At 37.1% G+C, this 57,671-nt stretch carries 48 protein-coding genes (2 of these 48 cut by a window edge); 13 read left to right on the forward strand and 35 right to left on the reverse strand.

What is annotated here, in order from left to right; all coding sequences use genetic code 11:
• Positions 1-270, forward strand: partial view of a hypothetical protein gene (locus LEPBI_RS12075; RefSeq protein WP_012389397.1) — the 3' portion only. Its footprint begins 780 nt before the window's first position; the window shows 270 of its 1,050 coding nt (coding positions 781-1,050); its start codon lies off the left edge, out of view; the stop codon is at positions 268-270.
• 10 nt (positions 271-280) lie between these two features.
• Here the strand turns inward: LEPBI_RS12075 and LEPBI_RS12080 are convergent, their stop codons facing one another.
• Positions 281-1,108 (reverse strand): aldo/keto reductase, encoded by an 828-nt coding sequence (locus LEPBI_RS12080; RefSeq protein ID WP_012389398.1) that lies wholly within the window; start codon positions 1,106-1,108, stop codon positions 281-283.
• A gap of 71 nt (positions 1,109-1,179) precedes the next feature.
• Positions 1,180-3,567, reverse strand: a complete 2,388-nt coding sequence (locus LEPBI_RS12085; RefSeq protein WP_012389399.1) for an ATP-dependent Clp protease ATP-binding subunit — start codon at positions 3,565-3,567, stop codon at positions 1,180-1,182.
• 157 nt (positions 3,568-3,724) lie between these two features.
• Between LEPBI_RS12085 and LEPBI_RS12090 the strand changes: the two genes are divergently transcribed.
• The gene (locus LEPBI_RS12090; protein ID WP_012389400.1) at positions 3,725-5,692 is read left to right on the forward strand and encodes a SpoIIE family protein phosphatase; all 1,968 of its coding nucleotides are present in this window, start codon (positions 3,725-3,727) and stop codon (positions 5,690-5,692) included.
• A gap of 3 nt (positions 5,693-5,695) precedes the next feature.
• Here the strand turns inward: LEPBI_RS12090 and LEPBI_RS12095 are convergent, their stop codons facing one another.
• From LEPBI_RS12095 to LEPBI_RS12110, 4 genes are read right to left on the reverse strand one after another with little or no spacing between them, the layout of a single operon-like run.
• Positions 5,696-7,867 (reverse strand): response regulator, encoded by a 2,172-nt coding sequence (locus LEPBI_RS12095; RefSeq protein ID WP_012389401.1) that lies wholly within the window; start codon positions 7,865-7,867, stop codon positions 5,696-5,698.
• A gap of 43 nt (positions 7,868-7,910) precedes the next feature.
• Positions 7,911-9,836 (reverse strand): hybrid sensor histidine kinase/response regulator, encoded by a 1,926-nt coding sequence (locus LEPBI_RS12100; RefSeq protein ID WP_012476358.1) that lies wholly within the window; start codon positions 9,834-9,836, stop codon positions 7,911-7,913.
• A gap of 11 nt (positions 9,837-9,847) precedes the next feature.
• On the reverse strand, positions 9,848-10,711 hold the full coding sequence (locus LEPBI_RS12105) for a patatin-like phospholipase family protein (protein WP_012389403.1): 864 nt from the start codon (positions 10,709-10,711) through the stop codon (positions 9,848-9,850).
• A gap of 23 nt (positions 10,712-10,734) precedes the next feature.
• Complete coding sequence (locus tag LEPBI_RS12110) at positions 10,735-13,248, reverse strand: cation-translocating P-type ATPase (RefSeq protein ID WP_012389404.1); 2,514 nt, start codon at positions 13,246-13,248, stop codon at positions 10,735-10,737.
• A gap of 52 nt (positions 13,249-13,300) precedes the next feature.
• Between LEPBI_RS12110 and LEPBI_RS12115 the strand changes: the two genes are divergently transcribed.
• Positions 13,301-14,650, forward strand: coding sequence for a C69 family dipeptidase (locus tag LEPBI_RS12115; protein ID WP_012389405.1), 1,350 nt, complete (start codon positions 13,301-13,303; stop codon positions 14,648-14,650).
• On the opposite strand, the gene LEPBI_RS12120 is transcribed toward LEPBI_RS12115, so the two are convergent.
• Genes LEPBI_RS12120 through LEPBI_RS12140 form a run of 5 tightly spaced genes read right to left on the reverse strand, consistent with a single transcriptional unit; the run spans position 14,627 to position 21,506 of the window.
• Positions 14,627-15,814: a glycerate kinase type-2 family protein gene (locus LEPBI_RS12120; RefSeq protein ID WP_012389406.1), complete on the reverse strand. Its 1,188-nt coding sequence runs from the start codon at positions 15,812-15,814 to the stop codon at positions 14,627-14,629. The genes LEPBI_RS12115 and LEPBI_RS12120 overlap by 24 nt on opposite strands.
• A gap of 4 nt (positions 15,815-15,818) precedes the next feature.
• Positions 15,819-18,080: an NAD(P)-binding domain-containing protein gene (locus tag LEPBI_RS12125; RefSeq protein WP_012389407.1), complete on the reverse strand. Its 2,262-nt coding sequence runs from the start codon at positions 18,078-18,080 to the stop codon at positions 15,819-15,821.
• A gap of 42 nt (positions 18,081-18,122) precedes the next feature.
• Positions 18,123-19,427 (reverse strand): sensor histidine kinase, encoded by a 1,305-nt coding sequence (locus LEPBI_RS12130; protein WP_012389408.1) that lies wholly within the window; start codon positions 19,425-19,427, stop codon positions 18,123-18,125.
• On the reverse strand, positions 19,424-21,313 hold the full coding sequence (locus LEPBI_RS12135) for a PP2C family protein-serine/threonine phosphatase (RefSeq protein ID WP_012389409.1): 1,890 nt from the start codon (positions 21,311-21,313) through the stop codon (positions 19,424-19,426). Before LEPBI_RS12135 ends, LEPBI_RS12130 begins: the two co-directional genes overlap by 4 nt.
• Before the next feature lie 4 nt (positions 21,314-21,317).
• Positions 21,318-21,506, reverse strand: coding sequence for a hypothetical protein (locus LEPBI_RS12140; protein ID WP_012389410.1), 189 nt, complete (start codon positions 21,504-21,506; stop codon positions 21,318-21,320).
• A gap of 273 nt (positions 21,507-21,779) precedes the next feature.
• Between LEPBI_RS12140 and perRA the strand changes: the two genes are divergently transcribed.
• Positions 21,780-22,208 (forward strand): peroxide-responsive transcriptional repressor PerRA, encoded by a 429-nt coding sequence (perRA, locus tag LEPBI_RS12145; protein WP_041769875.1) that lies wholly within the window; start codon positions 21,780-21,782, stop codon positions 22,206-22,208.
• Between the two features lie 29 nt (positions 22,209-22,237).
• Here the strand turns inward: perRA and LEPBI_RS12150 are convergent, their stop codons facing one another.
• On the reverse strand, positions 22,238-22,609 hold the full coding sequence (locus LEPBI_RS12150) for an LIC11742 family lipoprotein (RefSeq protein WP_041769876.1): 372 nt from the start codon (positions 22,607-22,609) through the stop codon (positions 22,238-22,240).
• Between the two features lie 112 nt (positions 22,610-22,721).
• Between LEPBI_RS12150 and LEPBI_RS12155 the strand changes: the two genes are divergently transcribed.
• On the forward strand, positions 22,722-23,696 hold the full coding sequence (locus LEPBI_RS12155) for a ketopantoate reductase family protein (RefSeq protein ID WP_012389413.1): 975 nt from the start codon (positions 22,722-22,724) through the stop codon (positions 23,694-23,696).
• 22 nt (positions 23,697-23,718) lie between these two features.
• Here LEPBI_RS12155 and LEPBI_RS12160 read toward each other — a convergent pair whose 3' ends face one another.
• From LEPBI_RS12160 to LEPBI_RS12200, 9 genes are read right to left on the reverse strand one after another with little or no spacing between them, the layout of a single operon-like run.
• Complete coding sequence (locus LEPBI_RS12160; RefSeq protein WP_012389414.1) at positions 23,719-24,033, reverse strand: winged helix-turn-helix transcriptional regulator; 315 nt, start codon at positions 24,031-24,033, stop codon at positions 23,719-23,721.
• A 24-nt stretch (positions 24,034-24,057) separates the two neighbouring features.
• A complete protein-coding gene (locus LEPBI_RS12165) occupies positions 24,058-24,438 on the reverse strand; it encodes a DoxX family protein (protein WP_187148057.1) in 381 nt (126 codons plus the stop codon).
• Positions 24,439-24,488: 50 nt separating this feature from the next.
• Complete coding sequence (locus LEPBI_RS12170; protein ID WP_012389416.1) at positions 24,489-25,697, reverse strand: Crp/Fnr family transcriptional regulator; 1,209 nt, start codon at positions 25,695-25,697, stop codon at positions 24,489-24,491.
• A gap of 41 nt (positions 25,698-25,738) precedes the next feature.
• The gene (locus LEPBI_RS12175; RefSeq protein ID WP_012389417.1) at positions 25,739-27,133 is read right to left on the reverse strand and encodes an alkaline phosphatase family protein; all 1,395 of its coding nucleotides are present in this window, start codon (positions 27,131-27,133) and stop codon (positions 25,739-25,741) included.
• A gap of 14 nt (positions 27,134-27,147) precedes the next feature.
• Positions 27,148-28,356, reverse strand: a complete 1,209-nt coding sequence (gene eboE / locus LEPBI_RS12180; RefSeq protein WP_012389418.1) for a metabolite traffic protein EboE — start codon at positions 28,354-28,356, stop codon at positions 27,148-27,150.
• On the reverse strand, positions 28,347-29,510 hold the full coding sequence (locus tag LEPBI_RS12185; RefSeq protein WP_012389419.1) for a 3-dehydroquinate synthase: 1,164 nt from the start codon (positions 29,508-29,510) through the stop codon (positions 28,347-28,349). Before LEPBI_RS12185 ends, eboE begins: the two co-directional genes overlap by 10 nt.
• Positions 29,511-29,515: 5 nt before the next feature.
• Positions 29,516-30,379 (reverse strand): UbiA-like protein EboC, encoded by an 864-nt coding sequence (gene eboC / locus LEPBI_RS12190; RefSeq protein WP_012389420.1) that lies wholly within the window; start codon positions 30,377-30,379, stop codon positions 29,516-29,518.
• Entirely contained in the window at positions 30,380-31,408 is a 1,029-nt protein-coding gene (locus tag LEPBI_RS12195; protein WP_012389421.1) for a TatD family hydrolase, read from the reverse strand. It abuts the gene before it with no gap.
• A 5-nt stretch (positions 31,409-31,413) separates the two neighbouring features.
• Entirely contained in the window at positions 31,414-32,283 is an 870-nt protein-coding gene (locus tag LEPBI_RS12200; protein ID WP_226992769.1) for an EboA domain-containing protein, read from the reverse strand.
• Between the two features lie 238 nt (positions 32,284-32,521).
• Here LEPBI_RS12200 and LEPBI_RS12205 point away from each other — a divergent pair, with 238 nt between their 5' ends.
• On the forward strand, positions 32,522-34,363 hold the full coding sequence (locus LEPBI_RS12205) for an alginate export family protein (RefSeq protein ID WP_012389423.1): 1,842 nt from the start codon (positions 32,522-32,524) through the stop codon (positions 34,361-34,363).
• A gap of 7 nt (positions 34,364-34,370) precedes the next feature.
• Here LEPBI_RS12205 and LEPBI_RS12210 read toward each other — a convergent pair whose 3' ends face one another.
• Positions 34,371-35,030, reverse strand: coding sequence for a TetR/AcrR family transcriptional regulator C-terminal domain-containing protein (locus LEPBI_RS12210; RefSeq protein ID WP_226992770.1), 660 nt, complete (start codon positions 35,028-35,030; stop codon positions 34,371-34,373).
• A 155-nt stretch (positions 35,031-35,185) separates the two neighbouring features.
• Here LEPBI_RS12210 and LEPBI_RS12215 point away from each other — a divergent pair, with 155 nt between their 5' ends.
• On the forward strand, positions 35,186-36,142 hold the full coding sequence (locus LEPBI_RS12215; protein ID WP_041770035.1) for an NAD(P)-dependent alcohol dehydrogenase: 957 nt from the start codon (positions 35,186-35,188) through the stop codon (positions 36,140-36,142).
• Positions 36,143-36,193: 51 nt separating this feature from the next.
• On the opposite strand, the gene LEPBI_RS12220 is transcribed toward LEPBI_RS12215, so the two are convergent.
• The 5 genes from LEPBI_RS12220 to LEPBI_RS12240 form a co-directional block, all read right to left on the reverse strand.
• Positions 36,194-36,481: a hypothetical protein gene (locus LEPBI_RS12220; RefSeq protein WP_012476360.1), complete on the reverse strand. Its 288-nt coding sequence runs from the start codon at positions 36,479-36,481 to the stop codon at positions 36,194-36,196.
• 75 nt (positions 36,482-36,556) lie between these two features.
• Positions 36,557-37,285, reverse strand: coding sequence for a PAQR family membrane homeostasis protein TrhA (gene trhA / locus LEPBI_RS12225; RefSeq protein WP_012389426.1), 729 nt, complete (start codon positions 37,283-37,285; stop codon positions 36,557-36,559).
• Positions 37,286-37,639: 354 nt separating this feature from the next.
• Positions 37,640-37,969 (reverse strand): EF-hand domain-containing protein, encoded by a 330-nt coding sequence (locus LEPBI_RS12230; RefSeq protein ID WP_012476361.1) that lies wholly within the window; start codon positions 37,967-37,969, stop codon positions 37,640-37,642.
• Positions 37,970-38,044: 75 nt separating this feature from the next.
• Positions 38,045-39,799 (reverse strand): acyl-CoA dehydrogenase family protein, encoded by a 1,755-nt coding sequence (locus LEPBI_RS12235; RefSeq protein ID WP_012389429.1) that lies wholly within the window; start codon positions 39,797-39,799, stop codon positions 38,045-38,047.
• 10 nt (positions 39,800-39,809) lie between these two features.
• On the reverse strand, positions 39,810-41,810 hold the full coding sequence (locus LEPBI_RS12240; protein ID WP_187148098.1) for an oxidoreductase: 2,001 nt from the start codon (positions 41,808-41,810) through the stop codon (positions 39,810-39,812).
• Between the two features lie 121 nt (positions 41,811-41,931).
• Here LEPBI_RS12240 and LEPBI_RS12245 point away from each other — a divergent pair, with 121 nt between their 5' ends.
• The gene (locus LEPBI_RS12245) at positions 41,932-42,585 is read left to right on the forward strand and encodes a TetR/AcrR family transcriptional regulator (protein ID WP_012389431.1); all 654 of its coding nucleotides are present in this window, start codon (positions 41,932-41,934) and stop codon (positions 42,583-42,585) included.
• 4 nt (positions 42,586-42,589) lie between these two features.
• On the opposite strand, the gene LEPBI_RS12250 is transcribed toward LEPBI_RS12245, so the two are convergent.
• Positions 42,590-43,252 (reverse strand): TetR/AcrR family transcriptional regulator, encoded by a 663-nt coding sequence (locus LEPBI_RS12250; protein ID WP_012389432.1) that lies wholly within the window; start codon positions 43,250-43,252, stop codon positions 42,590-42,592.
• A 97-nt stretch (positions 43,253-43,349) separates the two neighbouring features.
• On the reverse strand, positions 43,350-45,518 hold the full coding sequence (locus tag LEPBI_RS12255) for a neutral/alkaline ceramidase (protein ID WP_012389433.1): 2,169 nt from the start codon (positions 45,516-45,518) through the stop codon (positions 43,350-43,352).
• 314 nt (positions 45,519-45,832) lie between these two features.
• Here LEPBI_RS12255 and LEPBI_RS12260 point away from each other — a divergent pair, with 314 nt between their 5' ends.
• A complete protein-coding gene (locus LEPBI_RS12260) occupies positions 45,833-47,938 on the forward strand; it encodes a cellulase family glycosylhydrolase (protein WP_012389434.1) in 2,106 nt (701 codons plus the stop codon).
• A 163-nt stretch (positions 47,939-48,101) separates the two neighbouring features.
• Here the strand turns inward: LEPBI_RS12260 and LEPBI_RS12265 are convergent, their stop codons facing one another.
• Both LEPBI_RS12265 and LEPBI_RS12270 read right to left on the reverse strand, forming a co-directional pair.
• Positions 48,102-48,863: a Rossmann-fold NAD(P)-binding domain-containing protein gene (locus tag LEPBI_RS12265; RefSeq protein ID WP_226992771.1), complete on the reverse strand. Its 762-nt coding sequence runs from the start codon at positions 48,861-48,863 to the stop codon at positions 48,102-48,104.
• 89 nt (positions 48,864-48,952) lie between these two features.
• Positions 48,953-49,768: a helix-turn-helix domain-containing protein gene (locus LEPBI_RS12270; protein ID WP_012389436.1), complete on the reverse strand. Its 816-nt coding sequence runs from the start codon at positions 49,766-49,768 to the stop codon at positions 48,953-48,955.
• Between the two features lie 193 nt (positions 49,769-49,961).
• Here LEPBI_RS12270 and LEPBI_RS12275 point away from each other — a divergent pair, with 193 nt between their 5' ends.
• Positions 49,962-50,966 (forward strand): LLM class flavin-dependent oxidoreductase, encoded by a 1,005-nt coding sequence (locus LEPBI_RS12275; protein WP_012389437.1) that lies wholly within the window; start codon positions 49,962-49,964, stop codon positions 50,964-50,966.
• A gap of 101 nt (positions 50,967-51,067) precedes the next feature.
• Positions 51,068-52,096 (forward strand): extracellular catalytic domain type 1 short-chain-length polyhydroxyalkanoate depolymerase, encoded by a 1,029-nt coding sequence (locus tag LEPBI_RS12280; protein WP_012476364.1) that lies wholly within the window; start codon positions 51,068-51,070, stop codon positions 52,094-52,096.
• 10 nt (positions 52,097-52,106) lie between these two features.
• On the opposite strand, the gene LEPBI_RS12285 is transcribed toward LEPBI_RS12280, so the two are convergent.
• The 4 genes from LEPBI_RS12285 to LEPBI_RS12300 form a co-directional block, all read right to left on the reverse strand.
• Positions 52,107-52,820, reverse strand: coding sequence for a hypothetical protein (locus LEPBI_RS12285; protein WP_012389439.1), 714 nt, complete (start codon positions 52,818-52,820; stop codon positions 52,107-52,109).
• A gap of 150 nt (positions 52,821-52,970) precedes the next feature.
• Entirely contained in the window at positions 52,971-53,252 is a 282-nt protein-coding gene (locus LEPBI_RS12290; RefSeq protein ID WP_049756012.1) for a cysteine-rich CWC family protein, read from the reverse strand.
• Positions 53,253-53,491: 239 nt separating this feature from the next.
• Positions 53,492-54,280 (reverse strand): ethanolamine ammonia-lyase subunit EutC, encoded by a 789-nt coding sequence (gene eutC / locus LEPBI_RS12295; protein ID WP_012389440.1) that lies wholly within the window; start codon positions 54,278-54,280, stop codon positions 53,492-53,494.
• 5 nt (positions 54,281-54,285) lie between these two features.
• A complete protein-coding gene (locus tag LEPBI_RS12300) occupies positions 54,286-55,671 on the reverse strand; it encodes an ethanolamine ammonia-lyase subunit EutB (protein WP_012389441.1) in 1,386 nt (461 codons plus the stop codon).
• Between the two features lie 96 nt (positions 55,672-55,767).
• Here LEPBI_RS12300 and LEPBI_RS12305 point away from each other — a divergent pair, with 96 nt between their 5' ends.
• Both LEPBI_RS12305 and katG read left to right on the forward strand, forming a co-directional pair.
• The gene (locus LEPBI_RS12305; protein ID WP_012389442.1) at positions 55,768-57,267 is read left to right on the forward strand and encodes a cryptochrome/photolyase family protein; all 1,500 of its coding nucleotides are present in this window, start codon (positions 55,768-55,770) and stop codon (positions 57,265-57,267) included.
• Between the two features lie 196 nt (positions 57,268-57,463).
• Positions 57,464-57,671, forward strand: the 5' end (the start) of a protein-coding gene (gene katG / locus LEPBI_RS12310; RefSeq protein ID WP_012389443.1) for a catalase/peroxidase HPI. Its footprint extends 2,018 nt past the window's final position; only the first 208 of its 2,226 coding nucleotides appear in the window; its start codon is at positions 57,464-57,466; its stop codon lies off the right edge, out of view.

The raw sequence follows: 57,671 nt of genomic DNA on the forward strand, positions 1-57,671 counted from the left end.
TTGAAACAAGCAACATTTATCGTCCAAGATGACTCTGGTTTCCCAATCCGTTTTTTCCCAGAATCAAAATGGAAACGAACTATTTTTGGAAGGTATGAAAAATCCTGGAACCTTTCAGGTGCCGTACATCCAGAAGAACAACCTGAACTCATTCAATTGAGTAAAGATACGAACGATGAGATCTTACCGTTTCCATTCGGTTATGGTTACTTAGGCACGAAGGACAACCGACAATCGGCAGTCCTCGTTTTTAAGAAGAAACAAAATTAAGATGGAATGATTAATCCACTGTAGTTGGATCCCAACAAGTGCGAAAGTTTTCATTCCAACTATGGATTTCCTTCATATCATCTGGGGATAAAACAAAATCAAATACATCCGCATTTTCCTTGATGCGAATCGGATTTTTGGATTTTGGGATGACGACATTCCCATTTTGTAAAGACCATCGAATTAAAATTTGCGCATTCGATTTATGATACTTTTTTGCTAAATTTGTGATCCTTTCATCTTCTAATTTTTGACCATGAGCTAACGGACTATAGGCTTCCAATACGATCCCTTTTTTAATACAATACTCTTTGAGTTCTAAATCCTGTAAAAATGGATGGTATTCTACTTGGTTCATTGCAGGAATGATGTCTGTTTCTTTCAGTAACTCTTCTAGGTGTGGAACCATAAAATTACTAACTCCAATTGACCTTGCCTTTCCTTCTCCTTTTATTTTCTCTAAGGCTCTCCAAGAATCATTTCGTTTCCCAGAAACAGGGAAGTGGATTAAATACATATCGACATAGTCGGTACCTAATTTTTTTAAAGATATATCAATTGCCTTTTGCGCTTCATCATACCCTTGGTCCGCATTCCAAAGTTTGGTGACAAGAAAAATATCACTGCGTTTGATTCCACTCTCTTTTAAGGCTCTCCCCACATCGGCTTCATTCCCATAAATTGCGGCTGTATCTATATGGCGGTAACCGAATTCCAAAGCAGACTTCACTGCATCATAACATTCTTTTGGTCGTGATTTCCAGACCCCTAATCCGAGTAACGGAACATCGATCGACTGGTTTGTAGGAATTGTGGAGGTAAGATTGAGTTCAGACATAATTACTTCTTTAGACGAAAAAACCCTACCATAAACTGATTTACAGTAGGGTTTCAATGGTTTCTATGAACTTATTTTTTTACGCCAGTAGCTTCCTGGAGTAACGCAAATTGAAGATTTTCTCCATCCCAATCCGCTCTATATTTCCCTTCGACCATAGTTCCAGAAAGGATCGCCTTAGCTAATGGTCGATTGACAATGCGGTTGAAAACACTTCCGAGAGGTCGCGCTCCAAATTTTGGATCAAACCCTTGTTCACGCAAAATATGTTCAGTACTCTCGGACAGTTCGATGACTACACCCTTTACCTTCAATCGATCATTCAACGATCGAAGTTGTTTTTCGATTAGTTTCTCCATGATCGAAGAATCTAATGAATGATAGGTCAAAATGGCATCTAATCTACCTAATACCTCTGGTTTAAAATCGACTTCAATATTTTTTGAATTTGTCGTAAGGATAACAATGGTATTTTTAAAATTGATCGTTCTACCTTTGTTATCTGTCAATCTTCCATCATCTAATATTTGCAGTAGAATATCGGAAAAGTCCGGGTGAGCTTTTTCTACCTCGTCAAATAAAACGACCGAATATGGTTTACGACGAATGGCCTCAGTCAAAATTCCACCTTCATCATAACCTATGTATCCTGCAGGAGCACCGATGAGTTTTGCAACAGAATGTTTTTCGGAATACTCACTTAAGTCCAAACGGACTAAATTAGATTCTTGATCGAACAAAAACTTAGCAATCGCTTTTGCAGTTTCCGTTTTACCAACACCTGTGGGCCCTTTTAGCAAAAATGATCCGAGTGGTCTTGTTTCAGATGAAATGCCAGCATACGATGTTAAAAGCGTATCTGCAATCTCTCTTATGGATTCTTTTTGACCATACACAACAGAGTTCAAATCGTCTTCTAAGTGAAGTAAGTTTTCTTGTTTGGTTTTTAGTATCTTCTCCACAGGAATACCAGTTTGTCTTGCTATAACAGCAGCAATGTGGTTTCTTTCGAGAATCCAACTGTTTTGAAATGTGCTAAGTTCTTTCTCCAATTCTGGCAAAACTGCATACTTCAATCGCGAAGCTTCAGTGTAATCGGCTCTTTGTTGTGCCGCATCCAAATCAAATTTGACTCGATCAATTTTATTTTTAATCGATGCGATTTGTTTCAAAGAATTAACTTCTTTTTCCCAAATCTCTTTGCCTGCTTGGAATTTTTTTTCTAAGACTTCGATCTCTTTTAAAATCTCTTCGTTTTTCTTTTCAACTTGAGCAAAGATTTTTTTAGAACGAATTTCGCCTTCCAATTCCACGAGCTCCGTAGGCATTGCTTCTGCAGATAACTTCAAGGCAGATGCAGCTTCATCTACCAAGTCAATTGCTTTATCTGGCAAAAATTTATCAGTAATGTATTGGTCTGATAAAAGTACCGATGCATAAATTGCTTCATCGGAAATTTTAATTCCATGATGGATTTCATGTTTATCTCGTATTCCCATAAGGATTTCAATCGCATCTTCTTTGCTCGGTTCATTGACAGGAACTGCACGAAATCTTCTTTCTAATGCTTGGTCTCCTAGAATGTATTTCTGGAATTCATCACCAGTTGTTGCACCAATACAATGCAATTCACCTCGAGCAAGTGCAGGTTTTAATAAATTGGCAGCATCCATTGCTCCATCGGTTTTTCCAGCACCAACCAATTGATGGATTTCATCGATAAACAAAATCGCTTCACCTGCTTGTCCCTTTATATATCGCAAAAGTGCCGTTAGTTTTTCCTCAAATTCTCCACGATATTTGGTTCCCGCCATCAATTGTCCCATATCTAGAGAAAAAATGGTTTTACCTTTCAGAACATCAGGTACTCTTCCTTTTACAATCTGCTCGGCAAGACCTTCCACAATCGCAGTTTTACCAACTCCTGCACTACCCACTAACACAGGATTGTTTTTTGACCTTCTCCCTAAAATTTCCATGACGGAACGAATCTCTTTACTTCGACCAATGACCGGATCCAATTTACCTTCTCGAGCCAAATCATTCAAATTCACTAGAAAATTGGGAACTTCTTCGTCTGTCTCTTTTACGTTGAGATCTTCATAATTGATTTTTAGCTCAGGAAGGATTTGAGGTAAAAATTTTAAAAAATCGGCCTCTTTCAATTCCTCTCTACCATTCTCTGCGGCTCTTGAGGACGCCATGGTAAACCACTGGGCAAGTTTTGGTGAAGTTCGTAGGGAATCGAAAGGGATTTCCCCGGAAGCCCTTGCTTGTTTCTTTAAATATTCATCAACTGTAGATTTATATCGAATCAATGATTTTCCTGAAACAGAAGTTGGTAAGGTCATAAACCCCCACACCAAATGATAAGGAGTGATTTCTGTATTTTGTCTCCTGATCGCCTCTGTTTGCGCTATGTCCAAGGCTCCTTGGACGTTAGAGTCATATTGTTTCATAGTGTTTCCTCACTTTTAGCACTCTAACCATTAGACTGCTAATTTTGAGTTCTTGTTACAAGTTTTTTTTGAAAAGGGCTTTCAGGGAAGCAAACTTCGTCGAATCCTAGAGAAGGAGAGTGGTAATCTCGAACTCTGAAATTACCGGAAAGCAAATTTGAAACCCCATGGAAAATGGAAGTTAGTGCAATTTTTTAAGAGAAGTAGCATTCTCCTCCTTTTCGGATTCTTTGTGAACCCGCTTGTTTCTCTCCCCCTCTCTGTTGAAGAAACAAACAATTACAGGGACATCGGAAAGTATTTCGAATACACGATTCCTAAGAACCCAGAATCTACATTATCCGATCTCCTAAAGGAAGACACCTTGTGGCGTCCCAATCCTAAAAAAGTCATTTCTTTCCCAAGATCGAAACATCCTGTATGGCTAAAAATTACTTTGATCCATTATGGAAGTATTCCTCATACTTTCTTTTTACACCTTTCCAATCCCGTTGTTGATCTTTTTGAACTACACACAGAAATCAATGGGCAATGGAGAACTCAATGGTCCGGCGAACAAGTATTACAGAAAAATAAGCCAATATATTCTCATATGTCTGCATTTCCGATCACTCTGTCTCCGAATGAATCAAGGACAATTTATTTAAAAATTAAATCAGACAATCCTATTTTTAGTTTTGTATCTTTCTATAATTCCAGAACTTTCATTGCATATTCGAAAAAACAGGACATTTTTTTTGCCGGTTACTTTGGTGCTGGGTTTATGATGTTTTTTTTCAGTCTATTTTTGGCACATACCTTACGTTATAAAAAATTCTTTTACTTTTTCTTTTATTTAGCAACTGTATTACTTTTAAATACTTATTCAACAGGATTCATTCAATATTTTGAATTCGGGAATTCTAATTCTTGGAAAAATTATTTATTCCCTATCACCATCCACTTATCCTCCATTTTTGGATTATTGTTTACACTAGAATTTTTAGAGACGAAGGCATTTAGTTCGATTTTAAATCGAATCACTATTAGTTATATTTTAATCCTCACCTTTGTCTTATTATTCATTTTTGTATTAGACCTACGAAATTTTATACAACTGACGGTGTTTCTGATCATCATTCCTATTTTCCTTGCTATATTCATATCTATCTTTACTTTATTTAAAAGTAAAAAGAAGTTAGAAGTTATTTTGTTTCTTTTAGCATTTGGAGTTTTATTATTCGGCGCAGCTTTAAATACCTTTACTGTTCAGGGATTCCTGAAACCAATCCACTTCGCCTCCTATTCACTACCTCTAGGATCAGCTTTAGAAGTTTTTTTCCTATCTCTTGCCCTCGTTTTGCGAGTTTCCGATTATCGAAAATCAAATGAACAAAAACAAGAAATAGATTTACAATTAAAAATAGCACAAAAATTACAAAATGGTTTGTTACCAAAAAAAAGGTCACACGCCTTAGGTTACCCATTGGGATTTCGATACCTACCTGCAACAGACATAGGAGGAGATTTTGTAGAAATCATTGAAAAAGAAAAAGAATTGGGATTGTTTTTATGTGATGTATCTGGCCACGGAATACCTGCTGCCATGATTGCATCTATGACAAAAGTATCATTGGAAATATGGAGTGATATACTAAATAAACCGGCATTAGCTGCTGATAAAATCAGAAGATCACTTTTAAGTTTACTGTCTGGTCATTTTTTGAGCGCCTTTTTTGTTTACATTCAACCTGAAGAGAGAATCCTAAAGATAGCCAACGCAGGTCATCTGCCACTTCTACACTTAGATCGAAACGGGAATATCACAACATATACCAGTTATGGTAGAGCCATTAACGAATTTGTACCATCGGATATTAAAGAAAAAAGTTTCCAATTACCAGTCGAAGGCACCTTGATTCTATTTACAGATGGTGTGATCGAAGCTCGAAATGTGCACACTGGAGAATTGTTTGGAGAAGAACGTTTCTATCAATTGATCCAAGCACTCGCAAAAAAACATCCACAAGTGATTTGCGATTCCGTAATTGAACAAATAGAAAAATTTCAGAAATCAAAAAGATCCGACGATGATATCACCATACTCGCATTGTCATTGGATTCCAGTTTTGAAGTATCATTGTAATTTTTAAGAACCAATCCAGAAGTGTAGTTGATTCAATAAATCATTTGGGTTGAACGGTTTGGAAATATAGTCATTCATTCCAACTGACTTTATTTGCGCGCGAGTTTCCAATTGCGCCGAAGCAGTTAATGCAAGAATAGGAATTTGGTTCCAATTGGAAACCTTTCGAATTTCCGTTGCTGACATATACCCATCCATCTCAGGCATATGAAGATCCATTAGAATCAAATCAACATGCTGATTTTTCAGTATTTCTAATACTTCCAATCCATTTGTTGCTTCAAAAGTTTGAATACCCCAGCGATTCAAAAAACGGATCACTATTGATCGATTGATTTGAATGTCATCCGCAACTAAAACAATTTTATCTTTCAGAGCATCATTGTTTTTGGCCGTGCTGATCGAAATAAATTCATTGGCCTTTCCAATTTTACATGGAAGAGAAAATGAAAATTTTGATCCTTTGCCAACTTCTGAGGTAAGCACTAAATGACCTCCCAGAAGCTCAACCAATGCCTTTGAAATGGCTAGGCCTAAACCTGAACCTCCAAATTTTCTCGTGGTATCTTGATTTGCTTGCGTAAATTTTTCGAAAACGGATTGGAACTTATTTGGCTCGATTCCAATCCCGGTATCGGTTACTTCAAATGTTAATAATACTGACTCCGAATCCATTGGAATTGCACTTACGTAAAGAGTGATCGAACCCACTTGTGTAAATTTTAACGCATTGGAAAGTAAATTATTCAAAATTTGTAGTAAACGAGTTGGATCTGAATGTATGAACTCTGGAACCGTATCTTTTATATCTTCATTAAAAATTAATAATTTTTCTTTTGCTCGCATCGTAAAAGATGTCGTGATCGATTTTAAAAAATCTTTTAAGTTGAAATCAATTCTTTCAATTTCAACCAATCTTTCTTCAATTTTGTTAAAATCTAAAATGTCATTGATAAGAGAAAGTAGTGATTCACTTGAAAACTTTAAATTTTTTAAATTTTCCAACTGTTCTGTTTTTGGATTTTCTTCCAGTAACCATAACGAAATTCCAATAACTGCATTGAGTGGAGTTCGTAATTCATGACTCATATTCGATAAAAAATCAGACTTTGCTTTATTTGCTTCTTCCGCTTTTTTTTTGGCCAATAAAAGTTCTCTTTCATATACGATCGATTGTGTTACATCAACTAACACAGATCGACTGCGAATCATTAGACCATTTTGTGCAAATATTGCTGTTGATGACAAATTGACAAAAATTGAATCTCCATTCTTTTTGATCACTTCAAAAATTAAATTATTTATATAACCTTGTTTTTTGAATATTGGAAAGTTTTGAAAAAAAATATTTCGACTATTTTCAGTCAAAAGGTCTGACCATTTCTTTTTTCCAATCAATTCCTTTTCCGAATATCCAAACCATTCAGATTCCGTTCGATTCACTCTTAAAAAAAATCCATCTGGATCTAAACTATGAAAACCAACGGGCGAATTTTGGTATAAATCTTCAATTTCGAAATATCGATCTTCTATCATCTCTTTTTCTGAGATAGATTTGATACTTATTTTAAGTATAAATATCATCCATAAAATCAAAAACGAGAGGAGCAAAAACAAACCCGCTGAAACAACCAAGAGCCTATCACTAGATTTGTTATGTTTTTCTATTTCAAACTGATCTCTCTTTTGTTTGCGCGAAGTTAAACTATCGTATAGATACCGAAATTCCGCCATTTTCTGATTCCCAATCACTAAACTTTGATTGGATGGATTTCTTTGGGAAAAAGAAAGCAAGTGACTTTCTATATGCTTTAGCTTGGAGTGGCTTAAATTTATAAGACTTATCAAATCTGCTTTATCTTCGTTTTCACAGTGATCAATTAAATATTGTTCGATATTAGGGAGTAATATCAATGCTTTATGATAAGGATTTAAAAATGTTCGGTCTTTAGAAAGTAAGTATCCTCTCACTCCTGTCTCAGCATCTTTTAAGGAAGACGCATATTCTTTTAAGCTTAAATCCCATTGTTTCTTCTCCTCAAGACGACTTGAATTGTTGCGGCTATCAAAAAGATGGAAGAAGAAGAAAAAAGATGAAAATATTAAAGATAATAAAATAACCCAAAGGAAACCAAAATAAAATGGCTCTAGTTTTTTTTGGATCAAAAAAGTCATAAGAAACTATGTTCTTAATCGAATGAATGAATCTGTCAATAGATTAAACCATTGCCTTCCATGCAGGGAAATATAGATCAAACCGGGTACCTTTTTCAATTGTTGATTCTACCATGATCGTTCCACCCATTTTAGCCATAATTCCGTAAATGATGGAGAGACCCAAACCAGTCCCCTTTCCTCCTTTTGTACTAAAAAAAGGATCAAAAATTTTATCGAGAATTTCTTTTGGAATACCATTCCCGTTGTCTGCAAAACTGAGTTTCCAATATTCTGTATTCTTCATAAATCCAACTTGGACCAAATCAGATTTTTCATAAGTCACTTTAGAAAGACTGATGGTAATTTTGGGATTTGTAATGTCTTCCAATGCAAATAGTGAATTTTCATATAAGTTTGAAAGAATTTGGAAAATTTGAATTGGATCCGCATCAATATAAGCAGGTTCATTTCCTAAATCAGTAAATAGGGCAACCTTATTTGCTGATACAAATTTAACCTCATTTAAAACCTGTAACAATTGGTCCCGCAAATCTAATTGTTTGGATGAGGAGTGGTCTATTTTAGAATAAGTTAATATTTGTTGGATCAAATTTTTTGCGCGATCAAGTGATTTCGAAATTCCTTCAATCGCCGGAAGTGACTTTTGAATCATATCATTTGACTCATTTTTCGACCATTCTGCATTTAAGAATGAAATATATGCCATCATGGGAGTTAATAGATTATTAAAGTCATGAGCAATCCCACCAGCAAATGTACCCAATGCTTCTAATTTTTGTGCCTGTGCATATGCTCTTTCTAAAACAATTTTTTCTGTGATGTCTTTTGCTTCTAATACAATATATATGATTTTGCCATATGGATCATTTAAAGGATAAAAATCACAGTCAAAATACTTCTCTCGACCATCACGCAATCGATATGAAACAAACACTTCAAATGTTTGATTCTTAAGTGAAAGCTTCATACCATATGTTAATTTTTTGATCGAGTCTTCATCCGATTCAGAAAAGATTGAACTGATCAATTCTAAGCCTTGAACATCAGCTTCGTTTCTTTCGAACGATAAAACAGAGTTACGATTCATACGAATGATGTGGCCCTGCAAATCTAAAAGGAAAATGGCTTGTGATGAATTATTAAATATTCCTTTAAATAATTGTTCATTTAATTGAATTGAGCTTTCAAGATCAGAAACATCAGAAATATCATGAATGGTTCCAAAAATACGAAATCTATTTTCATCAAACCGTTCTGCTTCTAACCATAAATTCACTTTTTTACGACTATGCCTGGTATTTAAATGAAATACAAACTCTTTTGAAGTATTTTCACTGGTTACTTCCTTCCAAACAGTTTCAATATTTTTTTTATCTACTTCGTCGAGCAAAGACCATACTTTTTCCATCGATGGGACTTCACTGAAATCATACCCAAGTATACGATACAATTCTAAAGACCAAAGTGTATTATTTTCTGGAAATATCACTTCAAAATGACCAAGATGTGAAATCTTTTGAGACCTGGTTAAAATTTCTTCACCATGGACTAACATTTCCCATGCTTTTTTTTGAGACTGTTTTAATCTTAAAGCTTCTAACTCACGATTCACAACAAACGGAAGTTTAATGATCGATGATTTAGGTAAAAATTCTGAGGCTCCCAAATTTAAATACTCAGAAGCTGCTTCTTCTGGAATAAACTCAGTGATAAGAATGATTGGTAACTCTGGATTAATTTCCTTTGTGCGATGGATTACGTATTTTCCATCAAAATCTGGTAAATAATAATCTGAAATTACTATATCCCAATGTTTCTCTAATATTTTTTTTTGAAACTCTTCTTTCCATTCCACTCTTTCAGATGAAATGATAAATCCAAAGTTTTCTAATACTGATACGATTGCCTTATAAGAGGATACGGAATCTTCTACAACCAAAACATTTATTTTTCTTTGAGAATCCATATTAGAATTCATTAATTAAAAAAACCAAAGATAGGTAATTCCATATCACCTAAAATTTCAGATTTATGTTTATAGGCAGTTCCTCTTCCTTCTGCCAAAGCAAACTTGCCTTTTGAAAAATCATTAGGCGATAAATATGGAGTGTTGGTTTCTAATCTGATTAACTTTTTACCTTTTTCTTTTGCTAACAAAGTTTTTAAATCTTCAGTTTCGGTCTCTATAATTTGTACAGATGCATCTAATGCACGTTTCATCATATTTTTACTGACTGGTCTATTATTATTGATTTGATGGATCACGATACGATCGATGCTTGGATCTAAAATTAATTCCTTGATTGGTTCCCCATCGCCAATCCCACCATCCAAAAACTCCTGTCCTTGGAATTCTTGGACTTCATATAAAAATGGAAATGCAATTGAAGCCATAACTGCATCTAAAACATTACCTTCTGTGATCAATTCCCGTTTGTTTTTTGATAAATTTGAAACAGCAATCCCAAGTTTCATTGGTAATTCAGAAAACTTTTTATTCCCTAGATAAGGATATAAAATCTTCCGGGTCGCTTGCCCCGTTAGGACACCACTCGATTGGTTCCAACCTTTCTTCAAAAGTCTACCGAGTAATGTTAGGGAATTACCCTCCCAAAAATCTTTTTTTTTCAGTCCCAAAACTACAGACTCAAATTCTACCATATCCTTTCCTGTAGCATACAATGCTCCAATCATAGCACCGGAACTCGAACCTGTAACGATTGATGGTTTAAATCCTATCTCTTGTAATCCTCTCACAAAGCCGGTGTGGGCAAAAAAACCGAAGAAGGCTGATTTTAAACATAAAGCCGAATACTTTTTTGGAAAAATAAGTTCTATCATAACCTAGTAATTCATACACCTATTCAATCTTTTCGAATCCATCTTGAAACAGAAACTTTTGTCATATCATAGAACAATACTCCGATAAAAGCAACAAGTATCGCGACCAAGAACTGTAGAAAATTTAATGGTTCAAATCGGAACAGCGAATTCATACCAGGCAAATAAATGGAAAGTAATAAAACAGCGATTGTTCCAATGAACACATATTGAATCATCGAGTTTTTAATTCGCATCCGACTCCACATAGATTCATGTAAGGATCTGTTAGCCAAAATGAGAAATAAATTGGAAAAAACTAAAGTTACGAATGTTGCTGTACTAACCACTTGATCGGGAGAATTTCCTTTTAAATACAATTGAGTGATCCAATAAGCAGAAACAACGGATAATAAGGAAAAGAAACCTTGGATTAACGAATTGATGAACAATTCATTGTCCAAAAGTGGTTCTGATGCATCTCTTGGTTTTCGTTTCATCAAATCCGATTCTGCTTCTTCCTTTTCAAAAACGATCGTACAAGTTGGATCGATCACCATTTCCATAAATACTATGTGGATAGCCGATAAAACAATCATTGGCCAATCAAATAGGATAGGTAAAAAAGTGATTCCGACAATCGGAATATGTACGCCAATCAAATAACCGAGTGCTTTTTTCAAATTATCAAAAATCTGTCTTCCAATCCGAACTGATTCTAAGATGGAAGAAAACGAATCATCTAACAAAACGATGTCGGCTGCTTCTCTTGCAACATCAGTGCCTCTTTCGCCCATTGCTACACCAATATTGGCAGTTCTCAGAGCAGGAGCATCATTAACACCATCTCCAGTCATCGCGACAATTTCACCTTCGGCTTTTAAAAACCGAACCAATTTCCATTTATCTTCTGGGTTCACTCTAGAAAAAACATTACATTCATTTAAAACTTTTTTTAATTCATGATCCTTTAATAAGGACAATTCTTTTCCTGTGTATACTAAATCGGAATTTTTTAGCCCAATTTGTTTTGCTATATTTTTTGCTGTTTCAGGATAATCGCCAGTGATCATAATCACACGGATTCCCGAATCATAGGCAGTCTTGACAGCTGAAGGTACAATCTCACGGATTGGATCTACAAAAGAAAGTAATCCATACAATTCATAAGAAACTGATTTTCGATCCTCAGGAATTTCTTTTAAGATAGAAGTTGATTTTGCGACTGCTAATACTCGATAACCTGCTTTTGCTAATTCGTCGGTTTTTTTTGTCCAATGTTCTAAGTCGGAAAGATTCAATTGGCATAATTCAAATATAGCTTCTGGTGAACCTTTTGCATAACATACATAATTACCATCTTCTTCAATTACCCTAATCATAGATAAATGTTCAGGAGTTAATGGAAAGTCCAACTTTGAAACTAAGGAAAGATTTCCATTCTGATGAAATTCGTTCATACAATCCGTAATCGCAATATCCATAGGATCAAAACTCGGATGTTTGGATGCAAAGTAAGCTATTTGTAAGATCATTTTTGAATGGATACTGATTTGATTAGTTTCTTCTAAATTTTCAGTATTCTCTTTGCTAGTTATTTTTCCCACCTTCATTTTGTTTTTTGTGATTGTACCAGTTTTATCTGAACACAATACCGTAGCTGCACCTAAGGTTTCGATAATAGAAGACCTTCTTACTAAAACATTTTTGGTACTAAGCCTATATGCACCTAACGCAAAGAAAATGGTCATAACCAAAGGTAACTCTTCTGGCATTAATCCAATCGCAAGCGTTAGGCCAGCTAACAAACCTTGCAACCAAAGAGACTTTACGATACCGAAATAAAGAGCTAAAATGATACAAAGGCTTGCCGCAACAAAGAATAAATTTCTAACTAGTTTGGTGACTTCAATTTCTAAAAGTGTTCGTCCAACGGTTTCATCAGCAATCTTCCTTCCAATTTTTCCTATCTCTGTATGATTTCCGACAGCCATAACTCGGCAGACACCTTCACCTCCCACAACCAAAGCACCACAGAAAACCATCTGCCCAATATCCTTATTGACTGGGATAGATTCACCAGTTAACAGTGACTCATCGCAAGCGAACATTCTGTCAGACAAAAGTTTTGCATCAGCAGGAATTCTGTCTCCTTCATTCAAAATGATCAGATCATCGAAAACTACATCCTTACCTTCGATCCTTATAATTTTCCCATCTCGTATGACATTTGTACGTGGGCTAGCCAATGAACGTAATGCAGAAATAGCTGTTTCTGTTTTTTTCTCTTGGTAAAACGTAATACCAATGATACCAACAACAGAACATAACAAAAGTAAAGCTTCTCCTCGATCACCCAAAAGTAAGTAGACAATACTGATGGAAATGAGAAGCAGAATCATTGGTTCTGTGACCACTCCGAATAACATCCGGAACAAACCCAATTTTTTAGTTGAGCTAATTTCGTTTGGTCCGTAGACTGAACGGTTCTTTTTAACCATTTCATAGGTTAATCCCAATTCAATGTATTCAAAGATTTGTTTAGGTATTGATTGCATTTTGTTTTTAATTTTGGATTGAATTATTTAGATTTCAGATTAACATTCTAGAATGTGCGATACCTCTCTTGCCACTGAAAAATTTACAAAAACACAAAAAAGAATCTTTGCCAAAAACTCCGACAGGGAACCAAACGAAGCCCAATCGATTCTCCATGTGCCGCGGATGGAACACCCCAAAGATTCTATTTTAAAAACCACATACATTGAAATTCCGCAAACTTCCACTACGTTTGAAATCTTCCTATCAAAACCATTTCATATGTGGGGTGCTGAAATGGGTATAAATGAATTTGGAGTGTGCATTGGAAACGAAGCTGTCTTCACCAATCTAAAGATATCTAAAATGAACAATGGGTTAACGGGTATGGATTTAATTCGTTTGGCATTGGAACGATCTAAAACAGCGAAGGACGCCTTATTTTTAATTACCGAATTGTTGGAAAAATATGGGCAAGATGCCTGCGGAGGGTATCAAAATAAAACTTTTTTCTATCACAATAGTTTTATCATAGCGGATCGTACAGATGGTTATGTATTAGAAACTGCTGACCGATACTGGGTAGCAAAAAAGATCGATTCATTTTATGCAATTTCGAATGGATTAACAATCGAATCTGATTTTGAGTATTCATCTACTAACTTAATTGAAAAATTAAAATATAAATCGAAAAAGGATTTTTCATTTAAGGATTGTTTTAGCGATACATTTTATACGTATATGAGCCATTGTAAAGATAGGAGGCATCTACATAAAGCTACAGCTGAACAATACTTAAATACGCATACATCCTATAACTCAAAACAGGCGATCGAAACATTGAAGACACATCCCATTGATTCTGATGAATTTGAACCAAATCATTCTTCAATGAAATCACTTTGTTTACATGCAACTGGCCCAACCACTCCAAACCAAACCAACGGGAGTTTAGTTGTCGAATGGGACACTTCCGAAACAAACCAAGATCCTTTGCGAGTTTATTATACTGGGACTTCCACTCCTTGTTTGAGTTTGTTTAAACCATTTTTCTTTGGAACAAAAAACTTGATCAATGCATCCAGTTTGGATTCGAGTGGGACATATTCTGATACTTTGTGGTGGTTACATGAATCAATTGCAAGAAAATCAAATTTTGATTACCAAGGAGTAAGATCAATTCTTGTACCTTCTCTTGTTGGTTTACAAGAATCAGTGTTTTCCTTAACAAACGAATCACTCCCAATGCAAAAAAAAGAAGACTTACAATGGCATTTTCTCAAAGACCATGTAAACGTCCTAAAACAAATCGACGATGAGTTATTAGCGTCAAAAATTGGAAGTAGTAGATGGCAAAATCCGTTGTTCCAAATCTATTGGAGTGGGCAGAATTCAAATCTAGGATTCCGAACCTTCAACTAACAAGATTAATATGTCATTGACATTCGTACCAGTGGGTCCTGTCATAACGAGTGCATTTACATCTTTTAGAATTGGATAAGAATTTGAATCTTCCAATTGAACTATTGGATCCCATTTTTTTTCTTTCATCAAGGCAATTGTATTGTTCGTAACAACACCGCCCGCAGCATCTGTCGGGCCATCCGTACCATCAGTGCCAGCCGATAAAAACATCCAGTTTCGATTGACTTGGTGTTTTTCAAGTAAGATGGTTATCCGAAGGGCTAGTTCTTGGTTCCTTCCACCCACTCCATTTCCATTCACAGGGCAAACCAATTCACCACCGATTAGAACCATTTGTTTTGTATTTGATTCGATTGCAGACAAAAATTCTTTTTCAATCAAATATGATGTTTCTTCAACACTACCCGTCCAAGTATCACTGATACATTTCGTTTGGTATCCTAGTTGTTTTGCTTTATGTATAATGGTTTGAATTGATTTTGTGAGGTTTCCCAAAATGAAATAATTTTCACTAGGATACGTAGGCCCTGAACCAATTGTATATGGGTCATCACCAATGACATCTGAGATCACAAACGTATACACCTCTAACTCTGAGTTTAACTCTGATAAAAGTTTTCCTCCTTTTACCTTGGAAGACTTTTTTCTCTCTAAATTGATCTCATGAATGAATTTACCACTGTTTAACAATCGTTTTTGAATGGAGATCATATCAATTAACGAATAACCCTCGATAGGTATTTCAAACAAACTAGATGCGCCACCAGAGAGAAGAACCACCAAACGATCGTTTTTTCCTAATTGTTTTAATAAATTTAAGACTTCATTTGAATGATCGATTGAATTTTGATCAAGAATAGGATGGGAAGCTTCTCGATACTTCCAAATTGAGTCTTCTTGGATGATTTGTTTTTCGGTTGGTAAATGTCCGTACTTTGTGAGAATATAACCATTTTTAATTGGGAAATCATGAACAAATGACATCGCCATGGGATACGCGGCTTTTCCAACTGAAAAGACAAACAAATTCTTTTTAGAAGTATGGAAAGTTTCCTGTAAAAGCGAATGATCCTCCCAAAAATCTTCAAACAAGGAATTGGGGTCCGCCGCATGTACCCCTAGTCTAAAAAAATACAAAATTTCTTCTTTGAGTGAATTCAAACTATTATTTCCGCATTTTGGCATCTAACAAATCAAATGTCACCTGATTCCCATTCAATTTTCCAAATTGTAGAACATCAGTAGGACAAAGAGATACACAAGCCGAACACCGTACACATTGAACGCTATCCATAGGAATCCCTCTACTCGCATACCCCATTACATCAATTCCTTGGTGACAGTTCTTCGTGCAGATATTACAAGAAATACATTTCTTTTTATCTGAAAAAATCCTAAATTGACTGAATCTTGCATAAATATGCATGAGTGATGCAAGAGGACAAAACATGCGGCACCAGACTCGCCCTGAGTAAAAAAAATAACATCCAACACCAACGACACCGGCAAGACCTATGTCTACGACGATGTCATAAATCCATTTGACTGAATCAGCAACCATCTCTCCTAAAATAAAACTCGGGAAGTAAAACTTCCCAAAAACACCAACCAGTTTTAAGAACGTGAGAATCGCAGCAAGAAAGAGTATATATTGTCCAGAATGTTCAAATCGATAGGCAGTTTTAGAATGGGGCATTTTTTGTCTATATTCATCACCTAATGTCTCCGCAAGTCCACCGCAGGAACAAATCCAACCACAATAGGCTCCCTTACCATAACGATAAACAAGGAAAGGGATAAAAACAAAACTAAACGAAATTCCGTAAACCAACCAAAACTTAGTGATTCCACCATCATATAAAACTCCCATACTCAATGGCCATGCTAATATAAATCCGTAGGCTTTCCAATAAGCATCAGATGGGAAAATTTCTGTTCTAATGTATCCGTCTTGACTGCCAAGATATCCAAGTTCACCTAATGCCGGTAATATCAATTCCGGCAATAAAAACAGGAAAAAAACTTGGATTCCTATCAAAGAAAGCGTTTGATAAAAAATATAATCTGTTTTACGAACAATCATCCTACGTATTCCAAAAACGAGGATGGTGAGCGAATACAAAAAAGTATAATGAAACGAAGGATACTTCCCTAAAAGATGATACCCTTGGTACGAAGACGAAAAATAAACGGTTAAAAAATAGAAAAAAACAAATAGGAAATAACTGAACTTAAAAATTTTCCAATGATCAAACTTAGTCTCTCGTTTTTTCCATACAATAATGGCATAGGTTATCAAGCTGACTGCCGAAATAAAAGCAGAGAAGGAAGCAAGAAACGAAAACCAGATGGGCCCATAAAAAGATGCCTTCCCAAAATAGGCAGTCATTGCAAATGAAACAAGCCCTGTAAGCCCAACCCAATCCATAATGTTTTTTTGATTTTGTAATTTGATGCCAACACGTTCAAAAAAACCAATGGGAGGTAAGGTTCCTATCATTACATAGATCAAATCAGCTTTGATTTTGATTGCTGATTGTTTGGTTTTAACAAAAACAAACGAAGGTGTAATCTCTTGCAATTCCGATTCAAAAATAATTTTTACTTTCCCTTCTGATTCCAAAGTCAAAACAAGATTTTTGTTTTCGGACTTTGCTTTGCTAAAATCGCCTCCCCTATGAATGATTGTAATTTCTTTTGCATACTCAGAACAAAGAATCGCAGATTCTAAAGCAGTATCCCCTCCACCGACTATGATCACAGATGAACCAGATGTTTCTTTTGGATCGATGAGACGGTAGGAAACATTTGATTCGTTTTCTCCTTTGATTCCTAATTTTTTAGGATCTCCTGATTTCCCCATCGCAATGACAACAGAATTTGTTTGATAAGTGGAACCTGTTTCAGTCTCTAAAACATAACCGGCATGATCTTTTCTAATACTGATGACTCTTTGGTTTGTTTCCAAATTGATTGGATTTTGTTTTAGAATCTGATTCAAATCCTTTAAAAGGTCTTCTTTGACCGTATCAAGAATTTTGATTGAGGAATTACTTTGGAATTCTTTAGGTTCTGCAAAAATTGGTTTTTTTTTAGGATAACTTTGAATGGTTTGGAAGGGAAGATTCGATTCCAATACTAAGTACTTTTTTCCCAACCGTTTGGCTTCCATCGCACATGAAACTCCGGCGGGTCCAGAACCGATGATCACAGCATCCAATCGATTATTGGAAATTTCTGGAATGTGTTTCCAAACTTGAACTCCACTTTCTGCGGCCATCTTTAAAAGTGGAACACCAGTTAAATCACCAATCACAAAGACATTCGGTAAATTTGTTTCAAATGAATCAGAAATTTCAGGATAAATTTCAACGGATCCAGTTGGAGAGAAGTTTCGTAACCAATTAAAATAAACTTGGGGCCACATACCTTCCAATTGGACTAAATCGACTGGAAAAAAGAAACTAAATTACAGTGAGTTCGGAATTTGAATTGTGATTTTTGTACCTTGATTAGGTGAACTTGTCACATCCATTCGACAGCCTTGGTTTTTTAGCATTTCGGTACAAACAAGGAGCCCAAGACCTGTTCCCTTCTCTCCTTGAGTTCCAAATGTGGTCGGAAAAGGTTTACCTTCCTCCATTTGTTTGATCTGCTCTTTCGACATACCAATTCCTAAGTCTGAAATGACGAGTTCCACATAGTTTCCACTTTGATGCGCATGGATCGAAACGATACCATGTGGGTGAGAAAATTTGATGGCGTTAGAAAAGAGATTTCGAATGACAGTGCTAATCATCCTTTCGTCACAAAAAACCGTTAGGTGGCTTGGAACAGATACATTCCATTCTATCCCTTTATCAGTTGCCTGTAAGTCCAAAATATCTTTTGCATTTTGAATCATTGAATACAAATTCAAAGTCTCCAAATTTGTTGGATTTTTTTTTGATTCATTTCTCACCCAATCAAGTAAATTTTCCAAAACTAAATAAGATTGGTTTGTACTTTTTTTTAATTCTTTTAGTGCGATGATAAGCTCATCTCTTTCTGGTAAAGTTTCTGTCAAAAATCCTAAAAAAGAATTCATCGTTCCAATTGGTCCTTTTAAATCATGTGCTAAAATGGAAAAGATACGATCTTTATGGGCATTTGTCCGAAGCATTTCTTTTTGGATTCGATTCGTATTTCTTAAAAAATAAAACATGATCAGAGCAACAAAAAACAAACATGACATTACCGAGTTGATTCTAAATAACTCTTGGATGTAAGGTTCATACAATAAAGTACCAAGAGAGAACTGGCCGGGTTTACCAAAAAATTCAAACCAAATATAAAAAAGATTATTGGTGAAAAATACAAACAAAATCCAAAATTTTTCTTCGTATGAAAACAAAACAAAAGGAGCCAATGCAAACACTAAAAAATAATAATAAAATCCTCCCGTATTTCCAAAACTTACAAACGAAACAAATAACAAAGGAACCGATATTGTAAAAACTAATAGGATCCGCGCAGTAACATATTTCTCTTTTTTGTTCAAATACAATATATAGGATAACGTACATACTACGGTGAAATGGATTAGATTCATAATCCAAACATATGGTGCACCTGCGATGGTAAAAAGAATTGAATATTGTATATTTGATAAAATACCGAGAATGGCGATTAAGTTTGCTAATTGGACTCTAACGGAAGTTTGTAAATCTAATTGATTGTTAACTCCTAAGTTTAAGAGAAAACGTATTCCAATAGAATTGAATACAAATTTCATAAGAAATCGATCGTAAAGTATGTTACATCATCTGACAATCGAAAAGTAAATTTTTTGATCTCCTTTTTGATTTTTTCATTTAATTCTTTAGGAGATAACGCATTTCCTTCTAAAAGTTGATTACGTAATCGGGTTTCTCCGAACATTTCCTTTTCCCGACTATGACTTTCGGTAATTCCATCCGTATAAAAAAAGAACCGATCACCAGTGCGCAGGGGTATCTTATAGGTATCCAATTGAACTTCTTTTTTCCAGCCCATGATGGGACCCCTACCACCTAAGGTCTCTAAACTGTTATCTTTCAAATTGAGATGGAATGGACTCGGATGCCCCATTACCGAATATCGTAAAATTTGATTTTTAAGATCAAAATGACTAGCGACTGCTGTAATATAATTTTTTTCAATCACAGGTAAAATTTTTAAATTAATTTCTTTTAGAAACAAAGATGGATCTTTGATTTTCGGTGCAATTTCTAAAAAATTTACTTTTAACATGCTTGCGATAAGTGCTGCAGCAATTCCATGTCCCAAAACATCACATAACAAAAATGTTAATGATCCATCTTCATGTATGTAATAATCAAAGTAATCTCCACCAATTTTTTCCATCGGCATAAACATAGATGCTACGTTTAATCTTGCATATTGAAATTCCATCGGTGGAATTAACTTGGATTGTAAACTAGCAGCCATTACCAAATCATCATGTAACAGTTTGTATTGTTTTTGAAGTTCTTGTGTTCTAAGTGTTACAATCATCTCCAGAGATTCGTTTAAATTCCGTAATTCTTTTTTGGTTCTAGAACTTTGTAAGGCGATGGCAAGAACTCCCGAAAACAAAAAACTTAAGATCCCATATTGAGTTAAATATGCATTTTTCCCCGTAATTACATCGGTTAAAACATCCGCTATTCCAAAAAAAGTTGCAACGAGGGCACCAATGGATACAACAATTGCTTCAGAAGATTTTTTATAATTTTTAGCAAGTAACTGCACTAAGATGGGAACTTTTATTCCGAGTAAAATATACCAAATATATACAAAATAAAATCTTACATCTGGATTTAGTTCGAATAATTGGATCAATGCCAATATAGTATCAAATAAAAAAGTGATAAATGCAATTTTCGTAATCTTACGATCAATCAATGTATGTACGAATAACATAATGAAAACGGGAAAAATAAATTGGCAAAAGAATAATAATCGTACTAAAATTTCTGGGTGAATTCCTAAAAAATGGATTTTATTTAAAACAGGTAGGCGCCAACATACAAAAAAAATTGCAGTGCCTGCTAAATATAATCCAGATTTGGAGGAACGGTTGAGAGCATATCCAATTGCTTGTTGCAAAAAAATCCCAAAGAATAAGGCGGCCATTACGATTTGATTCACATCCTCATAAATCATTTTGTCCTTAATTTCATTTTGGGAACCGAATAGCGGAATGGATCGAAATAAACCACAACGAAATTCGGTTTCCCTACATTCGATTTCTACTTCTAAATGATTTTCACCTAACAAAACTAAGGAGTTTGGTATTTCGTAATACCTTACCTTATGCCAATATGGATAATAATTCGGTGATAAACCGCCAGTCGTCCCAATTAATTTACCATTCCAATAAGTATTGTCTGCAGAGTGAACACGATCCAAATAAACGGAAATGGAAGTTTCAGGTAGTTGGTCGATGGGAAGAATCAGATGGTATTTACCACGGAGTGGCACTTTGTAACCTTGTTCGATTAATAGAACGCCTACTTTGATTTGTTTTGGAAATTTTTCTCCCTCTGACTGGAAAGTCCATCGAGAATCAAGGGACACCACTTCAGCGGATATAGAAAAAGAGAAAAATAAAAAAATCAATATCTGTTTCATCAACATAGTGTCAGACAATTCCTTTGTTTGGAATAAAAGTTTGGATGGGACGAAACAATACTTCCTTTGACCAGAGGAATTCTAAGTCCACTCGTAAAATAGAGAATCGAAGGCAGAACACCGAAAGGATTGAAAACCTTCTGAAGGGAAGTGCAAGGATTTTTTTACATACAAAAAAACCATTTTGAGATCTACCCAAACGATTCCCAAAGGCTACAAATTGTTTTTACAATCCCTTTCGATGAGGGTATATTCAATTTCTGCCACTAATTTTTGTTAGCTGGATCAATTCGGATAATAAAATAGAACGAAGGGCCCCTTCCGAGTCCTTCTATGGTTCGGAATTGTACCTTCTAGCTGTAGCAATTTTCACGAAAGCCTTCTGTTTTCAGACAGAAAATCGTGCCCATTTTCGTTTTAGACTTAGTCTAATTATTGACAAAATTTGCTAGGAGGAGAAATTGCAATGGTAATGGATCTTAGTTACCAAAAAACAAAGGAACTTCTGGAGTCCCATGGAATCCGGCCCACGTCGCAACGTTTGGAAATGGCCCACCTCCTCCTTGAGAAACACCAACATTTGTTTGCGGAAGAAGTGTTCCATTTGGTAAACACTCATTTTCCACACGCATCACGTGCGACGATTTTTAATAATCTGAAATTATTTGCGGAGAAGGGACTTCTAGGAACTTTGGAACTCAAGTCTGGTGTGACTCATTTTGATTCCAATACAGGAGTCCACCACCATGCTTTGGATGAAAATTCGGGTGAGATCATTGACATTGAACTCGAAAAAACTTTGGAAGAAAAAGTATTATCGGAACTCAAGGAAAGTTATTTTCAAAAAACGGGTAAACATCTCCAAAACCCAAAACTTGTCATTACCCTCAGAGGAAAATAAATCCCTCTGAGAGAAGCGGATCAAACCAATTACTTTTTAATTTTATCTTTATATTTGATGGCAAGCGCCGACGCATTCCAGATCACTCGGTTCCAAACAATGAGTAATATACTTTTTTGACGCAATTCAAATCGATAGTTGATGATATCGTCTCCACCTTTTTCTCTGGCTTGTTTTAACAAATCGCTATAACCAGTTTCTCCCGTTAACACGAGTAAGAACCAAGATACATACTCACCTTGAGTTTCTACTGGACCAATGATTTGGTAGTCATCAGAATTCATCACGTATTGTGTCATGTTAGCTGCAAGTCCAGGACTTCGTAATTCTGTATAAATACAATTCCCGAAAAACGAACCGACTAACAAAAGCGGTAAAATGCGAAATATGATTTTTTTCATTGAGAACCCCATTTGTTTTCAAAAGAATACTATTTTTTTAAAGGATTTAGAAAAAGAGTCAATAAAAAAGAGAGGATTTTTTTGAAATCCAGCAGTAGTGTTTCTAATAAAGATGAATGATTTTTTTCCTTCAATCGCCATTTGTGGAATTGGCTCAGTCACAGTTACCATCGTCCACGCCTTCCACCAAAACAAGGTTCCTTTCAAAATTCTCTGTAAGGACCAAACTCGATTCGATTTCTTAAAAGAAAAACCCATTCAATTCAAAGACCCTGATGGAAAGATAATCAAAATTGATTTAGGAGATCATTTAACATTAATTCAAGATTCTAAGGATAAATTTGATTTTATTTTTCTTGGATGTAAAAATCAGTCACTAAACGAATACCTTTCCATCACAGAAAATGCTTTAGACAGTAATGGGAAATGGATTTTGATTCAAAACGGTTTGCCGGAAACTCATTTTCCAAATCTAATGGAGAAACTGATTGGTGGTGTTGTCGGATGGAATACACAAGTCTTATCAGATGGAACCTACTTCCAATCAAATCCTGGAAGTTTGATACTAGGTGGATGTAACCAAACAAAACTTAATCCAATTTGGCCCTCGTTACTCCATCCTTGGATTGAGGTGAAACTCACAGAAGAAATACTAGGTTACAGATGGCATAAACTTGCCATCAATGCGATCATCAATGGTCTTGCTGCTTCAAAACAACTCAGCTTAGGACAGTTGTTTTTGAATGAAGAAGGTAGAAAAGAAGCGATTTCAATTCTAACAGAAGTCAAACAGCTGATGTTTTTTCTCAAGATAAAAGAGGGAGTTGTCCCAGGATCTGTCCCCATACATAAATTAGGCGATGGAAAGGGTGCTTTACCTGTTTGGATCAGACATTTGATTCTTATATTTCTTGGACTCAAATATTTTAAAATTAGAACGTCTATGGTACAAGACTTAGACCATAAACGAAAAACCGAAATCAATTATATCAATGGAGAAATTGTGAAGATCGCGGGTTTACATAAAATCCCAGTTCCCGCAAATTTAAAGGTTTTAAACGAAGTCTTAAAACTAGAAAGTGAGTGACTCAACTAAAAAATCGAAAGATTCACTTTCCTAATTTTAAGAGTTCAGATATGGAATGGTTTGCTTCCAAGGGGTGGCGAAGTTTTTGATCCGATTGGATGATGTATTGGTTTCTACGTCCATCTTTACTTTTCTGGAGAATGGAGGCATCCACCAAATCTTTAACAATTGTTTGCACTGCTCTTTCTGTGATTCCAACGAGGACGGCTACATCTTTTAAGCGCATTTCAGGGTCTTTACTCAAACAGATGAGAACATGTGAATGATTGGATAAAAACGTCCACTGACCATTTTTTTTTGTAGTCTCTTTCGGTTTTCGTTTTAGTTCTTTTGTCATTCGCTCTTAAACCTAGTTTTTGAATTAAGTTGATTCGGACCATTTAAAATCGCGTACAACCCAAGCCCAATAGATAAACAAAAATTGAAAAGGCAATCGAACATATAATGCCCAAATTGGGACTCCAAAATCCTTACCATCTAAGGCTTCGAGTAGCATGTTGATATTGGCAGGATAAATCGCAAGTAAGAGTAAAATAATTCCATAACATGCCAATTTTCTCATTCGTTCATACAATACTAAAAGACCGAGCGTGATTTCAGAAAGCCCACTGGTCACATTGAGTAATTCGTGAAAGGGTAAATAATCGGGCATCATTTCTAAATAAAATTCGGGTGAGAGGAAATGATTGGTGCCGGCGACTATATAAAAAATGGCAAGGGAATACATGAAAAATTTTTTCATCACAGAACTAAATCACAACTAGTGAAAAAATGATACAAATTTTAAATGGATTAGGCAACAATTTGTCCTTCTTTGGATTTGAAATGACCCAATTTTTCCTCTAGTCGCTTTCTACTTTTGATCGTGATCCGATTGGATTCAATGACAAGGTTTGTATCTGCTTTGAATTCATCAATACTCTCTTGTTTTAACTTGATGATCCCACACATATTACAAAGTTCTTCCATTTGGATGTAAATTGTATGAGGAGTCGAAAGGCTTAAATCCAAATTCCGACCCAACCGAATGTCTTGGTCGCGGATCGAGTTATAAAGGTAAGCATAAAGTCTTGTGACTGGGGTTTTCAGTCGTAAGATGACTAGCCTTTGGTGGGAAAACCAAATTCGGCGCGCGATACTTTCAAAAATCTTTTGTAATAATGAAGGCCCAACTGACTCAAATAAATTTTCCGGAGTCACACGTAAGATTTTTGATTTTGTTTCCGTGATGGCAGATGCCATTCTGGGAGCATTGTCAATGAGTGACATTTCACCAAAAATTTCCCCTGGACCCAAAACATCGATCACATACTCAAATCCTCGCACAATCCCAAAAAGTTTTACGTTTCCCTCTAACACGACATAGATTTCATTACTCTTTTCGCTTTCCACAAAAAGAACTTCACCAGCTTCCAAAGTAGATTGGACGTTATCCCAATGAAACGGTTTAAATGAAGAAGCAACGGATTGAAACAAATCCATTGCCTCCGTTAAATTCTCTGTCGATTGGTTCTCTTTTGACCATTTTAAGAATGCTTGTAAAGAATAGGCAGCGAGATTAGGTTTTTGCCAGGTGAGATAGGTGCGTGCATTCTGAACCAAACGTTCCGGATGGTAATCTCTGTCAGCAGGTTTGTTTGCCTTGGATAAATGTTTTTGAAGGGTCCTTAATTCACGAGAATAGAGCCCCAAAATCTTCATCGCCAATTCCTTTCTTTCTTTTAGGTAAGAACCCAAAAGTCGAATGGGAATCTGAACAAGTTCCACATCTGTATCTGCAAATAAAGTGACAAGGAACCTATGTTCTGTTAAGGCTGAGACGAGTCCAAAACTATCACCCGCCTCATAATAGGCAAGTTCATGGTCGACAACAATGTGTTCTGAATCGACCGAAACACGTCCGGATTTTACGATGAAAAAATTTCCAGTATTGACGGAATTTTGGACAACTATGGCTGCCCCTTTGGAGTATGTGACAATTTTGATATCTTCTGCGGACACTGAATTAAAAATAATGATTTTTAAAGGTACGAGTCAAACATTTAAATCTCCGAAGTCATCTGATCCCAAATGAAATCGTACACTTTTATAGCAGAAATATTTTTTTTCGGGAGTGGGATTTCCGCTGAGAAAATGGGGAAAAAATCGGAATCCGTTGGCAAGCCCCCATGGGATCCTTTAACGAGACCCGCATCGAGTGGAATCACATCCATCAGGTAGCGAAACCCTAACTTTTTTTTCAGTAAGTTCCAAATTACTTTCAGTTTTACCAGTTTTTGAGAAGGGTCCAAAAATAATTCAGCAGGATCGTAACCTGGTTTTCGATGAATGTCCACCAAGCGGGCGTAATCTGGAGCTTTTTTATCATTTAACCAATAATAATACGTAAACCAATGTCCTTCTTTTGCGACAAGAACCAAATCGCCAGATCTTTCATGGTTTAAGTGGTATTTTCTTTGTTCTTGTTTGTCTAAAACCAATGCAACACCTGGTATTTGTTTGGTGATTTGTCTCACCTGTTCGATTGTTTCTTTATTTTGGCAATAAATATGTGAGATTTGATGGTCTGAAACCGAAAATGCTTTTGAGGCACCTGGGTCTAAAAGTTCATACCACCTCTCCTTTCTCACTGCTATGAGTTGGTTTTCTCGTAAAATACGATTGATGTGAATGGGAGTATGGACATTCGTGATACCATATTCAGAAAGTAAAATCACCTTTGTATTTGTTGATTCAAAGTATTCGATTAATTCCTTCAACACGAAATCCAAATCCAAAAGGTCTTGTTTTAAGTGAGTTTTATTCGAACCAAATTTTTGTAATCCGTAATCAAGATGTGGTAAATACACAAATGTTAATGTTGGATTGTATTTCTGATCCACGTAAATTGTAGCATCTTTGATCCATTGAGTTGACTTGATATTGGCATTGGGCCCCCAAAAGGAAAACAAGGGAAAAGGACCAAATTTATTTTGCAGTTCATCACGTAATGAGGGTGGGTTAGAATAACAATCAGGAGCCTTCACTCCATCGGCATGGTATTGAGGCCTCGGCGTGACAGAATAATCTGCTGAAGAATACATATTATACCACCAAAACATTTTGGAACAGGTAAAGTTCGGATCTATTTTTTTTGCCTTTTCCCAAATTTTTTCTCCGATTACCAGATGATTGGATTGTTTCCAAAACTTTACTTCAGCATCGGTGCGGTCATACCAACCATTCCCGACAACTCCATGTTCACTAGGCCACTTTCCGGTTAGATAAGTACTTTGAACGCTTGTCGTAACGCCAGGTAACATTGGTTCTATGAAGGTTTGATTTCGTTTTTCCAAATACTGCTTTAAAAAAGGAGTAAAATCCGAAACTAATGAATTTGAAAGCCCGACGACATTGATGACAACTGTCTTCCGAAATTGTTTTTTTATTTTTGCCATAAGATGATTTTTATTTAACTGATCCCGAATGTTTTTTTTACCCAATCAATTTCCCGAATAATGGAAGATTCCATCGACATCTGAAGAGATTCTGGGAGAACATTCCATGTATAAGTTTCGATTTCTAAGATGTTTGTAAATGGAAACTTTTTATGTTCCTCTAAGACATAAGAAAGTTCTTCTTGGGTAGAAAACAAACTTCCATATGATTCCAAAAAAATGGGAACGTGGAAATGGATACGCCATTCATCCCCAATACTCACTCCATTTGCAATGGCTTCTCCTAAGTCTCGATACGAGATTTTTGACCCGTCATTTTGAATCGCTACTACTTGGTGTAAGTATTTTTTTTCATCAAATGGTCTTAATACTTCTAAAATTGATTCAGTGGGTTCTGTAAATTTGACTTTTAATGCCGAACTCACTTGAATCCGACCTACTTTGATTCCAGTTCGTTTTAATTCGGTTAGCAGAAGTTCATTTATTTCGTGTGTTACTGCTAGGTGGCATACATCCAAACACAATCGAATATGCTCCTTAATTTGTATGATAGCATTGTTTTTTTGGAATCCAAATTCACTGTTCAGAATGGTGAATGCTTGGGGGATTAATTGATCTTCATACCATTGGATAAAATTCGAAAAGGTTCCAATCAATCCATCTGGTTCTGGTTCCAAATCTAAGTGTAAAACTCGACCAAATTCCATCTTAAAACGAATCAAATCAACAAGAGTTTGTATGATATTTTGAGTGCATTTCTCCTTTCTTTGATTTGAATCGATTTGATTTGAATCAAAATAAAAATAGGAAAGTGGAGGTGTGGAGACTCCACCCTCTTCACCTTCAGGCAATAATTCATGTAGGATGGAAAAAAGCCTTTTTGTATATTCATATCTTGTTTGTGTCGACCAATCCGGTTTGTAGACGTTTTCTTTGACAACATCAGAATGGAATCCACCAAAAGGAAATCCATTGATGGAAATCACATACATGGATTCTTTTTGTAACCATTCTTTCCATTCGGACAAATGATCTGCTTCCATGAGTGAGAGGGAAGCTTCGTCGGACAATCTAAGTCCAATTGCGAATGGATGGTCAGGGGAAATTTGACTTTTAATTTTAGGTAGATAGGTTTTTAATTCAAGGAAGTGATCCTTCCAAGATTCTCCTGGATGGATATTCGAACAATATGTTAGGTTACCATATTTAGTCTTCACTTCCATCCAACCAAACGATCGTATGCAGATTCTAACAAAGATAAATGAATTGTATAAACTTCCTTTGGAAAACCAATTCCTTCTAACATTAGCAAGGTGAGTTTTCCGCCTAAGTGTTCTTGGAATTCTTTTAGAGCAAGTTCCAAATTCTCTTTTCCGTTTTTGAGAAGCACGGGATGGTTAAATTGAAACCCAAGATCTCTTAATAAATTTAAAATTCGATTCAACTCGGATTCTTGCAAAAAACCAGAAAGATACGAATAAATGGAATCCAAAGCCATTCCGATTGCCACCGCTTCGCCATGACGGATGGAAAAATTTGCCAAGTATTCTAATTTATGAGCAAACCAATGTCCAAAATCAAGTGGGCGAGAAGAACCAAACTCGAAAGGATCTCCATTTTGAATGTGTTCCATATGAAGCCTTGCACATTCATAAACTAAATGTTCCATCGTAGTCAGGTCCCGATGGGTGAGTTCAGAAACATGAGATTCCATCCATTCAAAAAAAACTTTGTTTTTGATTAGAGAAACTTTCACTGCTTCTGCCATACCAGAACGCCAATCCCTATCTTCTAAAGAGACTAAAAACGAAGAATCATTGAATACAGCGACAGGAGGTGCAAAGGTTCCAAGAAAATTTTTTTTTCCAAAATAATTAATACTATTTTTAACACCAACACCAGAATCATTTTGAGAAAGTACAGTTGTTGGGATTCGAATCAAACGAATGCCTCGATGTGCAACAGCTGCCGCATAACCAACCATATCTAAAATAGCACCACCACCGATCACCATAAGATAAGAATGCCGATCAATTCCATATTGGTTGATAGCTGACACAACTAATTCCCAACCATTTGAATCATTTTTTGATGTTTCTCCACCTGGAAGAATAATGAGATCTTCAATCAATTGTACAGATTCTACATTTGATTGAAAATATTGAGGGATGGATTCTAAAATTTTGTTGTGAAAGTTGAATAACCCTTGGTCAATCACAACCAAAACCTTCTTTTTCATTTTGTCAGTTTTTTTAGATTGGAAAAATTCACTGAGTAGTATGTTTTCCAATGAAAATAATTCTTTGGTAAAAAAAACATCATACTCATAGGTAACTTGGAATTCAGACCGAATGTTTTTCGAACGATTCTCTTTCATCGTATTTAGGTCACTGCAAAATATTTGGAGATGGAGAAAGAGATTGGTAACAAACTTAGAATGAGAAAGGCCAATGGCACCATCCCAAAGGCTGCTGCAAAACTAGCATTCAAAATAATGAGAGTGATTACACCCATTTTCACCGCGTTACCAATTCGTTTGGGACTTGGATTTTGGAACGCTTGCCAAAGTGGAGGGAAAAGGAAAATGGAATGTAATAGGATAAAAGGAATTGTTATCGCTACATTATGATTATGGTAAGACAAAAAAGTTTGTGAGAATAAAACTAGGGCATATAAAAAGAAAGCATAGAGAAACTTACTTTTTCCACCTCCGCTTACTTCGTTTTGGCTAATGAGGGTGATCGCTGCTATGTATACGAACGGTAAAATGGCAAGACTCATTCCGAACGAGGGGATAGTTTTGATCAAAGTCATACCTAAGATTAAGTTAAACCCACGGCATAATCCCATTACCAATGGTCCAAAAATGATACTATGTTTTGCGAATCGATTATAGAGTAAGATTAAAAATACAATACAGATGGATATAACCAAACTAATTTCACTGTATAAACAGGAAAAAAATACACCTAAAACAAGTAAGGCGGTTCCTAATAAGAATGCGTGTAAAGATGAGACTTTACCTGAAGGAATGGGCCTTTCTGGTCTTTCTTTGGAATCTAATTCTTCATCAAAAAAATCATTGAGTACAACCCCTCCCCCATACAAACAAACACTCGCAAGAAGCAGAAACATAGCTTCCTTTTCCCAAGGGAAAGAAACGATGGCCATACCTGCCAAACTATCGGCGATCGCTGTAACGAGGTTAGCTGGTCTTAGTAAAATGAGATATTGTTTGAAATTCATTTAGTCGATAAAAAGAGAATTTTGATTCCGCTTTGGTTGTTGCCCTCCGCGTAAAACAGAATTCCCATGAAATTTGTCACTTGGATCGGAAGACAGTCCATTTTCAAAATCAGAAACATGGATTTGTCCACTTTTGGCAAATGCTTCAATTGCATTCTCGTATGTTACCTTACGGATCACATCATGAGAGATCCCTCTTGACACCATGAGCGCTGCCGTTTTTGGTATGGCCAATGGATCAGAGATCCCCCAGTCAGCACTCGAATTGATCATAATCTTTTCGGCCCCATATTCTTCCACTATGGATACCATTCTTTTGTTTCCCATCTTCGTAAAAGGGTAAATTGTAAACGCAGCATAAAAACCTTGATCTAACACTGATTTCACGGTTTCTTCGTTATTATGATCGACAACGACGAAAGAAGGGTCAAGCCCATGTTCTAATGCAATCGACATGCTCCTTTCCGTTCCTCTCTTTTTATCACGGTGAGGAGTGTGAATTTGAACAGGCAATTTTGCTTCTTTTGCAAGCTCAAGCTGCAAACGATAGTATTTCTCTTCTAATTCAGTTTGATCATCAAATCCAATTTCACCGATCCCAACAACTCCCTCTTTATAGATATAAAGTGGTAAAATTTCCATCACTTCATCAGCCAAACGTTCATTATTCGCTTCTCTTGAATTTAAGCCAATAGTACAATAATGTTTGATTCCAAACTGAGAGGAGCGGAATCGTTCCCATCCAACAAGACTGCTGTAATAATCCTTAAAAGTGGATAGACCTGTGCGAGGTTGCCCTACCCAAAAAGCTGGTTCGATCACAGCAACAATGCCAGCTTGTGCCATATTTTGATAATCATCAGTCGTGCGGGAAACCATATGGATATGAGGATCAAAAAACCGAAACCCTCGGATTTTTTCTTGGAATTCATCCCATTTTAATTCCACATGAGTTGGAATTTCATTGGAATCATTTTGGTTTTCAAAGTGGGAAGGATGATTCGATGTTTGGTGATTGTTTTCGCACATAAAAATTACTTAAAAACGATACTTAGTTTAGACCAATCCCATTTTCTTTTTTGAATTTCTTCTTTGTATTTTGGATATTTTATGAACAAAGATTGAAAACTGTTCCAATTTGATTCGGAACAAATCAAAGAAGCCGCAATTTGATCTTCCTCTTTTTCGGATAAAAAAAGTCTTTCGATCAAACTGATTTCTGATTCTGAAACATACAGAGATACCAATTGCCATACATTGGCAGGAACGTCTCTTCCTGCAGCCCATCTTTCTTTGACAAAATCGATGGTACTGAAAGCTAAATTTAGATTTTTTCTTTCTATTAAACCGTAAATCAATTCGATTGGTTTGGCGTTAAAAATCGTTTTTAAAACCAATTGGTTCCAAGCTAACTCAGAAAAATATTGGAAAGGAAATGGGTTTTGAATCGCGATCGCATCAAAAACAAACCCCATATTGGAACGAACTGCGTCGGTTGCCTTCGGTAACCAAACTTCAGGAAAGGGAAGCAATGGTAGGGCAGAAAATAAAGCAACCAACTCATTTAATTCCGCAGTGTCAAACAAAGTTTCAATCGTTTGGATGCATTGGTCTTTGGGAAAATCGGAAACAAAAGTTAGTAACCAAACACGACTTAAACGAACTAAATTCCAATGTTCCACTTGGAAACCAGGAATCTCCGGAATCAAATTTTGTGAGGTTTTTTGGATTGTGGTTTTTTGGATAAACCTAGGTGTTTTGACAAAGGATGTCATGAGGGCCAAGGAATCCGTTTTCGGTATGGAATCCAACCATTGGATTTCTTCCTGTGTTGTATGGTCTTGCAATACCTGATAAAGAATGGAAGAATACGAAGGAAACATAGAGGCGACAATTGAAATCATTTTTCTGATCAAAGTCCAAGTAAACCAATTAATCGCCCGATTTTTCAATCTAGCTTTTACCAGCTATCCATCAGGACAAAAAAGTATGTCTCTTACAAAACCGAAAAAATAGTATCCAAACCGTAACATAAACTGTACAAAATCCATCCATTCATTTAGGTATCCTACGCATTTGGAAATTTATGGGTAGGAAAGAGAAATGGACCTAAGTCCACTGGCAAAACGAAGGGAGTATCCAATGCACAAACAGTTTCACTATCTAATTCTCGGACTCTTTATTTGTGTGACCTTAAGTTTTGGAACAGGGGAAATCGGAGCACAGTTCATCACACCTGTCAAAAAAGAAGCTCCTGAGCCACCACCGGCAGCTCCTCCTACGCCACCACAAGAACCGACCAAAGAACAAACGAAAGAAACTCCTCCCGTGGAAGAGCAAACTGATTATGTAAGTCCCATGAAGGGAAATTTGCCAGGAGAGTACTTTAAAAATTTTCAAATCACGAACAAACAAAAAAAAGCAATCCAGGAAAACAAAAACCTTTGGTTTGCAGACCGGTTCCGAGTGGGGTTTGGGTTAAGGCCAAAAGTTGATTCATTGTACAATACTGACTTCGATCGTTCCACGTCTGATAACAGAAATACTGTGAGTAACCAAACGCAGTTTTATTTAGTGGGTGATGTTTCACCTAACATTACTTTTAAAATGACATTTCAAGATGTAAGATTATGGGGCGGCGAAATTGTCACTGGTTCTTCTGACCAAAAACTTGGAGTGATCTCCAATGTTGGAACCACGATCGATACAACACGGCAACGAGAATTTGCGATGAACAATTATACTGGATTTAGAGAAGCATTTTTGGATCTAAAAACTACAAACCAAATGTTTCGAGTCCGAACAGGTCGTCAAATATTAGACTTTGGTGATGGAAGGATTCTAGGAGCACGTAACGATAGTTTAAATGGAAATTCGTTTGATGCCGTCAGGACAACACTAACTGTACAAAAACAGAGTTTGGATATCTTCGGTGCCATTGTCAGTTCTGAAAACAATGCCAATAGTATGGTTTCCAATAATTCAACAAGACTAGGTGGTCCGGGTAATGCTTCCTATTATGGAGTCCATTACGGAATCAAACCATGGGAATGGTTGGGTATTGAGGTATATAATTTCACTCTCTACAAACAAAAATTAAAAGCAACGAACACAACTCCGTATGGATCAGATATTTATTATCGAGACCCTGACCAGTTGAATACAACTGGATTTCGATTGACCAATCGTACGAAAGGGAATGCATTACCAAAAGAAACAGGGATTGATTGGATGGTAGAGGCCGCTTGGCAAACAGGATTTACTGGAGAAAGAGTATCTCCAGACTGGATCAATCAAAACGGGGCACTTAAAACCAATCGAGTCACGGGAGAACCACCTCCGCATTCGGATCCTGTTCGATACAAAGCAAATATCGTAGCAGCTCAGTTAGGTTACACTCCTGTCAAAGAGTTTAGGATCGGAATCCAATATGTCCAAGCATCAGGAGATCCCAATCGAAATGATAGCAGTGCTGCAACTTACAATCCATTATTTGCAACACGTAGGATGGCCGGAGGAGCCATTCCTTTTGCTGGGAACGGAAACTCTGGGTTGGTTTTTTGGCAAAATATCAAAGATTACTCAGTTCATATCAAATTTGAATCATCAAAATGGGGAACATTCATCATTAACCCTCACTGGTATTACAAAACGAAGTTACAAGACGGTTATTACGAAAATAATAACTATGTTGCGGGGAGTAAGGCTACAGGTGAAACAGCATCAACAGAAGATTTTTATAATACAGAAGCATACAATCCGAATCGTCCGAAATTAGGAAAACATGTTGCAACGGAAGTCAATTTGATTTATATCATCACTCCTTTTGAAAATGTTTCCTTTTGGTTTGGAGCTAGTTCGCTTTATGCAGGTGATGCCATTCGCAACCAAAAGAACAATCCTTATGAAACAGATCCATACAGAAGGTATGATTTCAAACCGAATGCGAGTTTTTTCACATTCCAATCGGTCTTCGCCATCTAAATTTTCTTCATTTTTTGGATTGGAACTTGAGTCCATCTAGGATTAAATCCAATCCAAAATCAAAGTTTTGTTTTCCGTTGTACTTACCCATAGCCACTTCCTTGGTTAGGTTATAAAAATAAATTAGATCATTTTTGGGAATCATAGGCAAATATTCACTCGCTTTAGATTTATACTCATTAGGTTTAAATGGAAAATTTAACTCTTGCAAGGTGAATCCATAAATATGACTATCAATGGCGTTGATGATTTGGTCTGCTTGTTTATATGTAAAACCGGCGTTTACCAAACAACCAATGGAATCATTAAAATACCGAAGCATACTTTCACCAATATTCACCCTAGAGACAAGTAATATGGTGAGCCAAGGGTGGCTCAAAAGAACTTCTCTTACCGATCTTGCCCTCCTTTTCATTTCCTTTTTCCACTGACCTTTTACTTTTGGTAAACTAAAAAGTATTACACACGATTCTACCATACCATCGATTAGTTCATCTTTGTTTTGGATATGATTGTACAATGACATGGCTTCCACACCTAACAATTGCGCCAAATTTCGCATAGAAAGAGAATCGATTCCATTTTTGTCTGCAAATGAAATGGCAGTTTGGACCAAAACATCCTTCGAAAGTTGTTTTTTCAATTTCTGATTCTTTTTTTTAATCACCAAATTTCTGAATTGCTCCTAAAAGTTTGTCAGCATATCTCATTTATCTATCATAAAATTCACTACTGATCGAGACAAAATTTTCATTTTTAAGGAAATATATTTCATTGACATACTTACACTGTAAGTCATTTTCGAAATCTGGAGTTTACCCTTTGAAAGTTATCACTTATCGTAATTATGGCCCACCTGAAGTATTAAAATTAGAAAATTGGGAGATTCCGAATCCAAAAGAGGATCAAATTCGAGTTCGTATTGTCAATACGGCTGTGAATTCTGGAGATTGGAGGATGCGTAAACCTGATCCGAAAGTAGTTCGTTTATTCTTCGGATTATTCAAACCAAGATCTGTCATTTTAGGGATAAGTTTTGCCGGAATTGTGGATGCAGTGGGGAAAAATGTAAAATCCTTTCAGATTGGTGACAAGGTTCTTGGTTCCACTGGAATGAAGATGGGAGCATATGCTGAATATACCTGTGTATCTGAAAACGCGGTTGTCTCAAAACTACCAGAAAAAATGTCTTTTCCAGAAGGAGCCGCCATATCATTCGGTGGCCTCACTGCAGTAGATTTTATACAAAGATGTAAAATCCAAACAAACCAAACCATTGTCATTTACGGAGCTTCCAGTTCCGTCGGAACATCGGCCATCCAATTGGCAAAACATTTTGGTGCTCACGTAACTGCCGTTTGTAGCCAAGGGAATTTTGAGTTGGTAACATCACTCGGAGCAGACAAAACAATGGATTATTCAAATTTTTTTGCTTCAAATGAACAATATGATGTCGTTTTTGAATGTGTCGGAAAAACAGAAATTGAAACAGATTTGAAATACCTAAAAAAAGGTGGGCATTTAGTGTTAGTTGGTGCTTCGTTTCGGCAAATGTGGGATTCGATTTGGATTTCTCTATTCCAACGAATTCAAATTCACATTGGTCCCATCAAAGAAACATTAGAAAATTTAAACTTTTTACTCACTTTGGCAAATCTCGGCAAATACAAAGTGGCCATTGATAGAAGTTATCCATTAGAAGAAATGGTAGAAGCACACAGGTATGTTGAAGCAGGTCATAAAAAGGGAAATGTTGTGATTGATGTTAGCAAGGTTTAATACGTATGGAGAAAGCCCACCTAATCTACATTAGACAGGCTTTCGGATACATTAGTTGAATTTGAATGTTGGTGAGTTGTTTTGTTTTTTAGTGCCCAAGATGGTTAGGTCTTCATAACTTCGTTCGACTTTACATACTTTCACATTCGCGGCTGTGGAACATGAAGAAGTTCCTGATATTTTACACCCTTTTTCCTCACAGGCCTTTCGGTCTTTACCTCGGCATTGTTGGCATCCGTTTGTACTCCCGCTCCCACACAAAAAACAATCTTCCGCAAACAATGCTGTTGATGAAAATAAAACCATCAAAGCAAAACTAAACGTGACCAATGTTCTCATATATTCTCCTACTTGCGAACCTCGAAAGGCCGACAAGAGACAAAATCATAAGGTAGGTAAATTTTTTGACAAACATTATTTTACATTTGGAACCGAGGGAATCACATAAAACAAAATGGCAAAAAAATGACAAACACTCCCTGAAAGCACGAAGAGATGCCAAATCGCATGATTCATTGGCAAACGATCCCAAAGATAAAAAATCACACCAAACGTATAACTGAGGCCACCCGCAACTAACCAAGTCATCCCACCCACTCCGATAGCCGCACGAATGTCTTTCATCACAAAAATGGCAAGCCAACCCATGATGATGTAAACAACGACACGGAGACCGCTGTACTTTCCAGGGAAGAGGAGTAATAGTGCCACTCCAATGAATGCGAGGATCCAAATGACACTAAACAATACCCAACCCCATTCAGAATTTTCCCGCAAACTAACAAGTGTAAAAGGAGTGTAAGTGCCAGCAATTAAGAGATAAATGGATGCATGGTCAATCACCTTAAAGATACGTTTGGTAGCCGTATGATAGATTCCATGGTATAAAGTAGAGGCCAAATACAAAATGATGAGTGTCGCACCATAAATGGCTGAGCTAACGACATGCCATACATCTCCATATAAAATCGCCATCGTTAATAATACGGACAAACCGGCGATACTAAGACCACCACCAATTCCATGAGTCACCGCGTTGGCGATTTCATGCCCAATACTATACTCATGGACCGTGTCTATAAGCTCTTGGATATGAGAATGACTCTTGGGAATTCCCATCGGTGAGATGGGAATGGGAGTCATTTGGATCGTATGATTGCTTTCTTTGTCAATTTTTTTTGTTTTTGATTTTTGATATGAATTTTGTTTCTTCTTTTTGGGGGAAGGTTTTTGTTTCGCTTTTTTGGCTTTCATTCGGTTCAACTGCTTTGATTTCACTCTCATTTGGTAAGAAGGTCAATCGAAAGAAAGGTTTCAAAAAGTTTCCGAAAGGGAGAAATTTTTTAGATGAAACTGAAATTAAGTTCAGTATTGATTGGAAATGAAGATAGGAATCGGTTCCCCTTTCGGATTGTAATCCTTAGGAGAACCATTGGACCTTTCACCACTCTGGATTCAATTCGGAGTGAATGAGATCAAAAATCGTAAGGAACGAAATCACTCCGTAGTTGTCGTTTGGTTTTTCTTCTTTCCTTGTTTTTGGTTTTCCTTGGCTTTTTCTTTCATTTTGTCTCTTTTTTCCATTTGTTTTCCTTTCAACTCTTCCAAAGAAATCATCCCATCACCGTCTTTGTCCATATCTGCGAACATCGTATCGTGGAATTTGAGCCATTCTTCTTTTGATACTTTTTTATCACTGTCAGCATCCATTTTTTGAAAATTGTCAACTGCCATTAACTTTTTCCCATGACCATCTTTATCATGAGCAAATACGGAGAAAGAAAGGAGCAAACATGCTCCCAAAACCAACTTCAAAATTGTTTTCATACAATACCTCAGGGAATCAAGAATCAGTGAAAAATTTGAATCCGTCAATCCCTCTTATGATCAGAGATGAAATCTTTATCCTTTTCCAAAATGTTGGATGCGATAAAGGCTAGATTGGGCCGTTGCCGCACTGTCCACAACATAGGACTGGCAATCGAATTCCCATATTGGTTTCATTTCTGTGTCCGTAATTTTAGAGACAGCTTGTTCATACAATAGAGAACAAAGGTAACGAGCCATTTGGATCATTAAATTTTCTGCGACTGTTTCTTTTCTCGCTTCTGAATCGATCAATCGCATGCATTGGATGGATGATTCCAGTAGCTTCTCCTGTTCCAATAAATACAAAGAAGGATTTGGAATCTCTGTTTTGAGTGAATTTAGATACTTTCTAAAATTTCCATCTCCTGCCATACCCGCAAGGATGGCACCCGTGGAAATTCGTACATGGATTTGGGAAGTACCTTCATAAATTGTATTGATTCTAGAATCACGGAACATTCGGGAGATATCATAATCTTCAGTATATCCTGCACCACCAAATACCTGTACGGCGATACTTGTACATTTATGACCCTCTTCTGAACTGTAATATTTCGCGATAGGTGTGAGAATGGATGCTAGGGTTGACCAATATTTTACTTTTTCATCCTTACGTATGTCTCGATCAGGTAACCCTTGTTTTTCGAGTCGAATTTGATGGTGTTGGTACATATCAATCACTCGAGCGGTTTCTAAGGTTAAGAGTCGCATTGCATTTGTTTCCCTTTTGATCTTATGAACCATTTCGAAAACGGCAGGGATTTCAAAAATTGGTTTTCCAAACTGATTCCGTTCATTTGCATATTTGAGGGATTCAAAATAAGCGGCAGCACCGCCACCACATCCTCCCGAGGCACTCACAAGCCTCATAAAGTTTGTCATCCCTGCTGTGTAACGAGTGAGTCCAAGTCCTTCTTCGCCTAATATTTCTCCATAACTATTCTCATAAACGATCTCGCAAGTTGGAGAACCATGGAGCCCCATTTTTTTCTCAATGCCTGCGACAGTGATGTCAGAACTTTTCACTAAAAATACGGATAGTCCTCTGGCACCACCATCTGGTTTTCCTGTCCTTGCTAACGTTAACAAAAGTGCGGGATAATCACCTAAACCACAACCTTGGGATATGAATCGTTTCGTACCTGTGAGTCGATATGATCCGTCTTCTTGTTTGATCGCCACTGTCCGAACACTATTCAAATCAGATCCAAAATCTGGTTCCGTGAGTGACATCGCAAACAAACAATCACCTGTTGCTGCTTTCGTTGCATAAGTTTCAATTTGTTCCTTAGTTCCAAATCTTGATACGATTTGTGCCAAATTGAGGAGAGTGGTTGTCATACAAAATGCAACATCGGCGCGAGCCATAATCATGGCATAAAACGCGCCAACGGTTGCCGGAAAATTCAATCCACCCGCTTCTCTTGGGAGAGAATAACCAAGTAATCCAGTGTTTCGGAATTTTTCGTATATTTCGACAGTTTCCTTAGGAAAAATGACCTTTCCATTTTCATATTTCAGTTCATTTCGATCCATGATTTGGGACTTTTGAGAAACATCTTTTCCAAAAAAATCTCCCATCGCGTCCAAACTAGAAGTATATAGTTCCATTGCTTCATCAAAGTTTGAGGGTGCCATTTCATAACGATTGTTTTGAGTCTCTGAATAAATTTGATGGTCTATAAAGCCTTCCCCTTCCGCTTCTTTAACGATTGATTTCCAATCGATCAATTGGTTGTAGATTAACTGTAAGTCCTTATCATCTGAAAAATAATTATTAGCGATCATATTTATCTCCTTAAATACTGTATGCTGCTTCTAGTCCTTCGAAAAATGCTCGTTTGGCGTCGATGTTTTTTGCATCCTTTGCACCACCGATCAATATGGTTTTTTGGTTTGGAAATTGTTTCGTATACTCTTCGTATAATGAGTCTTCTTTTTCTTGCCCAACACACAAAACAATAGAATCACAAGGATACAAAAATTCCTCTCCATTTTTAAATACTACCACCAGGCCTTCTTTTGTTACCTCTTTATAACTTAATCCTTGGTAAAATTGAACGCCAACTGATTCTAACTCTTGTTTGAGTGCCCAAAAAGTAGTAGGACCAAGACCAGCACCATGTTTGCCATTCCTTCGAAACACGGCTACCTTACGATGTGCGACTTCAGTTTGTACGACCGCATTGGTAAACGAAGATATATTATATTTTTTCTGATAGGACTCTAGGGTTGGATCATGTTCTTCTGTCAACCGATGGGCAACGTCAACGCCAATCCCTCCTCCTCCAATCACTGCCACTTGTTTTCCTGGCACAAATTTTCCGGTGAGATAATCCGCATAACTTCCATTTGGCAATCGTTCCAAACCTTTCAATTGAAATCCTCTTGGGATCACTCCACAGGCAAAAATCACAACATCTGCGTTTTCAGATTTGATGTTTTGGATATTTGCTTCCGTATTCAATTGGATATTAACACCAATTGTTTCCAATTCATTCTTAAAATACCGAATGGTTTCATTGAATTCAGATTTACCTGGAATGTGAGAAGCAAGTTGGAACTGTCCTCCAATTTGATCTCTTTTTTCAAAAATTGTCACATCATGCCCTAATTCTTTGGCAGCACGTGCTGCTTCTAAACCAGCGGGACCCGTTCCGATGACCAATACTTTTTTGGGATTGGTGGTTTTGTTCTGACTGTATTTTCCTTCATTCATCGCCATAGGATTCACAATACAGGAAACATGTTTTTCTTGGAACGCATGGTCTAAACAAGCTTGGTTACAAGCAACGCAGGTATTGATTCGGTGTGATTCATTTGATTGTAATTTTTTGACGATGAATGGATCTGCGAGAAATGGCCTTGCCATCGATATGAGATCCACACTTTGTTCTAAAAATACCTTTTCTATCGTTTCCCCATCGTTCACTCGATTGGATGCAATGATGGGAATGCCTTTGGTATGTTCTTTGATACGACGAGCAATTGGAACCCAAGCCCCTCTTGGAACCAATTGGCTAATCGTTGGAACACGTGATTCATGCCATCCAATTCCAATATTTAAAGCGGAAACGTTTTCATCACGCAGAACATTGGATAAACCGATTACTTCTTCAAAGCTTGGATTCCCTGGAATTAAATCGATCCCTGACATCCGAAAGATAATGGGAAATCCTTCTGGCAGATTTTTTTTCACTGATCGGAGGACTTCGATTGAAAAATTCATACGACGTTTGGCATCACCTCCAAAATAATCATTCCGATGGTTGGTCACTGGTGAAAAAAATTGATTGAGAAGATAACCTTCACTTCCCATAATCTCCACTGCCCCAAATCCAACTTCATATGCAATTTTAGCTGATCGTCCAAAATCTTCAATGGTCTTCCAACATTCTTCTTCCGACAATTCTCTTGGCACATAACGATTGATTGGTGCTCTAATAGCAGACGGTGCAACACAATTTCTATCAAATGCATAACGACCTGCATGGAATAACTGAGCACACATGATACCTTTCCCTTGTAATGATTGGTTCATCAATTTCAGTTCGTTAGCGTGGGTGGGATCTAAAAATTGGAAAAACGATTTGGAACCTTTTCCCTCTTCATTCACACTGATCCCACCTGTCACAATCATTCCGACTCCACCTTCAAAGCGTTTCCGATAAAAAGTCGCCATACGATCTGCTACACCAGTTTCACCTTCCACTCCTAAATGCATGGATCCCATCAAAAATCGATTCGGTAGGGTCAAATTTCCAATTTTGATCGGGGTAAAGGCTTGGTTCATATCAATTTCCTGCTAAAATGAAATAATTTACCATTGGTAATATATTTGAAATCACCAACAAGCAATAATTTACCAACGGTAAATATCTGCTAGCCAAACGGTAGAAAAGGAATCAAAATGTCCAGAAATGGTGGCGAAAAAACAAAAAGGGAAACCAAAAAAAATTCCGAGAGTTGGTCGACCGAATAAATTGAACAGTGTTAATGTTCGAGAAGCCTTGATCCAAGCCGGAGTCGCTTTATTAGAAACAACTTCGTTGGAAGAAATTTCACTCAGAAAAGTTGCCGCAAAAGCAGGTGTGAGCCATGTCGCAAGTTACCACCATTTCGAAAACAAACACGCGTTATTTTCTGAAATAGCAGAAATTGGATTCCAAAAATACTTTGCTACCTACCAACTAGAACTAGAAAAAACGGAAAAAGATTTTAAAGGGCGATACCGTGCACTCGGATGGACATATTTTCAATTCATCATGAACAATAGGCAGTTCGCAAGGATTATGTTTGGCGGAATGGGTGTTGAGTCAAATTTACATCCAACTTTGTCTTCTGTATCGAGGAGAACCTATCGTCAGTTACACGAAATCATTCGAATGGGACAAAATTTAGGTTACCTAGAAAAAGGTCAAACGAGAGAAAAAACTTTGGCTTCTTGGGCGATGATCCACGGCATTGCGATGTTATTTTTAGAAGGTCGTTTACAAATGAAAAATGACCTGAATGAAATGGAAAAATTCATTCAAACCGTTACTGAATATGCTTATAACGGAATGAAATCCTAGTGATTTATTTGCGAGGTTCGCAGACTTCCGGTAAATAATTCAGCAAATACGATATTGTTGCTTTTTTGGCTTCACCGATCATCCAAGGTGTAAAATCTCCAAACGTTCTATACGAAAGTTTTAACAAAGAATCAGGAATGGATATGGCAACACCAAATACTTGGTCCAAGGTATTGATCGATGGTATATCAAATTTCTCAACTAATCCTTGCTTGGTGAGATTTGCTAATTTTAAATCTAATTCTTGCCCAACAAGTCTCATTTCAGGATTACTCATTCGGTATCCGTAAATAAGCCTAGGAAAGGCAATTTCAGAATTGGTCACTTCAATGGCAACTTCAATGGACCTTTCGATATATTCCTTCCAAGTTTGAAAAGATTCCTCTTTTAGGGCTGTTAGTTTTTCCACCATTCCTTCCGAATGTAATAAACGAATTCCATGGAAGATGGCTTCCACATTTGGGAAAAAATGATAGGCGGAAGGCCTTGGAATTTTAGCCTTTTTGCATATATCCGCAAAACTAATTTCTTCTGGATTTTTTTCCTTAAGGAGCTCGAACGCGATTGATAAAAGTTGTGCCCGACGGTTCCTTCCTTGTTTGCTCGTGAATTTAAAAGGCCTTGAAGCAAGGTCTGGAGAGAGGGATGCGTCTACCAATTTATCCATAGTACGAGCATCTTAAGGAATCTCACCCAGTCAATCCCGTTGCAAAGAAAAATACCTGACCCTTTAGGGGTCAGGCGAGGTGATTGTTCAGATATTCCTATTGGATTACAAAATTGTTTGTCACGCCTTGGTAGGAACTAATCGCTCCTGTCCATCCCGATTTCCAATGTCCTCGATGGCGAATGCGGTAAGTACCTTTTGGATAGGAGGTTGTATCCCAAGTGGTTGTAATTTTGGAATAAGCGATCCCATCTCTTTGCCATTTATAAGTGGTCGAAGGGTCATTGTCGCGAGCCACAACAGTCCATGTGGATCCATTTTGGCGTTCAATATCCACAAAACTACTCCCGATCAACATATTATTTTTTGGATGAGCTCCCCAGAAAACAGCTGTTACCTTTGCACCACTTGCATAGGTTGCTGACGGTTGTGTGAATACATTCCCAAAACTTTTAAAGAGGGGAACATCATCAAACACCACTCCCGTTTGAAAGGTAGCTTGGTTGTTTGTAAGATCAGGAGGTGTAGGTCCGCCTGGAACCGTTGCACCATTTCGTAATGCCGATGCTAACTTACCAAATTCTTGTTCGTAGGCTTTTAAAGTATTAGGACCAAACTGAGTTGATGCCCCTTCATACTGCTGAGAAGAATACTCTTCTCTCGTTGTGAGATAGGATGTATAGGAATTGGAAAGTGCTGCAATGACAGTGTAATCATTTTCCATAATGTTTTTGACAAGAGAACGAATCCGTCTTCCAGCCATCGTGGATACTTCTGCTGGGATCGCAAGAATGGATAAATTTCCAATCTTTACAATTTGAATTGGGATGATAGGAGGTGTCCAAGGATTTCCATCAAAACTAGCTACACCTGTTGGAATGAGGACTGGTTTTTCAGCATGGCATAATTTGTAGGACTCACTCACAGAAGCTGGCCATAATACGCCAAGGGCTCCACCAAGAAAACTTGCTTTGAATGCATCGGCTGCATTGGAATTCCAATCCAAGGAATCAACAGTCGTTCCTTCGTCAAAAAAATCAACGGAGACTGCATTGTCTTCCACACTTCCCGCAGAAAAAGATGCTCCCATTCCGGCAGGACAAGTTGATGTTCCAACGCTACTCACATACAAGTTTGAAAAATTAACATACGTATGACGAAAGTCAATGGTACCAGTCACTTGCGTATTTGCCGACTGGTAAAGACTCACTGCCTTTTGATACTGTTTGTTTGCAATTGTATTTTGTCGGGCATAATCATTTACACCATCTGCTGGACCCCACAAATTGGGAGTTACGTCTCCAGAATTGGATTGTGCAAAAGCTGCCACAAATGTTTGATTCGATGAATAATTAGTTCCTTTGTTTTTTTCAAATAAATACGAAGCTATGCCTTTATTATCACCCCCAATGAGTTTGTTAGTTGGACCAACATTGGTTGGGTGTACGGCAAACCAGTTCACCATTCCCAATTCCCTTCCATCCGCCGCGACTAATTTAAGTAGAGTCATCGTTTGGTCTACATTTGATGGATAAAAATTACGTTCACTAGCAGGGTTTTTATCATAAGCAGCTACAGAACGATTTTTACTTGCATCTGTTAGTTCCCCTTGGTTGACATAAACATTTCCAGGAACTAAATTTTGATGCGCCAATTTAATGGATTTGTAGATTCCATTCACAATGACATCGAAATTTTCTTTAATGAATCCAGAAGTTGTCGCATTGTATAAAAAGTAATGTGAATACCCACCAGGGCCACTATGAGTGTGTGTTGCCGATAACAAAACGTTTGCTTCTGAATAAAAAGGAGCAAGTTCGGAATCGGTTGCAATTTTTTTACTCACTGCTTGTTTGATGGATTGAAAGATCATGCCTAGGTCAGCACTGACAAAAACCACACGTTTAGAAGCATCACCAATGATGTATGCCCTAGACCACAAACGCATATAAATCCCTTCTGTCTTTTGTGCGGTTTCCGCAAATCCCATCATCCCTACTTCTGCGGCAGGGCCTGTGATGTCAGAAATTCCAACACCAACTAAATACGGCGACGAACCAAGACTAGGTGCTACAGCGCGATTCACACCAGAACTAAACAATAGATCTGCATTGTCTGCCTTTGAACTTTCAACTTGATCTGCACCAACTAAACCTAGTATGGCGGTATTGGACTGGGACGGTTTTTTGTCGGAACAAGCCAAAACAAAAAGGCAGGTGACTATGGATACACTGACGCGAACCAAGGGACTTATTTGGGAATTCATATACTCTCTCCGAATCTAAATTTCTCAATCTAACATTTTTCGCATCAATCTGTCCGAAGGGAACCCTTGGGTCAAATCAGGAACTTAAGTCTAAACGATGTTAAAAATATGGCAAGAAAATAATCGACAGAAGTCGGGTTTTATTTGACCAGCGTTCAGAATTTGCCATTTTAATTCATTTCTCGTCAGTTATACGAAACCAGCACCTTCCACACTTGGTAAAATATGGTATTTTTGTGTCATTTTTTAATCGACAAGTGTCGGGTATTAAAATGGAACTGTCCGCTATCAAGAAAATCGAAAGAGAGGAATCTATGAACGTGCCCACGAAAACAAAGAGCCACTGGAAACTTTATGCCAGTAGTTTGCTCATCACCTTACATCTATATTGTGCTCCCAATGAAGAAGGGATAAAAAACCTACTTCCCTTACTTCAAACATCAAATGGTTCCTTGGGAACCGAAACTCCAATCCAAGGGATAGGAAAATTGAATGTTACAACATCCGTTCTCTCCCATGACTTAACTCACACAGATTCAAATGATGAAAGAAATCTGACTGTGACAAACAAATCCTATGGAAACTTTTTGGATGCCATTTGGATTGATGGACTAGGAAGAGAGGTTTCCTTTCGAGGTTTTAATGTTTCTGGAAATGTAAAATTGGCAGAACATGGATTCAAACCATTTCGAAATACAAACGATACGGATGAGGCCCTGAAAGGTCTAACCAAAACGACTGGATCCAATTTAATTCGTTATACAATTGCATGGGAAGGAGTTCATCCAGAAGTAGATACGATTGATGAGGCTTATTTAAATGATGTCGTTTCTCAGATCAAAAGAGTGACATCAAAGAAAATTTATGTTTTGATTGATTACCACCAAGACTTGTTCTCTCGGCACTTATTCAATGCAAACTCATGGCACACAGGGAATGGTGCACCACTATGGATCACTAAGAATGGAAATTATCCAAAAGAATATTGTGGTTTCGTCTGTGCGAGCTGGAGCCAAAATAATTTAACCAACGAAGCAATTCGAAGAGCATTCCGAAATTTTTGGAATAATGCCCCAGTGAATACTTCTGCCGGTGTTCGAAATATGCAGACAGAATATTTGTGGCAAATTACGCAAACTGTTACCTATCTCAAAAATCATCTATCACCTGAAGAATTTTCGTATATCATTGGTCTTGATCCATTCAACGAACCGGTTGATGGAGGGATGGAAGGACTGACTCCTAAACGATGGGATAACGAAAAACTTTGGCCCATGTACCAAAAGATTAGGACCATACTCAATCAAAATGGCTGGGAAAATAAATGGGTATTCGCAGAACCACTTGTATTCTGGAATACAAACATAGGTTCGGCGATCGCACCTGCCACTGGCGGAGGGCATCTCAATGCACCTCCAGGACCTGGATTTGTTTTCAATTCACATTTTTATGACGCAGGTAGAATGGGAGTCGATTTGACGGGGATTGATAATGCCACTTATTTCAAATACTTAGATGAAATTCGAACGGAAGCACGTTTCTTAAAAATCCCTATGTTCTTAAGTGAATTTGGAATGTGGTTAAAGGGAACAGGAGCCAAAGACACTCCAAGAATGATCAATGCTGTGTACCAAGCAATGGAAATTTCAGACAAAGGGCAAAGCACAAAAACAAGATTTGCCGATTTTTACAATCCGATTGTATCGGGAACCCAATGGCATTGGGATTATTATTATGACCGTCATGCAGAATATAAGAACGGGAATCCATCCAAACTCATCACAACAAAGGATGCTTGGAATGATGAAGATTTCTCTGTTGTCGGAAATTACGGAACGAGTTTCAATGTAGATCCATTTGTGATTGCAAGAGCTTATCTAAGGAAATCGCAAGGTCGGATTATGACTAGCCATTATAATGCAGTTGGATTTGATACTTGGAATAAAATGTTTTCTTGGGCCGCCATCAAACCTGGAAATAACGAAGTAAAATACTTTGGTGACAAACGATTTTTATTTGTGATCTGGCGAGGAAGGCATTCGAATGCTCCGTCTGAATTTTATCTTCCTCCTCATTTTGATCAAAGTAAAATTTTGGTGATCACAGAAAAGAAAATTCAAATGAATTCAATTCCAAATGCTCCGTTAAACGAACCGAATGAAATGGTTTTAAAAAATGATCCTAACCGAGAGATTGGTTCAGGAAATGTTTTGTATCTTTGGGATGATTTGGATCCACTCGAAAATGAATCAACTTCATATCATTATGCACTCATTGTGAACCGAGAGAATGTAACGTATCCGTTGGCAACATTACAAGATCTCCAATCAAAATTAAACCAACGAATCCTAGTAGAAGGGAAAAGTCCTATTTACCTCATAGGTAAGATGACATATGGTGGGTATCCAAACGAACAATAACAAAATTTTACCAATCAAAGGATTGGTGAGGAAAAGAACATGAAGTAATCAAAAACCAATTTTGATTTTTGATTTCCAAATTCGTTTTCAAAAGAGAAAACCACCGATTCAAATTTACGAATTGGTGGTTCCATCCTAGATCTTAAAAAAAATCCAACTACATTTATGGTAAATTCCAAACTCCCGATTCCATTGTTTCCTTTACATAACTTTGAAAATTTTTTGGTTTTTTACCCATAGCCCTTTCAAAATCATTCAGAACGGACTCGTTTCTTCCATCCAAAACCGTTTCAAACAAATACTGAATGAGCCAAATTGTTTTTTGGTCCAGGCCAAATTCACCTAACATTGCTATATATTCATCTAAGGGAATTTCTTCAAACGGAATGGATTCATTTAATTCTTTTGCGATACATCCAAATGCATCCTGAAAACTCAGAAGTTCTGGTCCAGTCAATTCATATCGTTTTCCAATATGTTTCTCATTCACTAATGCATCAACAGCAAGATCCGTTAGGTCATCCAAATCAATAAACGGTTCACGTGCATTCAATTTCGGAAAAACAACCTTTCTTTCTAATATTTGGCCGAGGAACATACCTTCACTAAAATTCTGAGAAAACCAACTGGATCGCAAAATGGTCCATTCCATTCCTGAATTCTCAACTAACGTTTCGCAGGCGATTGCTTCCGGTTCACCCCTTCCGGAAAGAAGAACAATACGTTTCACCTTGAATTGATTTGCAATTTCTAAAAGTTTTTGGATGTCATGAATCGAATTTGGAACGGCTAAATCAGGTTGGTACGAGATATAAATATGATCCACTCCACTGATGATTGGAGCCCACGTCTCAGGTTTCTGCCAATCAAAAGAAGGCGATGACTTTCTTGATCCCAATCGGATGGGAACATCAAGTTGGTTCAATTTGTTTACAATTCTCGATCCCGTTTTTCCGCTAGATCCTAAAATTAAATTTAATGGTTTCATGCCCAAAGAATAACAAAGATCAATATTTAAAAATTGGACGAACCCGACATGTTTCCTTTTTTTTCTCTGAATTGGAAAGGTTTTTCTTTGGTAAACGACTTAAATTGTCGGATAAAATGGGATTGATCAGAATAACCATTTTCATATGCTATATCAGTCAATTTGATATTTTTATCTTCATTTAATCCATGTAAGCTTGTATGAAAACGAATGATTGTCGCAAATTGTTTCGGAGTCAATCCTACAGACTTTTGGAATTTTCGTTGTAATGTCCTCTCGGAAATACCCAACTCATTTGCAATGTTTTGAATTTCACAACTTCCATTTGATTCCAAAATGGTTTCAATACAGTTGTGCAGAGTCAAATCAGGAGAAAATTTTTTAGCTTTCGATTTTACAAATTGTAAGATAGCATCTGCTGCCATCTCAGATGAATGTTTTTGAATGGAAGATTCAAATCCAGATTCACTTTGCCATTCTTCCTTTTTTATGGTCCAACAAGAATTTGTGAGCTCCGAAATCGGAATTTCCAAGGTCTCTTCAACAAAACTTGGGAACAATTGAACCATAACAAAAAAAAACGGTCCTTCGATTTCAATTTGAATTGGTTCCAGAGTTTGCCCATATAAAAAAACTGGTTCCATCACTTTAGATAGTTCGCCTACGATTACTTTCACCTGCGAATGGGAATGAAAGAATACAAGCCCTGGGAATCCATCTGCAAAAAAAGTCAAAATTTCTTTTTTACTATTCTTTGATTCATAAATGTATAAATCTTTTGCCACATATTTAAGTTCGATTGGAATTTTTCTTTTGGTTACGTGCATAAGAATTGTAGTCAAAATTACAAATTTACTTCTTTGAAAAACTAGTTTTCCTTAGACGAATTGCAGGATCAATTTCATTTCTTTTTTTTAACGTATGATTGAAATAGTCCATTCTACTCACATAACAAGCGTATCTGTTTTTATCATTGAATTCCAAATTTTATGTTTTCTCCATTTACAGAAAATCACATTGTCTGGAATTGTGTAATTGTCCGTGGAACTTTCAATATTAGATTTAGTTTTTATCAACCAAGGTGAAACACCAAGAGATGCAATTCAAAATAGTGTCCAGGTAGCGAAAGCCGCAGAATCTTTGGATTATAAAAGAATTTGGATCGCAGAACATCATAATTTTCCATCCATTGCAAGTGCCGCAACATCAGTTGTGATCGGTCATATCGCATCTCATACCAACACCATTCGAGTCGGTGCAGGCGGGATCATGTTACCAAACCATTCACCTCTTGTCATCGCAGAACAATTCGGAACATTAGAAAGTTTATACCCGAATCGAATTGATTTAGGTTTGGGAAGAGCACCAGGAACAGACCAACTCACCTTACGAGCATTACGTAGAGATGCAATGGCATCCCAACATTTCCCAGAAGATGTGAAAGAACTCATTGAATACTTATCTTCTGAAAAAGAAGAAGGAAAAGTAAATGCAATCCCAGGTTTTGGAACCAATGTACCTGTTTGGATTCTAGGTTCGAGTTTATTCGGTGCTCAACTTGCCGCTCTACTTGGATTACCATTTGCATTTGCTTCTCATTTTGCTCCAACATATTTGAAGGATGCTGTTTCTATTTACAAAAAACAGTTTCGACCATCCGCACATTTAGAGAAACCTTACGTGATGATGGCAATGAATGTGATCGCCGCTGATTCAGATCCAGAAGCAGAATATTTGTTTTCAAGCGTACAACAATCATTTTTAGGTATTTTAAGGAACAAACGCACACCCTTTCCACCACCAGTTGCCTCAATGGATTTACTCTGGTCAGAAACAGAAAAACAAATGGCAAACCAAATGTTATCCATTTCTGCTGTTGGTGACGCAAAAACCATCAAATCAAAAATAAACCAAATCCTTAGCGATATAGTAGTGGATGAATTGATGGTGGTATCTTCTATTTTTGATACATCCAAACGGATCCGTTCCTTAGAAATCCTGATGGGAATCAAAGATCAAATTTTAGTATCTTCGACTTAAGTTCCATTTGAACGATTGATTTATTTTTTTTTAAGTTTCAATTTTTATCGAATCATATACTCTCAATTTCTAAATCGTTGCGGAGATACTGGGAGCCGAACATGACAAAGCGTATCCATAGATTCAATTCAATTCTTCTTTGTATTTGTCTCATCGCATTTTGCGGATGTGAACGTGGTTGCATTCGTTCGGCAATAAAAGATAGGTTCCAAAAAAAAATGCGAGATTTACCCGCGCCTATCACCAATTCGGATCTATCCCAATCCATCACCACACCAGGAGATTATTTATTTTCCATTCTACACCAAGAAATTCCACGATACTACAAAGTACATGTTCCCAAAACTTACACGGGAAAAGAAAGTGTTCCACTGCTCTTCGTCTTTCATGGAGGTGGTGGTGATATGGAGATTCAATCCAATGAAGAGTATTACCACCAAATTTCAAAATCAGAAGAAATCGGCAATATTGTCGTTTTTCCCAATGGTTACAGTGAATACAAATCAGGGAAAATAGCGACTTGGAATGCTGGTAATTGTTGTGGAGAGGCTAAAAAACAAAACATCGATGATCTTGGTTTTGTTAAATCAATCTTAAAACACCTAAAACAAAAATTGAATGTTGATGAGAAAAGAATTTTCTCCACTGGCATGTCAAATGGTGCTATGATGTCGTACCAACTTGCATGTTTTATGACGGAAGATTTTGCCGCGATAACGGCAGTCGCAGGGACTGACAATACAATCGATTGTAAACCGCAAAAACCAATCTCCATTTTTCACATCCATGCAAAAAATGATGACCGAGTTTTATTTTATGGTGGAGCCGGTTCAAGTTTTACGGATAGAACACTTGTGACTGATTTTGTCTCTGTTAATAAGAGCATTTCTAAATGGGTGCAGTTCAACGGCTGTCAAACAGTTCCAAAAATTGTATTGAAGAACCAAGGAGCTCAGTGTGAAGAATATTCAGGTTGTAAAGATGGGGTTAAAGTGAAACTTTGTGTCACAGAAGATGGAGGTCATTCTTGGCCAGGTGGGAAAAAACCCTCCATTCTGTTAGGTGGAGGGCCGCCTTCAAAAGCCATCTCTGCAAATGAAGAGATGTGGGATTTTTTCAAATCCCTATAACCGAAATCATTTACTTTTCAGTTAAGTAACTCCAAGGAGTCTCTGCAAAAGATTTTTTGGCATCTTCATTGAATTCTTTGATGGTTTCTTCATCTTTTTTGTGTGACACAAGTGTGCCAAGTAAATCAACTGCGACTAATTTGCCAAACATTCCAGTGTTGCTTAGCATATTGGGTCGAAGGATATTTGCATAATGTTTTTGTATCTCATCTGCCGTTTCGTAATCTTTGTTTGTATCAATTAAAAAACGTCCCATATATCCAATTTGACCAACTCCAACTTTTGTTTTGGATTTTTCAGCCACTTCTGCACTCGTGATAACAGTATAAACAGTTTTTCCGCCACCGGAAGAAGTAGTGACCGTTACGTTACCGGAGGTTGTAGAGGAAGTTTGTTGTGGTGGTTGTTCAACTTCGTATTCCATTGCGACGACTGCGTACTCACCTGGTTCTACGTTCAGATAGTAAACAATACCACGATTTGCCCAATTAGAAGCAATTGTCGGAGTTTTTACGATGAGTGATTGGCTTGGATTCACTTTTTTGTCAATGCGAACCACGTACACTCTAGAAGCAATTTGGCTTCCAAAAAATTGTTTTACATTCATTTCCACAGCTAATACAGAACTGTCCTTGGCAGCAGGATTCTGCGATGGCATGGATTTACAACCAATTGCAACTAACAATGAAACACAAATAATTAACGTGTTTTTAATATTGAACATGAATATTCCTTTTCTATAAGATAGATTAGGTTATCAAATCCAAACGAAGATTAGTTGTAAATACAAAAGTTAATCTTTAGTAGAAAACCTTTATAACGATTTGGTTAGCTGCTCAATCATTCAACAATCTGATTACAATTTGATTTACTATTATAGTCCCCAAGGCAATTCCAATAATTTACGATTCACTCGATATTCAAAGGCCAAAGTTTCCATACACTGAAAACACAAACAATCGTGGTATTGATTCGCCAAATATTCAGATTCCGCTTTTGTCAAATTGACTTTAGTGCATTGGCAGAGTTGGATGGAACCTACTTTACATTCAAAGATGCGTAAACAATTTGGACAAATTTTTTCTTCATGTTTTGGATTGGATATGCCCTCGGATAAACAATTTGCATTTTGGGGGGAATTTTTATCTTCTTTCAACTTGTGACTCCATTTGGTGTTAGAATCACACATTCGAAAATAGGGTGATCCGGTTTCATTGTCCGGGACCCTTTCAAATAGAAGGAACGAATGATCGTTTACGGGCGAATCATTTGTGGGAAGATCCGACTTTTTCACTCCGATTCAATCGAAATGAAATTTACGGTTGCACCGTCAGTTGAGGAATTCCACCTCATTCCTCCCGGAATGAATTCAGAAAACTAAATGGTCATCAATTGTCAATCGACTGTTGGTTGGATTGGTATTATTTTCTTCTCATTCAATGGCTTGATTTCACCAGGCATTTGGTCTTTCAGGAGGACACCTGATTTTTTTTGCAATAAACACTCTTTGATTAAATAGATAGTTTTTTCTACAGCAAGTGAGAATGGAAGTCCGAGTGGCCTCACATTGGAAATACAATTTCTACTTTCATCGGTGAAACCAAGTTTTGGTTCGTAAGTAAGATAAATTCCCAAACTATCGGCAGCACTGAGACCTGGTCTTTCCCCGATGATCACAATACAAATTTTTGCTTTTAAAATCTCGGCAATTTCATCTCCCAAGGCAACCCTTCCCCATCTTGAAAGGACCAAAGGAGCAATTGAAAGATTTGTGTTTTGAATTTTTGCAAAAAATAATTCTAAAAATGAAATTAGGTTATCATCAATGGCTTTGGCAGATAATCCATCGATACAAACGATACTCAAATCATAACCAAGATTGTATGGAAAAAGACTCAGCTTTGATTCTTCAGAGATCCTTCTTCCTAAATCAGGCCTTAACAAATATTCTTGTTTCGAAGAAACTTGACTTTTGATAAAAATGTTTTGGATTCCATATATTTGGCAAAGTTCATTCGATTGTTTTTGGATTAACTCCCAGTTTGGTTCCTGGTTCACAGCATCCTTTGCGTTCGCATGGTCCAGACGGAACTTTAACATCTCTTTCGTTGCGATCGATCCACCAACTCGATTGAGGCCAATCCTTGCTTGGGTAAACTGTTTCCATTGGTCCAAATCTGACATTGAATCTAAATCCTCATTCCATTCTCAAATAAAGCCACCATTTGATTTTCAATTGGTAAAAAGTTTTTCCCTTTGGAAAATATCCCAAAGTCAAGCAACCATTGTTCAAATTCAGGTGTTGGTCTTAGTCCTAAAACTTGTCTCAAATACAATGCATCATGAAACGATGTGCTTTGGTAAGATAACATGACATCGTCTGCGCCAGGAATTCCCATGATAAAATTACAACCGGCCACTCCCAAAAGAGTGAGTAAGGTATCCATATCATCTTGGTCCGCATCTGCGTGATTTGTATAACAAATATCAACTCCCATCGGTAACCCCATTAGTTTCCCACAAAAATGGTCTTCTAATCCAGCACGGATGATTTGTTTACCGTTGTATAAATATTCAGGTCCTATGAAACCAACAACAGTGTTCACAAGTAATGGTGAGAATTTTCTGGCAACTGCATATGCTCGTACTTCCAATGTTTGTTGGTCAATCCCATGATGGGCGCCGGCAGACAAAGCACTTCCCTGACCTGTTTCAAAATACATTACATGATCACCGATCGTTCCCCTTTTGAGTGAAAGTGCCATCTCTCTTGCTTCTCCCAACATAGAAAGATTGATTCCAAAACTTTTATTTAAATCTTCTGTTCCACCGATGGATTGGAAAACCAAATCAACCGGCGCTCCTTTTTGCATCACTTGCATGGAAGTAGTAACATGCGTTAGAATACAAGATTGTGTCGGGATCGAATACTTTTGTATGATTGTATCCAACATTTCTAATAATGTAATACAAGTGGGGATATGGTCCGTCGCGGGATTGATTCCAATTACGGCGTCACCACTTCCAAGTATTAATCCATCCAGGATACTAGCAGCAATCCCTTTGAGGTCATCGGTAGGATGGTTTGGTTGCAAACGAACAGACAAACGACCTGGTAATCCGATTGTATTTCTAAACTTTGTGACAATATTGATTTTTTGACTCACTAAGATCAAATCCTGATTGGACATGAGTTTCGAAACGGCAGCAACCATTTCAGGAGTGAGAGCCATTCGAATGGATTCTAATACTTGTGCATCCGTGGTTTCTGAAAGCAAAAAATCTCGGAATCCACCCACCGTTAAATGGGAAATGGTTTGGAAAGAAACTTTGTCATGAGACGTAAGTATGAGCCTTGTCACCTCATCAATGTCAGATGGAATTAATTCTACATTTAAGAAATCAGACAAATAAATATCAGCTAACACCATTTGCGCGGCAATCCTTTCTTTTTGGTCCGCCGCGGCGATTCCAGAAAGTTGGTCGCCTGAACGAAGAGGACTTGCTTTCGCCAAAACTTGTTTTAAGTCTTGGAACTGGTAGGTTTTTTTCCCGATGACGATCTGATAACTCACGGTTTTACTATACCTGATTTTACGGAATTCAACAGAACTTTTCTAAAGAAAGAGAATCATTTTGAATCCGAATGTTTGTCTAAAAACTAAGCAGAAATGAAAAAAGCCCTTCTGATCCTCGGGAACCAACTTTTTGATTTGAGTTCCATCATTCCGAAAGAAAAACGATTGGAATACAGTGTCTTTATCAGGGAAGACAATGAGTTGTGTACTTACTATCGATTCCACAAACAAAAGATTTTGTTTTTCTTTTTGGCAATGCGGGCTTATGCGGAAGAATTAAAGTCTCTCGGATTTTTTGTCCATTACGAACATTATGATCCAAACTCAGAATCGTATGAAAATCAATTTTTAAATTTCATCCAAGTAAACAATATCCAAGAAATCCATTTTTTTGAAATCGAAGATACATTTTTTGAAACAAGAATGTTATCCTGTTTTCAAAAAACTGGAATCAAATGGATCCAACACAAATCTCCAATGTTTCTCACTTCGCGAAATGATTTTAAAGCATATTTACAAACACATAAAAAACCGTTTATGAAAACGTTTTATGAAGCGCAAAGAAAAACTTTCAACATTCTATTAAATGAAAAGAGTGAACCCATTGGCGGAAAGTGGAGTTTTGATTCTGAAAATCGAAAAAAATTACCCAAAAATTATTGTGCACCTAACTTACCGAAAATCAAATTCTCAAAAAATGAAATAAAAACCTTTGATACAGTGGATACTCATTTCCCAAACCATCCAGGGAATACAAAAGATTTTTGGTTACCAACGGATAGAAAAGGAGCAAAACTTTGGCTACAGGATTTTTTAAAAGAAAGGTTTGTTCAATTTGGTCCTTATGAAGACGCATTCTCACTTGATTTTCCTTTTTTACAACATTCAGTATTAACTCCATTTTTAAATGTTGGATTATTGACTCCCAAGGAAGTGATCGAATCCACTTTAGACTATGCAAAAAAAAATTCTGTCCCCATGGAATCGCTGGAAGGTTTTATCCGCCAAATCATTGGTTGGCGTGAATTCATTCGAGGGATTTATCAAAATTTTGGAGCTAAACAAGAGTCAATAAACTACTTTGGCCACAAACGAAAACTCACCAAACATTGGTATGATGGAACAACCGGGATTCCACCTCTCGATTTTGTCATACAAAAATGTAATTTGTATGGTTATGCACATCATATTGAACGATTGATGGTCGTTGGATCTCTTATGGTTTTGTTTGAAATTGATCCAAAGGATGCTTACCGCTGGTTTATGGAAATGTTCATTGACTCTTCCGATTGGGTGATGGGTCCGAATGTTTATGGGATGGCACTCTTCAGTGATGGCGGCATATTTGCCACCAAACCATATATATGTGGATCCCACTATTATCAAAAAATGGGTTCGTTTCCGAAAGGTGATTGGGAATTGGCTGTGGATGGACTTTACTGGTCCTTCATCGAAACCCACAAAGATCAGTTTTCCAAAAACCCACGCACTTCTGTCCTCGTTGGAAATTTACACCGAATGCAAAAAGAAAGAAAGGAGATCATTTTCCACTCGGCAAGGCTCTGGAAGGAAACTCTCACCACACTCAACTAATCCTGTCTCCTGTTGCTGTGGTTCGTTGCGATTTGGAAAGGCGAATCCGATTCAGAAAAAATTTCCGAACCAGTTGACAAATCTAACAAAATGTTTCAGTTCCGGTATAAATTTAGATTAAATCTAAATTTTTTTGCTTGCCCAATTAATTAGATTAAATCTAATTCTATACTAAATCTAGAAAGAGAAGGTCAGTATGAGAAATTTCAGACGTTTCACAATCGCCCTCCTTGTGTTGTTCCTCGGCCCCATTGGCGCCGCCGACACAAAAGAGACCCCAGGGATGGACCGCCAAAATACATCCAATCAGTTTTGGTGGCCAGAACGCTTGGATTTGGCACCACTCCGCCAACACGGGTCGGAATCCAATCCATTGGGCAGACAGTTCCATTATGCAAAGGAAT

The organism is Leptospira biflexa serovar Patoc strain 'Patoc 1 (Paris)' (assembly GCF_000017685.1).
GTDB classification, from domain to species: Bacteria; Spirochaetota; Leptospiria; order Leptospirales; family Leptospiraceae; genus Leptospira_A; species Leptospira_A biflexa.

What these genes read in the sequence shown, in the direction of transcription:
- LEPBI_RS12285 (WP_012389439.1), bottom strand. Translation starts at nt 52,820, where the DNA reads ATGTTCAATATTAAAAACACGTTAATTATTTGTGTTTCATTGTTAGTT.
- perRA (WP_041769875.1), top strand. Translation starts at nt 21,780, where the DNA reads ATGGATCTTAGTTACCAAAAAACAAAGGAACTTCTGGAGTCCCATGGA.
- trhA (WP_012389426.1), bottom strand. Translation starts at nt 37,285, where the DNA reads ATGACTCCCATTCCCATCTCACCGATGGGAATTCCCAAGAGTCATTCT.
- LEPBI_RS12205 (WP_012389423.1), top strand. Translation starts at nt 32,522, where the DNA reads ATGCACAAACAGTTTCACTATCTAATTCTCGGACTCTTTATTTGTGTG.
- LEPBI_RS12160 (WP_012389414.1), bottom strand. Translation starts at nt 24,033, where the DNA reads ATGACAAAAGAACTAAAACGAAAACCGAAAGAGACTACAAAAAAAAAT.
- LEPBI_RS12100 (WP_012476358.1), bottom strand. Translation starts at nt 9,836, where the DNA reads ATGGATTCTCAAAGAAAAATAAATGTTTTGGTTGTAGAAGATTCCGTA.
- LEPBI_RS12185 (WP_012389419.1), bottom strand. Translation starts at nt 29,510, where the DNA reads ATGAAAGAGAATCGTTCGAAAAACATTCGGTCTGAATTCCAAGTTACC.
- LEPBI_RS12095 (WP_012389401.1), bottom strand. Translation starts at nt 7,867, where the DNA reads ATGACTTTTTTGATCCAAAAAAAACTAGAGCCATTTTATTTTGGTTTC.
- LEPBI_RS12085 (WP_012389399.1), bottom strand. Translation starts at nt 3,567, where the DNA reads ATGAAACAATATGACTCTAACGTCCAAGGAGCCTTGGACATAGCGCAA.
- eboC (WP_012389420.1), bottom strand. Translation starts at nt 30,379, where the DNA reads ATGAATTTCAAACAATATCTCATTTTACTAAGACCAGCTAACCTCGTT.
- LEPBI_RS12175 (WP_012389417.1), bottom strand. Translation starts at nt 27,133, where the DNA reads ATGGCAAAAATAAAAAAACAATTTCGGAAGACAGTTGTCATCAATGTC.
- eutC (WP_012389440.1), bottom strand. Translation starts at nt 54,280, where the DNA reads ATGTCAGATTTGGACCAATGGAAACAGTTTACCCAAGCAAGGATTGGC.
- LEPBI_RS12150 (WP_041769876.1), bottom strand. Translation starts at nt 22,609, where the DNA reads ATGAAAAAAATCATATTTCGCATTTTACCGCTTTTGTTAGTCGGTTCG.
- eboE (WP_012389418.1), bottom strand. Translation starts at nt 28,356, where the DNA reads ATGGAAGTGAAGACTAAATATGGTAACCTAACATATTGTTCGAATATC.
- LEPBI_RS12305 (WP_012389442.1), top strand. Translation starts at nt 55,768, where the DNA reads ATGAAAAAAGCCCTTCTGATCCTCGGGAACCAACTTTTTGATTTGAGT.
- LEPBI_RS12110 (WP_012389404.1), bottom strand. Translation starts at nt 13,248, where the DNA reads ATGCAATCAATACCTAAACAAATCTTTGAATACATTGAATTGGGATTA.
- LEPBI_RS12255 (WP_012389433.1), bottom strand. Translation starts at nt 45,518, where the DNA reads ATGAATTCCCAAATAAGTCCCTTGGTTCGCGTCAGTGTATCCATAGTC.
- LEPBI_RS12135 (WP_012389409.1), bottom strand. Translation starts at nt 21,313, where the DNA reads ATGTTGATGAAACAGATATTGATTTTTTTATTTTTCTCTTTTTCTATA.
- LEPBI_RS12230 (WP_012476361.1), bottom strand. Translation starts at nt 37,969, where the DNA reads ATGAAAACAATTTTGAAGTTGGTTTTGGGAGCATGTTTGCTCCTTTCT.
- LEPBI_RS12235 (WP_012389429.1), bottom strand. Translation starts at nt 39,799, where the DNA reads ATGATCGCTAATAATTATTTTTCAGATGATAAGGACTTACAGTTAATC.
- LEPBI_RS12165 (WP_187148057.1), bottom strand. Translation starts at nt 24,438, where the DNA reads ATGAAAAAATTTTTCATGTATTCCCTTGCCATTTTTTATATAGTCGCC.
- LEPBI_RS12220 (WP_012476360.1), bottom strand. Translation starts at nt 36,481, where the DNA reads ATGAGAACATTGGTCACGTTTAGTTTTGCTTTGATGGTTTTATTTTCA.
- LEPBI_RS12105 (WP_012389403.1), bottom strand. Translation starts at nt 10,711, where the DNA reads ATGATAGAACTTATTTTTCCAAAAAAGTATTCGGCTTTATGTTTAAAA.
- LEPBI_RS12245 (WP_012389431.1), top strand. Translation starts at nt 41,932, where the DNA reads ATGGTGGCGAAAAAACAAAAAGGGAAACCAAAAAAAATTCCGAGAGTT.
- LEPBI_RS12115 (WP_012389405.1), top strand. Translation starts at nt 13,301, where the DNA reads ATGTGCGATACCTCTCTTGCCACTGAAAAATTTACAAAAACACAAAAA.
- LEPBI_RS12130 (WP_012389408.1), bottom strand. Translation starts at nt 19,427, where the DNA reads ATGAAATTTGTATTCAATTCTATTGGAATACGTTTTCTCTTAAACTTA.
- LEPBI_RS12155 (WP_012389413.1), top strand. Translation starts at nt 22,722, where the DNA reads ATGAATGATTTTTTTCCTTCAATCGCCATTTGTGGAATTGGCTCAGTC.
- LEPBI_RS12195 (WP_012389421.1), bottom strand. Translation starts at nt 31,408, where the DNA reads ATGTGCGAAAACAATCACCAAACATCGAATCATCCTTCCCACTTTGAA.
- LEPBI_RS12260 (WP_012389434.1), top strand. Translation starts at nt 45,833, where the DNA reads ATGAACGTGCCCACGAAAACAAAGAGCCACTGGAAACTTTATGCCAGT.
- LEPBI_RS12200 (WP_226992769.1), bottom strand. Translation starts at nt 32,283, where the DNA reads ATGATTTCAATTGTCGCCTCTATGTTTCCTTCGTATTCTTCCATTCTT.
- LEPBI_RS12250 (WP_012389432.1), bottom strand. Translation starts at nt 43,252, where the DNA reads ATGGATAAATTGGTAGACGCATCCCTCTCTCCAGACCTTGCTTCAAGG.
- LEPBI_RS12080 (WP_012389398.1), bottom strand. Translation starts at nt 1,108, where the DNA reads ATGTCTGAACTCAATCTTACCTCCACAATTCCTACAAACCAGTCGATC.
- LEPBI_RS12125 (WP_012389407.1), bottom strand. Translation starts at nt 18,080, where the DNA reads ATGTGGCCCCAAGTTTATTTTAATTGGTTACGAAACTTCTCTCCAACT.
- LEPBI_RS12280 (WP_012476364.1), top strand. Translation starts at nt 51,068, where the DNA reads ATGACAAAGCGTATCCATAGATTCAATTCAATTCTTCTTTGTATTTGT.